The organism is Pseudomonas sp. TE6288, from assembly GCF_054062095.1.
In genome coordinates, this window is sequence record NZ_JBSSEW010000005.1 from 112307 (window position 1) to 168793 (window position 56487).

At 65.4% G+C, this 56487-nt stretch carries 44 protein-coding genes and 3 tRNA genes (1 of these 47 running past the window's edge); 19 read left to right on the plus strand and 28 right to left on the minus strand.

Features of this window, described 5'->3' with window-relative positions; all coding sequences use genetic code 11:
• The 3 genes from ACVWY1_RS06760 to bglX all read right to left on the minus strand — a co-directional run.
• Window positions 1-528, minus strand: the start of a protein-coding gene (locus tag ACVWY1_RS06760; RefSeq protein WP_102682756.1) for a sigma-54-dependent transcriptional regulator. 807 nt of this gene lie to the left of the window's left edge; the window shows 528 of its 1335 coding nt (coding positions 1-528); it begins with the start codon at window positions 526-528; the stop codon falls past the left edge of the window.
• Window positions 522-2279 carry an ATP-binding protein gene (locus ACVWY1_RS06765; protein WP_457378004.1) on the minus strand — a complete coding sequence of 586 codons (1758 nt, stop codon included), beginning with the start codon at window positions 2277-2279 and terminating at the stop codon, window positions 522-524. Before ACVWY1_RS06765 ends, ACVWY1_RS06760 begins: the two co-directional genes overlap by 7 nt.
• 111 nt (window positions 2280-2390) lie before the next feature.
• Window positions 2391-4682 (minus strand): beta-glucosidase BglX, encoded by a 2292-nt coding sequence (bglX, locus tag ACVWY1_RS06770; RefSeq protein WP_457378005.1) that lies wholly within the window; start codon window positions 4680-4682, stop codon window positions 2391-2393.
• 202 nt (window positions 4683-4884) lie between these two features.
• Here bglX and ACVWY1_RS06775 point away from each other — a divergent pair, with 202 nt between their 5' ends.
• The 3 genes from ACVWY1_RS06775 (at window position 4885) to ACVWY1_RS06785 (ending at window position 7835) form a co-directional block, all read left to right on the plus strand.
• Window positions 4885-5493, plus strand: a complete 609-nt coding sequence (locus tag ACVWY1_RS06775; protein ID WP_102682753.1) for a TPM domain-containing protein — start codon at window positions 4885-4887, stop codon at window positions 5491-5493.
• Window positions 5494-5591: 98 nt separating this feature from the next.
• Window positions 5592-6812 (plus strand): class I SAM-dependent methyltransferase, encoded by a 1221-nt coding sequence (locus tag ACVWY1_RS06780; RefSeq protein ID WP_102682752.1) that lies wholly within the window; start codon window positions 5592-5594, stop codon window positions 6810-6812.
• Window positions 6813-7340: 528 nt separating this feature from the next.
• Complete coding sequence (locus ACVWY1_RS06785; protein ID WP_277503039.1) at window positions 7341-7835, plus strand: helix-turn-helix transcriptional regulator; 495 nt, start codon at window positions 7341-7343, stop codon at window positions 7833-7835.
• 33 nt (window positions 7836-7868) lie between these two features.
• On the opposite strand, the gene ACVWY1_RS06790 is transcribed toward ACVWY1_RS06785, so the two are convergent.
• The 4 genes from ACVWY1_RS06790 to ACVWY1_RS06805 all read right to left on the minus strand — a co-directional run bounded on the left by ACVWY1_RS06790 (window position 7869) and on the right by ACVWY1_RS06805 (window position 13102).
• A complete protein-coding gene (locus ACVWY1_RS06790) occupies window positions 7869-10421 on the minus strand; it encodes a TonB-dependent receptor (RefSeq protein WP_102682749.1) in 2553 nt (850 codons plus the stop codon).
• Between the two features lie 121 nt (window positions 10422-10542).
• Window positions 10543-11490 (minus strand): FecR family protein, encoded by a 948-nt coding sequence (locus tag ACVWY1_RS06795; protein WP_277503040.1) that lies wholly within the window; start codon window positions 11488-11490, stop codon window positions 10543-10545.
• Window positions 11487-12008 (minus strand): RNA polymerase sigma factor, encoded by a 522-nt coding sequence (locus tag ACVWY1_RS06800; protein WP_102682747.1) that lies wholly within the window; start codon window positions 12006-12008, stop codon window positions 11487-11489. Before ACVWY1_RS06800 ends, ACVWY1_RS06795 begins: the two co-directional genes overlap by 4 nt.
• Window positions 12009-12085: 77 nt before the next feature.
• A complete protein-coding gene (locus tag ACVWY1_RS06805) occupies window positions 12086-13102 on the minus strand; it encodes a DUF4917 family protein (RefSeq protein ID WP_277503041.1) in 1017 nt (338 codons plus the stop codon).
• A 142-nt stretch (window positions 13103-13244) separates the two neighbouring features.
• Here ACVWY1_RS06805 and ACVWY1_RS06810 point away from each other — a divergent pair, with 142 nt between their 5' ends.
• The 5 genes from ACVWY1_RS06810 (at window position 13245) to ACVWY1_RS06830 (ending at window position 19920) form a co-directional block, all read left to right on the plus strand.
• Window positions 13245-14303 (plus strand): glycerophosphodiester phosphodiesterase family protein, encoded by a 1059-nt coding sequence (locus ACVWY1_RS06810; RefSeq protein WP_457378006.1) that lies wholly within the window; start codon window positions 13245-13247, stop codon window positions 14301-14303.
• 83 nt (window positions 14304-14386) lie between these two features.
• Entirely contained in the window at window positions 14387-14920 is a 534-nt protein-coding gene (locus tag ACVWY1_RS06815; protein ID WP_102682744.1) for an RNA polymerase sigma factor, read from the plus strand.
• Window positions 14913-15875, plus strand: a complete 963-nt coding sequence (locus ACVWY1_RS06820) for a FecR family protein (RefSeq protein ID WP_277503043.1) — start codon at window positions 14913-14915, stop codon at window positions 15873-15875. Before ACVWY1_RS06815 ends, ACVWY1_RS06820 begins: the two co-directional genes overlap by 8 nt.
• Window positions 15876-15953: 78 nt before the next feature.
• Window positions 15954-18317, plus strand: coding sequence for a TonB-dependent siderophore receptor (locus tag ACVWY1_RS06825; protein WP_457378007.1), 2364 nt, complete (start codon window positions 15954-15956; stop codon window positions 18315-18317).
• Window positions 18318-18324: 7 nt separating this feature from the next.
• On the plus strand, window positions 18325-19920 hold the full coding sequence (locus ACVWY1_RS06830) for an alpha/beta hydrolase-fold protein (protein ID WP_457378008.1): 1596 nt from the start codon (window positions 18325-18327) through the stop codon (window positions 19918-19920).
• Between the two features lie 355 nt (window positions 19921-20275).
• Here ACVWY1_RS06830 and ACVWY1_RS06835 read toward each other — a convergent pair whose 3' ends face one another.
• Window positions 20276-21976 (minus strand): SulP family inorganic anion transporter, encoded by a 1701-nt coding sequence (locus ACVWY1_RS06835; RefSeq protein WP_457378009.1) that lies wholly within the window; start codon window positions 21974-21976, stop codon window positions 20276-20278.
• Between the two features lie 403 nt (window positions 21977-22379).
• Between ACVWY1_RS06835 and ACVWY1_RS06840 the strand changes: the two genes are divergently transcribed.
• A complete protein-coding gene (locus ACVWY1_RS06840; protein WP_277503047.1) occupies window positions 22380-23912 on the plus strand; it encodes a Fic family protein in 1533 nt (510 codons plus the stop codon).
• Window positions 23913-24030: 118 nt separating this feature from the next.
• Here the strand turns inward: ACVWY1_RS06840 and ACVWY1_RS06845 are convergent.
• The 5 genes from ACVWY1_RS06845 to ACVWY1_RS06865 form a co-directional block, all read right to left on the minus strand.
• Window positions 24031-24104: transfer RNA gene (locus ACVWY1_RS06845), tRNA-Gly, on the minus strand.
• Between the two features lie 116 nt (window positions 24105-24220).
• Complete coding sequence (locus ACVWY1_RS06850) at window positions 24221-25105, minus strand: alpha/beta fold hydrolase (RefSeq protein ID WP_102681572.1); 885 nt, start codon at window positions 25103-25105, stop codon at window positions 24221-24223.
• 379 nt (window positions 25106-25484) lie between these two features.
• On the minus strand, window positions 25485-26177 hold the full coding sequence (locus ACVWY1_RS06855) for a pseudouridine synthase (RefSeq protein WP_277503049.1): 693 nt from the start codon (window positions 26175-26177) through the stop codon (window positions 25485-25487).
• A gap of 32 nt (window positions 26178-26209) precedes the next feature.
• Window positions 26210-26431, minus strand: a complete 222-nt coding sequence (locus ACVWY1_RS06860; protein ID WP_277503050.1) for a cysteine-rich CWC family protein — start codon at window positions 26429-26431, stop codon at window positions 26210-26212.
• Window positions 26424-27914 carry a sensor domain-containing diguanylate cyclase gene (locus ACVWY1_RS06865; protein ID WP_277503051.1) on the minus strand — a complete coding sequence of 497 codons (1491 nt, stop codon included), beginning with the start codon at window positions 27912-27914 and terminating at the stop codon, window positions 26424-26426. Before ACVWY1_RS06865 ends, ACVWY1_RS06860 begins: the two co-directional genes overlap by 8 nt.
• A gap of 212 nt (window positions 27915-28126) precedes the next feature.
• Between ACVWY1_RS06865 and ACVWY1_RS06870 the strand changes: the two genes are divergently transcribed.
• Complete coding sequence (locus tag ACVWY1_RS06870) at window positions 28127-28564, plus strand: hypothetical protein (RefSeq protein WP_277503052.1); 438 nt, start codon at window positions 28127-28129, stop codon at window positions 28562-28564.
• 27 nt (window positions 28565-28591) lie between these two features.
• On the opposite strand, the gene ACVWY1_RS06875 is transcribed toward ACVWY1_RS06870, so the two are convergent.
• Complete coding sequence (locus ACVWY1_RS06875; protein ID WP_457378010.1) at window positions 28592-29698, minus strand: enoyl-CoA hydratase/isomerase family protein; 1107 nt, start codon at window positions 29696-29698, stop codon at window positions 28592-28594.
• Window positions 29699-29826: 128 nt separating this feature from the next.
• Between ACVWY1_RS06875 and ung the strand changes: the two genes are divergently transcribed.
• Window positions 29827-30519, plus strand: a complete 693-nt coding sequence (ung, locus tag ACVWY1_RS06880; protein ID WP_102681578.1) for a uracil-DNA glycosylase — start codon at window positions 29827-29829, stop codon at window positions 30517-30519.
• 35 nt (window positions 30520-30554) lie between these two features.
• On the opposite strand, the gene ACVWY1_RS06885 is transcribed toward ung, so the two are convergent.
• The 5 genes from ACVWY1_RS06885 to ACVWY1_RS06905 all read right to left on the minus strand — a co-directional run bounded on the left by ACVWY1_RS06885 (window position 30555) and on the right by ACVWY1_RS06905 (window position 35968).
• Window positions 30555-31580, minus strand: a complete 1026-nt coding sequence (locus ACVWY1_RS06885; protein WP_277503054.1) for an AbrB family transcriptional regulator — start codon at window positions 31578-31580, stop codon at window positions 30555-30557.
• Entirely contained in the window at window positions 31573-33087 is a 1515-nt protein-coding gene (locus ACVWY1_RS06890) for a tripartite tricarboxylate transporter permease (RefSeq protein WP_110697710.1), read from the minus strand. Before ACVWY1_RS06890 ends, ACVWY1_RS06885 begins: the two co-directional genes overlap by 8 nt.
• 3 nt (window positions 33088-33090) lie before the next feature.
• Complete coding sequence (locus tag ACVWY1_RS06895) at window positions 33091-33549, minus strand: tripartite tricarboxylate transporter TctB family protein (RefSeq protein ID WP_457378011.1); 459 nt, start codon at window positions 33547-33549, stop codon at window positions 33091-33093.
• Window positions 33550-33666: 117 nt separating this feature from the next.
• Window positions 33667-34647, minus strand: coding sequence for a Bug family tripartite tricarboxylate transporter substrate binding protein (locus tag ACVWY1_RS06900; RefSeq protein ID WP_038705538.1), 981 nt, complete (start codon window positions 34645-34647; stop codon window positions 33667-33669).
• Window positions 34648-34678: 31 nt separating this feature from the next.
• On the minus strand, window positions 34679-35968 hold the full coding sequence (locus ACVWY1_RS06905; protein ID WP_457378012.1) for an OprD family porin: 1290 nt from the start codon (window positions 35966-35968) through the stop codon (window positions 34679-34681).
• Window positions 35969-36168: 200 nt separating this feature from the next.
• On the opposite strand from ACVWY1_RS06905, the gene ACVWY1_RS06910 reads away from it, so the two are divergent.
• Window positions 36169-36840, plus strand: a complete 672-nt coding sequence (locus ACVWY1_RS06910; RefSeq protein WP_038705540.1) for a response regulator — start codon at window positions 36169-36171, stop codon at window positions 36838-36840.
• Window positions 36833-38212, plus strand: coding sequence for a sensor histidine kinase (locus tag ACVWY1_RS06915; RefSeq protein ID WP_198755783.1), 1380 nt, complete (start codon window positions 36833-36835; stop codon window positions 38210-38212). Before ACVWY1_RS06910 ends, ACVWY1_RS06915 begins: the two co-directional genes overlap by 8 nt.
• A 43-nt stretch (window positions 38213-38255) precedes the next feature.
• Here the strand turns inward: ACVWY1_RS06915 and ACVWY1_RS06920 are convergent, their stop codons facing one another.
• A complete protein-coding gene (locus ACVWY1_RS06920; RefSeq protein WP_102681585.1) occupies window positions 38256-39062 on the minus strand; it encodes an HDOD domain-containing protein in 807 nt (268 codons plus the stop codon).
• A 55-nt stretch (window positions 39063-39117) separates the two neighbouring features.
• Window positions 39118-40059 carry a CAF17-like 4Fe-4S cluster assembly/insertion protein YgfZ gene (gene ygfZ / locus ACVWY1_RS06925; RefSeq protein ID WP_110697716.1) on the minus strand — a complete coding sequence of 314 codons (942 nt, stop codon included), beginning with the start codon at window positions 40057-40059 and terminating at the stop codon, window positions 39118-39120.
• Window positions 40060-40192: 133 nt separating this feature from the next.
• On the opposite strand from ygfZ, the gene ACVWY1_RS06930 reads away from it, so the two are divergent.
• The gene (locus tag ACVWY1_RS06930; protein WP_028690159.1) at window positions 40193-40447 is read left to right on the plus strand and encodes an FAD assembly factor SdhE; all 255 of its coding nucleotides are present in this window, start codon (window positions 40193-40195) and stop codon (window positions 40445-40447) included.
• Entirely contained in the window at window positions 40431-40883 is a 453-nt protein-coding gene (locus tag ACVWY1_RS06935) for a protein YgfX (RefSeq protein WP_277503058.1), read from the plus strand. Before ACVWY1_RS06930 ends, ACVWY1_RS06935 begins: the two co-directional genes overlap by 17 nt.
• Window positions 40884-40887: 4 nt before the next feature.
• On the opposite strand, the gene rdgC is transcribed toward ACVWY1_RS06935, so the two are convergent.
• Window positions 40888-41808: a recombination-associated protein RdgC gene (gene rdgC / locus ACVWY1_RS06940; RefSeq protein WP_023631647.1), complete on the minus strand. Its 921-nt coding sequence runs from the start codon at window positions 41806-41808 to the stop codon at window positions 40888-40890.
• Between the two features lie 216 nt (window positions 41809-42024).
• On the opposite strand from rdgC, the gene ACVWY1_RS06945 reads away from it, so the two are divergent.
• From ACVWY1_RS06945 to ACVWY1_RS06955, 3 genes are all read left to right on the plus strand, one after another.
• A tRNA-Val gene (locus tag ACVWY1_RS06945) sits at window positions 42025-42100 on the plus strand.
• A gap of 13 nt (window positions 42101-42113) precedes the next feature.
• Window positions 42114-42190, plus strand: a tRNA-Asp gene (locus ACVWY1_RS06950).
• Between the two features lie 156 nt (window positions 42191-42346).
• Window positions 42347-44053 carry a molecular chaperone HscC gene (locus ACVWY1_RS06955; RefSeq protein WP_457378013.1) on the plus strand — a complete coding sequence of 569 codons (1707 nt, stop codon included), beginning with the start codon at window positions 42347-42349 and terminating at the stop codon, window positions 44051-44053.
• Here the strand turns inward: ACVWY1_RS06955 and ACVWY1_RS06960 are convergent.
• From ACVWY1_RS06960 to pcaQ, 3 genes are all read right to left on the minus strand, one after another.
• Window positions 44047-46692 (minus strand): molecular chaperone DnaJ, encoded by a 2646-nt coding sequence (locus tag ACVWY1_RS06960; protein WP_457378014.1) that lies wholly within the window; start codon window positions 46690-46692, stop codon window positions 44047-44049. The genes ACVWY1_RS06955 and ACVWY1_RS06960 overlap by 7 nt on opposite strands.
• The gene (locus tag ACVWY1_RS06965) at window positions 46689-47381 is read right to left on the minus strand and encodes a DUF1266 domain-containing protein (protein WP_102681590.1); all 693 of its coding nucleotides are present in this window, start codon (window positions 47379-47381) and stop codon (window positions 46689-46691) included. The genes ACVWY1_RS06960 and ACVWY1_RS06965 overlap by 4 nt, the downstream gene beginning before the upstream one ends.
• 62 nt (window positions 47382-47443) lie before the next feature.
• A complete protein-coding gene (pcaQ, locus tag ACVWY1_RS06970) occupies window positions 47444-48376 on the minus strand; it encodes a pca operon transcription factor PcaQ (RefSeq protein ID WP_102681591.1) in 933 nt (310 codons plus the stop codon).
• A 131-nt stretch (window positions 48377-48507) separates the two neighbouring features.
• Between pcaQ and ACVWY1_RS06975 the strand changes: the two genes are divergently transcribed.
• Window positions 48508-48933 (plus strand): DcrB-related protein, encoded by a 426-nt coding sequence (locus tag ACVWY1_RS06975; protein ID WP_102681592.1) that lies wholly within the window; start codon window positions 48508-48510, stop codon window positions 48931-48933.
• A 67-nt stretch (window positions 48934-49000) separates the two neighbouring features.
• On the opposite strand, the gene nirD is transcribed toward ACVWY1_RS06975, so the two are convergent.
• The 3 genes from nirD to ACVWY1_RS06990 form a co-directional block, all read right to left on the minus strand.
• The gene (gene nirD / locus ACVWY1_RS06980) at window positions 49001-49369 is read right to left on the minus strand and encodes a nitrite reductase small subunit NirD (protein ID WP_102681593.1); all 369 of its coding nucleotides are present in this window, start codon (window positions 49367-49369) and stop codon (window positions 49001-49003) included.
• Entirely contained in the window at window positions 49369-51921 is a 2553-nt protein-coding gene (gene nirB, locus ACVWY1_RS06985) for a nitrite reductase large subunit NirB (protein ID WP_277503062.1), read from the minus strand. The genes nirD and nirB overlap by 1 nt, the downstream gene beginning before the upstream one ends.
• Before the next feature lie 307 nt (window positions 51922-52228).
• Window positions 52229-56206 (minus strand): molybdopterin-dependent oxidoreductase, encoded by a 3978-nt coding sequence (locus ACVWY1_RS06990; RefSeq protein ID WP_457378015.1) that lies wholly within the window; start codon window positions 56204-56206, stop codon window positions 52229-52231.
• Between the last annotated feature and the right edge of the window lie 281 nt (window positions 56207-56487).

The window sequence follows — 56487 nt, forward strand, 5'->3', positions numbered from 1 at the left end:
GCTGCCAGTTTCGCCACGGATCAGCACGTTGACCGGCAGGCTGGCCAGCTCCAGCACCTGTCGGCGCAGTTGCTGCAACCCCTGGGACATGCCCAGCAAGGTGTTCTCCAGCTGGGCCTTGAGGTCGGCCTGCTCATGCAGGCGGCGGTTTTCCAGGACCAGCTGGCGTTTTTCCAGGGCCCGGCGCAGGCTGCCCATCAGGTGCTGTGGGGTAAAGGGCTTTTCCAGAAAGTCGTAGGCACCGTTGCGCATCGCCTCCACCGCCATGGGCACATCGCCGTGGCCGGTGAGCAGAATCACCGGCAGGTCGGGGTCGGCCTGCTGGAGCCGGTCGAGCAACTGCAGACCGGACATGCCGGGCATGCGCACGTCGCTGAGGATCACGCCGGGAAAGTGCGCCGGGAGTTGCGCCAGGCACTCCTCGGCACGCTCGAAAAGCTGCACGTTGAAGCCCGACAGGCTCAGCCATTGTTCCACCGCAGCGCGGATGCTGGCTTCGTCATCGACAACGATCACTGAATTCAACATACCGTCTCCAGGTCGCGGGGCAGGGTGAGGCTGAAGCGGGCGCCCCCCGGCAGGTTCTCGACCTGCAGGTGGCCGCCGGCATCGATGACGATGCCGTAGGAGATGGCCAGGCCCAGGCCCAGGCCCTCGCCGACCGGCTTGGTGGTGAAGAACGGGTCGAAGACCCGGCAAAGGTCGGTGTCGAGGATGCCGCCACCGGAGTCGAGCACGCTCAGGCGCCACTGCGCATCGTCCGCCTCGATACGGATCTCCAGGCGTTTGTAGCGCTTGTCGGCCATGGCGTCGAGGGCGTTGCGCAGCAGGTTGATCAGCACTTGCTCCAGGCGGATCGCATCGCCACGGACCCAGGCCGGGCGCGCCAGGTACAGCGCCACCTCGACGTTTTCGGCGCGCATGCGGGTGTCCAGCAGGTGCAATGCCTGGTCGACCACGGTGGCCAGGTCCAGGCGTTCGCGCAGGCCTCCGGGGCTGTTGCGGGCGAAGGTCTTCAGGTGGCCGGTGAGCGCGGCCATGCGGCTGAGCATCTGCTCGAGCGGTTCCAGGGCCTGGCGGGCTTCGTCATGACGGCCATGATCAAGCAGCAGGCGCAAGGTTTCCAGTTGCATGCGCTGGGTGGTAAGAGGCTGGTTGATCTCGTGGGCCAGCGCGGCCGACATCTGCCCCAGCGCCGCCAGCTTGGCCGACTGCACCAGGCCTTCCTGGGCCGTGCGCAGCTCGCGGGTACGCTCCTCGACCTGGCGCTTGAGCTCCTCGCGGCTGCGTTGACGCAGACGGGCCAGGCGCAGGCGCTGGCTGACGAACAGCGCGGCGAACACCAGGCTCAGCCAGATCGCCGCGGCGGCGAGGGCGGCGTTGCGCCCATCCTCGGCGACCTGCGGCTTGCGCAACAGGTGCAGGGTCCAGCCTTCGGCCTCCAGGGGCAGGCGCTCCCACAGGTACTCGGCGGTGCCATCCGGGCCTTGCACGCGGGTCAGGTGGCTGGTGTCGGTGAAGCGAGTCAGGGCCTGGTGCTGCAGGGGCACCAGCGGCTGCTTGTCGTACTGGCGGGTCTCCGCCAGCTCGGCGCGGTCGGCACCGGACAGCGGTTGCAGTTCGCGGTAACGCCAGCCGTCCTGGTTGGCAATGAAGGTGATGCCGCGGGCATCGCTGACCAGCAGGATGTCGTTGCCCTGGCGCCACTCGCGCTCGAGCTCCGGGAACTCCAGCTTGACCACCATGGCGCCGAGGAAGCGGCCATGTTCATCGTTCACCGCGCTCGCCAGGAAATAACCTGGCACGCCGCTGGTCACGCCGACGGCGTAGAAGCGGCCACTGCCCTGGCTGCGGGTCTGTTTGAAATAGGGGCGAAAGCCGTAGTTGGAACCGACATAGGTGGTCGGCAGGCGCCAGTTGCTGGCCGCGATGGCCAGGCCCGTGCGGTCCAACAGCTCCAGGGTGGAAGAGTTGGCGGCGCCGTTGATGCGTTCGAGCTTGCGGTTCAGGGCGTCCTGCACCTGTTCGGTAACCGGGCCGCGCAGGGCGGCGATCAGTTCAGGGTCCAGCGCCAGTACCGCAGGCAATGCACGGTAGCGCTCGATCAGGGTATGCAGGGCGTTGGCATACAGACCCAGTTGCTGGCCGGCCCGGCGGGCGTCGGTTGCCATCGCCTCGCGCTTGGCCTGGTGCATGGCCCAGCCGGCGCTGAGTGTGGTGCCGACCAGGATCAGCAGGATGATCAAACCCAGGCGCAGGGTGCGGAAGGTTGAGGGCATGGGGCGGATCCGGGGTTGCTGTTGTCTGTGCCGGCCTCTTCGCGGGGCAAGCCTGCTTCCACAGCGTGATGTGTGGAAACGGGCTTGCCCCGCGATGGGGCCGGGTCTGGCTTACAGCAGCTCGAAGCTCTGCTGTTGCACCGCTTCGGAATCGAGGCCGACCTGCACGTTGAACTGGCCAGCCTCGGCAACGTGCTGCAGTTGGCCATTGTAGAACTTCAGATCCTGCTCACTGATGTCGAAAGTCAAGGTTCGCGACTCGCCGGCCTTGAGCATCAGCTTCTGGAAGTTCTTCAGCTCCTTCACCGGGCGGCTCATCGACGCGCTCTGGTCCTGGATATACAGCTGCACCACGGTCTCGCCGTCACGCTTGCCGGTGTTCTTCACGACGACCTTGGCCTTGAGGGTCGCGCCGCGCTTTAGCTCGGTCTGCGACAAGGTCAGGTCGGACAGTTCGAAACTGGTGTAGCTCAGGCCGTAGCCGAACGGATACAGCGGGCCGTTTGGCTCCTCGAAGTACTGCGAGGTGTAGTTGCCCGGCTTGCCTGGGGTGAACGGGCGGCCGATGCGCATGTGGTTGTAGTACATCGGGATCTGCCCGACCGAACGCGGGAAGGTGATGGCCAGCCGCCCGGACGGGTTGTAGTCGCCAAACAGTACGTCGGCGATGGCGTTGCCGCCTTCGGTGCCGCTGAACCAGGTTTCGAGGATGGCGTCGGCCTGCTCGCGTTCCCAGGCGATCGACAGCGGACGGCCGTTCATCAGCACCAGCACCAGGGGTTTTCCGGTGGCCTTGAGCGCCTTGATCAGGTCGCGTTGTACCGCGGGGATCTCCAGGGTGGTGCGGCTTGAGGACTCGTGGGACATGCCCCGGGACTCGCCGACCACGGCCACGACCACGTCCGATTGCCTGGCGGCCTTGACCGCCTGGTCGATCAGCACCGCGGCCGGACGCGGGTCGTCGACGATTTCCGGGGCGTCGAAGTTGAGGAAGTTCAGGTAATCGAACATTGCCTTGTCGCCAGTGACGTTCGAGCCCTTGGCGTACACCAGCTTGGCCTTGCCTTCGACGGCGCGGCGCAAACCTTCACGCACGGTCACCGAGTGCTGCGGTTTACCGTCGGCGGCCCAACTGCCCATCATGTCGATCGGCGCATCGGCCAGTGGGCCGACCACGGCGATGGTGCCGGCTTTTTTCAGGGGCAGGGTCTGCTCGCGGTTTTCCAGCAGCACCAGGCCGCGGCGTGCCACGTCACGCGCGGCTTCGCGGTGCAGGCGGTCCTCGGCGTAGTAGTCCTTCAGGTCGGTCTCAGGCTTTGGAATGCGCACGTAGGGGTCTTTGAACAGACCCATGTCGTACTTGGCGCCCAGCACTTCACGCACTGCCTGGTCCAGTTCTGCCTGGCTGACCTCACCGGACTTCAACAACCCAGGCAGTTCTTCGCCGTAGAGGGTGTCGTTCATGCTCATGTCGATGCCGGCCTTGATCGCCAGCTTGGCGGCTTCGCGGCCGTCACGGGCCACGCCATGGCGGATCAGTTCCTGGATGGCGCCGTGGTCGCTGATGGTCACGCCCTTGAAGCCCCACTGCTTGCGCAGCAAGTCGTTCATCAGCCAGGTGTTGGACGTGGCCGGCACGCCGTTGATCGAGTTCAGCGCCACCATTACCCCGCCAGCACCGGCGTCGAGCGCGGCGCGGTAGGGCGGCAGGTAGTCGTTGTACATCTTCGGCAGGCTCATATCGACCGTGTTGTAGTCGCGGCCCCCTTCCACGGCGCCGTACAGGGCGAAGTGCTTGACGATGGCCATGATGCTGTCGGCATTGGCCGGGCTCGACCCCTGGAACGACTTGACCATCACCTGGCCGATCTTCGAAGTCAGGTAGGTGTCCTCGCCAAAGCCTTCGCTGGTGCGCCCCCAACGCGGGTCGCGGGCAATGTCGACCATCGGTGCGAAGGTCATGTCCAGCGAGTCGGCGGCCGCCTCGACGGCCGAGGTGCGGCCGACCTTGGCGATGGCGTCCATATCCCAGGACGAGGCCAGGCCCAGGCCGATCGGGAAGATGGTGCGTTCGCCATGGATGGTGTCGTAGGCGAAGAACATCGGGATCTTGAGGCGGCTGCGCATGGCCGCGTCCTGCATCGGACGGTTCTCCGGGGCGGTGCGCGAGTTGAAGGTGCCGCCGATGCGTCCGGCGGCGATTTCCTCGCGGATCTTCGCGTGGGGCATCTCGGGGCCGATGCTGATCAGGCGTAGCTGGCCGATCTTCTCGGCCTCGGTCATCTGGCTGATCAGATGGTCGACGAACGCCTGCTTGTCCTGCAGGGGCGGGGCGATAGGGGCGGCAAGGGCCGCCTGACTGGCAAGGCCCATGGCCAGGCCCAGCAAAGACAGTTTCATCATCAATTCCGTTGTCGAGTGATAGCGGTGGGCCGAGACGTTTCGTATGCCTGTTGTTGTCGTGTCCGCTGGCCGTGTTGTGGATCATTCATCCATGATCCGACGCAGTCGCGGATTATGCCTTATATGAGGCATTTGTTGAGATACACTCTCGCCCACCCGATTGCCGGGATAACAACGATAAGAACGCTCGAGAGACGATGGCATGACCGAATACGAACAGCGCCAGATCGCCGAGGCGATTGCACGCGCCGAACGGCGCACCGATGCGGAGCTTGTGACCGTGCTGGCCCGCCGCGCCGATGATTTCCCCTACTTGCCGTTGATCTGGGCCGCCTTGCTGGCCTTGTTGATACCCGGCGCGTTGCATGTGTGGCTGGGTGGTATCGGCGTCAATGGCCTGTTGTTGGCGCAGATGCTGACCTTCATCAGCTTGTGCCTGGTGTTGCGCCATCCGCGCCTGGCTGCCTGGGTGGTGCCGTCGATGTTGCGCCGCCGGCGCGCTTCGGGCCTGGCCCGCCAGCAGTTTCTCGAGCTCAACCTGCAGCGTACCGCCGGGGCCACGGGCGTGCTGATCTTCGTCAGCGAAGCCGAGCGCCATGTCGAGATCCTGGTCGACGAGGGCATCGCCCGGCACCTGCCCGAGCAGGCGCGCGAGGCGATCGTCGCCCGTTTCACCGACCAGGTGCGCCAGGGCCATACCTTGCAGGGTTTCGTCGAATGTATCGAGGCCTGCGGCGAGCTGCTCAGCGAACATGTACCCCCGACCCATGCGCGCAACGAACTGCCCAACCGCCTGGTGATTCTCGACTGACCGTTGGCGAGCAAGGGCATGTTTCGCCAGGGGCATCATCGACGTAGAATGCCCGGCATTGCGCATCGCGCTCCCCGCATTTCGAGGCACCCGTTTCCATGTCTTCCCCTTCCTCCGCCCCTGGCGCGCCGGACGCGCGCGCCCAGTTCCTGAGCCTGCTCGCCGATGCGCTGGGCGACGGCAGCCTGAGCAAGCTGGTGCTGGCCCGCCATGTCGGTACCGACCAGACCCTGCAGCGGATCATCGCCAAGGCGGTGCAGATCAAGGGCCAGGCCTGCCTGTCGTTGGTCTACCGTCACCAGACCCGCGACATTACTCGCAACCTGGGGTTGGACGAGGCGCAGGCGCTGGTGGCCGAACTGCTCCCCGAGAGCTTTCGCAACGCGCACCTGTTCACCCCGGCCGGTGAGGTGCAACTGGAGTTCAGCAAGAAGGGCAAGCCGATGCTGCGCCGGCACCTGGCCCAGCAGGCGCCCCGCGAGACGGGCGCGGGTGGGCATGACCGGCAGAAGAAGCGTTACCTGGAGCTGTCGCGGCCGTTCCTGCGCGACCTGGGGGTGACTGACGCGCAGGGCGCGCTGATCCCGTCCATGTCGCGCAAATGGAAGCAGATCAACAAGTTCATCGAGGTCTTCGACCATGCCTTGAGCGACGCGCCCGTGAACCCCCAGCAGAGCCTGAAGGTCGCCGACTTCGGTTCGGGCAAGGGCTATCTGACCTTTGCCATGCACGACTACCTGCGCAACACCCTCGCCCGTGAGGCGCAGGTCACGGGTGTCGAGCTGCGCCCGGACATGGTCGAGTTGTGCAACGCCGCCGCCGCGCGCCTGGAGCACCCGGGCCTGGTGTTCGAATGCGGCGATGTGCGCAGCGTGGTGCCTGAGGCCATCGATGTGATGATCGCCTTGCATGCCTGCGACATCGCCACCGACTATGCCATCCACACCGGTATTCGCTGCAACGCCGCGATCATCATGTGCTCGCCGTGCTGCCACAAGCAGATCCGCCCGCAGTTGCACAGCCCAGGGCTGTTGCAACCGATGCTGCAGTACGGGCTGCACCTGGGCCAGCAGGCCGAGATGCTCACCGACAGCTTGCGCGCCCTTTATCTGGAGGCTTGCGGCTACGAGACCAAGGTGTTCGAGTTCATCTCGCTCGAGCATACCAACAAGAACAAGATGATCCTTGCGGTCAAGCGTCGGCAGCCCCAGGACAATGCGGGTCTGCTGGAGAAAATCGCCGAGCTCAAGGCGTTCTATGGGGTGCGCGAGCATTGTCTGGAGACGTTGTTGAAGGCGGATGGGCTGATCGCTGGTTAAGGTCCATTCATGCTTTGCGTGGGCTACCGGTCGGTTGACTGGAAAGATGCAGCGCCTGGGATACCGAGCGCCGCCCGCGCGGCGCATCGCGGATGAATCCGCTCCTACATTTGCTGCAACGTACCGAACCTGTCAGGCCATGGTTGCCAGCCTTGGCGCAGGGCTTGAGACAGGTGGGGCGGCAGCAATGCCCGCCGAAAAATCGTGTCGAGCGCACAAGGCTAACAACCATGGCCTATCAGGCATGGTCACGTTGCAACAAATGTAGGAGCGGATTCATCCGCGATGCGCCGCGCGGGCGGCGCTCGATCTGATAGGCGCTGAAAGGCTGTCGCCAAGCACCTGGCAGCCCTCATACGATGGCTCTCATGGCTCCGGGATGTAATGGAGTCGGTCTGTTCCGAGGGCCGCCGGTCGTTATTCTTTGGTTGTCATTTGACAACCATGTCCTCTCGCCCATACTAGCGCGCAGTCGATCCCCGAAGCCAATACACGCGCGATAGCCAATCAGTCAGTGGAGCGAAAGTGATGGAGTACGAGTTCACCCTCAAATACCAATTGACCGAGGACATGGACGTCGATGCGCTGATCGAGCGCCTGGGGGAGGCCGGTTGCGATGATGCAGTGGTCGGTAGCGGCCAACCGGGCCGTCTGGCCCTGGCCTTCGCCCGCGAGGGCGGCACGGCGCGGGAGGCGCTGCACAGCGCCCTGGCGGATGTGCGGCAAGTGTTGCCGGATGCCCGGCTGATCGAGGCCAGTCCCGACCTGGTCGGCCTGACCGATGTGGCGGAGCTGGTGGGGGTCTCCCGGCAGAACATGCGCAAGCTCATGCTCACCCATCACCGCAGCTTTCCGGCCCCGGTGCATGACGGCACGCTCTCGCTCTGGCACCTCGCCGACATCCTGTCGTGGATGCAGGCGCGCGGCACGCATGCCGTCGCCCAGGCAGTCCATGAGCTGGCCATCGTGGCGATGCAGGTGAATGTCGCCAGGGCCCAGGAGCGAGTGTCGAACGGCAGGTGATGCACTCCGTTGCATCATTGCCTGCCAGCGGGCTCAGAAGAACCGGGTCACGCTGATCTTGGCATTGCGCCCCTGGGTATAGGCGTTCTCACCCGACAGCTCCGGCCGGATGGCCTTGTTGAACAGGTTATCCACGGTCAGGTTGACCTCGGTGCCCTTGAGGTAGGGTTGTTGCGGCTTCCAGTTGGCGAACAGGCCATGGATCTGGTACTTCTCGTTGCCGAAGTTGTCGTAGTAGCGGTCACCGAGCGCGCTGGCCGGGCCCTCGAAGTACTTGTCGCTGGGCAGGTGGTGGGTGGCGCCGACGAACTGCGCGGTCCAGCCGACCCGGGCGTCCCAGGCCGGGATCTTCACGCCAAGGGTGGTGATCCATTTCGGTGCCGGTACATCCTTGGCCCATACATCCGGCCCCCAGGGGTTAGTGTACGCGCCCTCGTGGCGACCCTCCATCCAAGAGTACGACAGCGCACCGAACCAATAGGTGGCGTCGTAGAAGGTCTCGACTTCGAAACCCTTGTAGGTCACATCGCCGATATTGCGGTAGTTGCCCATCAGCCCGTCGCCGCAGGTGTTGGCAATGGTGCCGCCGCTGACCAGTTGCTCCTGGCAGCCGATGCCGGTGGCCTTGAAGATCTCGTCAGTGACCTTGTTGTGGAATGCCATGGTGCGAATCTGCGCGCTGTCGCCTTGGCTGAACACATTGGTGAAGGTACTGATGCTGCCGACCCGCACACCGGTGATGCGCTCGGGGTCGAGGTTGCGACTGGTGGCGGTGCGGCTGCCGACACCCTGCACTTCATACTGTTCATCCAGCACCGGGGCGCGCCAGGTCTTGCTGTAGTCGGCGAACAGCGCGGTCTGTTCGTTCATCTTCCAGAACAGCGACAGACGTGGCGACCAGCCGCTGTAGGTCTTGTCGCTGTAGTCGTGGCCAGCCTCCGGGTTGTTGTAGTACGGCGCCTGGTTGGGCTTGCCCTCGTTGGTCACGTGGTCGTAGCGCAACGATGGCGTGATGGTCAGGTCGCCCAGGGTGATGGCGTCCTGCAGGTAGTAGCCCTGGCTGTCGACCTGGCCGCTGGGCATGAAGTACGGTTGGTAGTGACCATAGTTGTACTTGGGTACTTCGTAGGTCTTGCCGGGCATCCACATCTGCGTGTCGCGGTCATGGCGACGCACCTGCACGCCTGCGGTGAGCGCATGTTCCAGGGGACCGGTGAGGAAGGTGCTGGTGTTCTTCACATCAAGCATGCGGTCCTTGTACTCGGTGTCCATCTTGCGCCCACCGGTGGCGGGCTGGAAGAACGCCGTGGCGTCGCGCTCATCGGTCTGCTTGGTGTCCGATTCGGAGTACTTCACCTGCAGGTCCACCCACGGGTTCTCGATCGGTTGGTACTTGTAGGTGGCCGACCAGGTGGTGTCGATGGTGCGGCGGTTGGCGAGGAAACGCTTGAGGGCAGCTTCGTAGCCGTACTTCTTGATATCCGCCGCAGTGGGGGGCGTGCTGAAGGCGGTCGATGAGAAGGTGGTCCAGCGCTGGCTTTCCGATTGTGCCCAGGACAGCCCCAGGCTGTGCTCGTCGGTGAAATGTATGTTGGTTTTTAGCAGAGCGCCGTCCAGGTCCAGGGCGCTGTAGGGGATGCGCTGGGGGTTGATCGGCCATTTGCCGGTGGGGTCGGGCAGGCTGTCGGCCATCTTCAGGTTGCCGCCGTCGCGCTTGGTGTAATACACCAGGCCGTCGATGCGACCGTCGTCGGTACGGCCGAACAATGCCGAGCTGTAGATCTGCTGGTGGTCGTTGCTGCCATAGCCGTACTTGAGCATCGCACCGCTGTTGCGGCCCTCTTGCAGCAAGTCGCCGGCGTCCTTGGTTTCCATATTGACGCTGCCGCCAAAGCCGCCGTTGCCGGTCTTGACCGAGTGCGGGCCTTTTTCGACCTCGATGTGCTTGATCAGCTCGGGCTCGATGAAGATGGTGCCTTGCTGATAGCGCTCAAAGCCGCTCTTGGGCGCACCGTCGAGGGTCATCGGCACGTCCTCGGCGTCGCCAAAGCCCCAGATGTTGATGGTCTGGCCGCCGGGCTTGGACGAGCCGCCCATGTTCACCCCCGGCAGGGTCGCCAGCACGCTGGGAATGTTGCTGGGCTGGTAGCGGTCGATCTGCTCCTGGTCGAGCGTCGAGCGCCCGACGTTGCCAGCGTCGACCTGCTGCCCGTCGCCCACGATGCTCACAGCACCGAGTTGCAGGCTGTTGTCGGCAGTCGGGTCGTCTTCGCGCAGGCGTACCACGTAGGTGTTGCCCATGCGCACCACGTTGAAGCGGCTGCCGACCAGCAGGCGGCTGATAGCCACTTCGGCTTCGAAGTCGCCCTTGAGCGCCGGTGCCTGGGCACCGCCGAGCAGGGCCTCGTCGAACAGCAGCTGGACCTTGGCCTGCTGGGCCAGTTGGCTCAGCGAGCGCGCCAGCGGTTGCGCCGGCAGGTCGAACGGTACCGGTGCGGCTTCGGCGGCCAGGCTCATGGCCAGGCACAGGGCCAGCAATGTGGGTCGGACAGGCAGGCAGTGCAATGGACGCAACGCGGACAACATGGTTTCCCCCAAACGGCAAAAGGCCGGAAAAAGCCCGCCATCACGCGGCAGGCGGGGAGGAAGACGCGATGTTGCGACAAAACCTCACCTGCGAATGATAAAAATTCTCAAATTATTTTTTTCAGCGCCGCTCGATGCGCAGCCGCCCGTCCGCCAGCAAGGTGGTCTTGACCGGCAACAGGGCGGGCAGGGCATTGAGCAGGGCGTCCGGGTCGTGGACGTCGAGATTGCCGGACACCTTGTAGCGGCCAAGCGTCGGGTCGGCCAGCACCACCGGCTGCTGGCGATACAGGCCGAGCTCGTCAATCAGGCTGGCCAGTTCGCGGTTGCGAAAGCTCACATGGCCCTCGCGCCAGTCGGCCACCTGTTGTTCGCCCAGTTCACGGCGGGTCAGGGTGCCGCGTGCCAGGTCGTAGGTGGCGCCCTGGCGGGCACCGAGCAACAACGGCGGTTGTCGCTCGCCGGGGGTGTCGAACGCCACCTGGCCGTGGGCGACCGTCACCACCAGTTCGCGGTCGCCCCGGCGCACATCGAAGCCGGTGCCGACCACGCGCACGTGGCCGCTGCCCGCATCGACGAACAGCGGCCGTTCCTTGTCGGGCGCCACCTCGATATACAGCTGGCCGTGTTCGAGCTGGATCAGCCGCTGTTCGGCGCTGAAGTCCAGGCGCAGGCGGGTCTGGGCGTTGACGTGCAGTTGGCTGCCATCGGGCAGTTGCAGCACCTGCAGGGCCTGGCTGGCGCTGATGCGCTTGCTGAAGGCCTCGCTGCCCGCGCCCAGGTTGCCGGCCAGTATGGCGCAGAGCAGGGCCGCCGCCGTGGCCAGGGCCGGGCGCCAGCGTGGCGCCCGGCGTACCGGCAAGGGTACGGGGCGATTGGCTTGCTTGAGTGCGGCCAGGTCATCCCACAGCTGTTCGAACTGGCGATAGGCGCGGGTGTGCTCGGGCGTCTGCATCCACCGGGCGAATGCCTTGCGGTCTTGCCGTGACGGCTGGTTGCGGTTGCGGCTGAACCAACTCGCCGCCTGGGCGTCGATCGGGCGCGGGTCGAGCTCGTCGGTGGGGGTCATGGGAACTGCTCCGTGCCGTTGTCACTGTCCAGGCGTTGCTTGCATTGCAGCAGGGCGGCGGCGATGTGCTTTTCGACCATGCTGACGGAAATGTTCATGCGTTCGGCGATCTGGGCCTGGGTCAGGCCTTCGAAGCGGTGCAGCATAAGGGCTTCGCGGCGTCGCGGCGAGAGTTCTGCGAGCACCTGACGCAATTGATCCAGCCGTTGTTGCTGTTGGGCATGGTCCAGGGGGTCATTGGCCGGCGCGCTCTGCTGCTCGGGCAGGGTGTCGTCGGCCAGCGCCGCATGGCGCACCTTCTGCCTGCGCCAATGGTCGCTCAGCAGGTTGCGCGCCACCTGGAACAGGAACGCGCGCGGCTGCTCCACCTTGGCCCGATCCCGGTAACCCAGCCATTGGGCGAACACATCCTGGGTCATGTCCGCGGCGTCACTGGCATTGTCCATGCGCTTGCGCAGGAAATGCAGGATGTCGGCATAGAAACCGTGGGCGACGGGGTCGGGTTTGGGGCGCTGCATGCACGCTTTCCGGGGCTGGCGGGAAGGAAAGGGTGCGGATCTTATCGAGAATTATTTACATTTGCAAAGTGTGCGGCTCAGCGCCGTCGATCCTGTGTGGCCGGAACGGGGATGGCCAGTTCAGCCAAGCCTAGGGGGTGGCTGGAGGCATCGAAAAAGTGCAGCGGAACCTGCGAAAGATCGCCAAAGCGATCAATGAAGTGCTGCTTCTGGTTGATGACCGAGGCCTCGCTTAGCGGCCGGATCGCGATGGCCAGGTGCTTGGGCCGAGCCAGGCGGATGGCGTCGAGCAGGTGCTGGTCGCTGGTGTCCAGGTGCTGGCCGAACAAGCATAGTCCGTCGTGTTCGCGGGCCAGCTGTCCCAGGCTCCAGGACAGGTAGTCGGAGTTGCGGATGGCGCGCAGCTTGTCTTCGCTGCGGCTTTCGTTGACGAACAGCGGTACTTCGCCGGGAATGTTCACGGCGAAGCCTTCGAGCAGTTCGGCCTGTTCGGCGCTGCGTCGGCGGGTACTGCCGTCAGGCAGCTTGAGCAGGTGCATGCCACCGTGCAGGTGCAGGATGCGGATACCGTCGGCTTGGCTGCGGCGCACGTCGAAGAAACCCTGTTCGTCGAACAGGTTGGCGAAACCTTGCGTATCCTCGGCCACGGCCCAGGGCAGGATCAGGTCGTAGTTGCTGGTGTAGACGCTGCGGTATTGGCGCAGCGCGTGGTTGATGGCCGTACGCGTCGCGCTTGGGAAGCGCGGCCAGGGCAGGTGCACGGCGCGCACCGCGTGGATCAGCGCTTCCTTGATCGAGTAGTAGCGGTTCAGCGGCGCGGTGGAGTTGATCGCCAGCGCGGCGTTGGCCCGCACGGTGGTGTTCAGGGTGCTGAGCAGCGGCTCGAACAGCTCACTGCCCAGGGCCTTGAACAGTGCCTGGTCGCTCACCCCCAAAGCCTTGTGCCGCACCCGCTGGGCTTCCTCGAACAGCGAGAAGTAGCCGAACGGTTTCCACAGCGCGCGGCTGGCACCATTGCCCAGCAGCAGGGCGGTGCTGGGGTGGCGCTGGTTGAGGTCGGCCCAGGTGGGCAAGTGGGCGTCGAGTGCGGGCATGGGCGGTCCATTGGGTGGGGCGGAAAACGCCGGGGACTTTAGCATGTCATGCAGAGTGTGCGAGGCTTGCGCCCTCAAGGACTGCACCGTTGACCTTGCCGGCGTCTTCCAGGGGCCGGCCCCGATCTGCAAAGGACTACCCATGTACAAGACCCTTCTCCTGGCCACCTTGCTGGCGAGTACCGCGGCCCAGGCCTCCGACGGCAAGGCCCTCGCCAAGGCCCAGGACATCCCGCATCCGGCCGTGATCGCTCACCGTGGCGCCTCGTTCGATGCTCCCGAGTCCACGACTCCCGCCTACCTGCTGGCCCGCGAACTGGGCGCCGACTACCTGGAAATGGACTTGCAGCGCACCCGCGATGGCGTGCTGGTGGTGGTCCACGACGATGTGCTGGCACGCACCAGCGACGTCGCCGAACGTTACCCCGAGCGCAAGGCGAGCCCGGTCAGCGCCTTCACCCTGGCCGAACTCAAGGCGCTGGACGCCGGCAGCTGGTTCAACAAGGCCTATCCCGAGCGTGCCCGCGAAGCGTTCAAGGGCCAGCGCATCCTTACCCTGGACGAAGTGATCGATATCGCCGAAGGCAACCCCGAGCGTCACCCGGGCCTGTACATCGAGACCAAGGAGCCGGCGCAGTTTCCCGGTATCGAGCAGGACCTGAAAAAGCGCCTCGAGGCCCGTGGCTGGCTCGACAAGCCGGGCAAGGTGGTCTTGCAGACCTTCGATCGCAACAGCCTCAAGCTGCTGCACGAGGCCATGCCGCAGGTGCCGAAGATCCTCTTGCTGTGGGTGGCCAAGGGCAGCATCGAACCCGCCTCGGGGCAAGACTTCGACGAATCCGGCGAGCAGGACAAGTCGGCCTTCTACGCCCGTCAGCAACCCAAGGACCGTGCCGAGTTCCAGCGCTGGCTCGACTATGCCAAGGCCGGCGGCGCCATTGGTACCGGCCCTTCGGCAATTCGTACCCACCTTGGCGAGCAGAGCTACTCCGACCTGATCCAGCCGTGGATGAACCAGGCCAGCCACGACAAGGGGCTGCTGGTGCACGTGTACACCCTCGACGAGGCAGTGGATTTCGACAAGGCGATGAAAGCCGGCGTCGACGGCATCTTCACCAACCGTGCCGGTGAGCTGATGCGTTTCTATAAACGACCGATGCCACAGAACGAAGGACAGTTGCTGCGCAAGCTGGGTTACTGATCGGCAACATGATGCTGGCGATGGCCGATTGACATGTGTGAGAATGATAGGAATTCCTATTAACGGCCCTCGCCACATCCGCAATGACCTCCCTTTCCAGTTGGCAGGCCCGGCCAGCCCTCCAGGCAGCCGTCGACGACCTGCTTGCCCATTACAGTGATCTGCGCCGCTACCTCTGCGGGCGGCTGCGCAACCCTGATGACGCCGCTGATATTGCCCAGTCCAGCTTCGTCCAGGCGTACGCCCATGCGCTCAACGCACCGGTAATCAATGCCCGGGCCTTGCTGTTCCAGGCGGCGCGCAACTTGTGCATCGACCAGCACCGTCGGCGTAGCACCGAACTGGCGGCGCTGGAAGACTGGCTGGCACGGGCCGACTGGCTCAGCCCCAGCGTGGAAGAGATCATGATCGCGCGCGAACAGCTGCAGCACCTGATTGCCCGCATCGAACGCATGCCCAAACTTCGCCGCGAAGTGTTCGTTCGCGTGCGCCTGCACGGCCACAGCCACCGTGAAGTGTGCGAGGCCCTGGGGCTGTCGGCCAAGTCGGTCGAGCTGCATATCGCCCGGGCGGTCTTTGACCTGTCCGAACTGCGCCTGGCGAGCCGTCATGACTGAGCCGGCCGCGCCGCGCAAAGTGCAGCAGGCGCTGGTCTACCTGGCGGCGCTGCAAGGGGATGATCCCGAACGCGTGCGCAAGACCCATGGCCTGGTGCAGCGCTGGCGCGGACGCAGCGCCGAGCATGAGCGCGCCTGGCTGGAGGCCGAGCAGCGCTGGCAACTGGTTCACCGCCTCGCTCCGCAACTGCGTGGCGCCTTGCAACCGCAGGCCTGTGATGTGGGGCGTCGGCGGGTGCTGCGCCAGGGCGGCGCGCTGGCCTTGCTGCTGGCCGCAGGTGGTTGGCTGGGCTGGATGTACAAGCGCACCGCAGCGTTCGGCCAGGACCTGCAGACAGCCCACGCGCAAGCGCCGCAGGCCTTGGCATTGCCCGATGGCAGCCAGTTGCTGGTGGCGGCCGAAAGCAACCTGCGCGTGCGCTTCGATCACGGCCAGCGCCAGGTCCTGCTGCTGCACGGCAATGTCTTCTTCGATGTGGCCCATGAGCTGTGGCGGCCATTCCTGATCAGTACCCGCCTCGGCGTGGTAGAGGTGCTGGGCACCGCGTTCACGGTCAGCGACCGTGGTGGCCAGGTCCAGGTGGCTGTAGCCAGGGGGCGGGTACAGGTACGCGATCTGCAGGGCGGCGAACAGGTGCTGCAGGCTGGCGAGCGCATCTGCCTGGAGGGCGAAGGGCGGTTGGGCAGCCTGCGCGCCGGTGGCCAGTATGGGCCCGACCATGCGCATTGGCAGCGCGGTTGGTGGTCGTTCACCGACCAACCGCTGGTCGAGGTGATCGGTGAGCTGAACGCATATGCCGCGCAGGCCGTCAAGGTCGATCCCGGGCTGGTCAACCTGCGATTGACCGGGAGTTTCCCCAGTGACCGGCCTGAGGTATTGCTCGATGCCTTGCCGGGCATCCTGCCGGTCAGCGTGCAGGCCTTGGGTGGGCAACGTCTGATCGTGCCGCGCTGATCCTCTGAAAATCGTTTGAGGGGTAAACCGCCACTGCCGCGTCATCAGCTGTGAACCCACCTCCTGCAAGGACTGATCATGTCGCTTTTCACCTCCCGCTTCCCCGGTCCCCTGCGGCGCCTGGCCCTGGCCTGCGCCCTGGGTGGCAGCGGCCTGGCCCTGGCTGATAGCCAGCCGCTGAACCTCGACTTGCCGGGCCAGTCGCTGGAGGCCACGGTGCATGCCCTGGCCCGTGCCTCGGGAGTGGCGATTGCCGCCGACAGCCGTGTATTGGCCGGGCGCAGCACGCCTGCCTTGCAGGGGCGCTACACAGTGTTGCAGGCGCTGAGCCAACTGCTGGCTGGCAGCAACCTGGTGGCGTTGGAGGAAAACGGCGTGATCATCTTGCGCGGCCCGACCGACCAGGGCGCCCTGACATTGGGGACGACCACGGTCAATGCCTCTGGCTTAAACAGCGACCTGCCGGAAAGCTACAGTGGCGGCCAGGTCGCCCGCGGCGCGCGCATCGGCATGCTGGGCAACCGCGACTTGATGGACACCCCCTTCAGCGTCACCGCCTACACCGCCAAGACCATTGAGAACCAGCAAAGCGGCACGGTCGGCGCAGTACTGCGCAACGACCCGTCGATCCGCTTCAGCACCGGCGAAGGGCATGCCTACGAGAACTTCATGATCCGTGGCTATGCGCTGGACTCCACCGAGCTGGCGCTGGGTGGTCTCTACGGTCTGGCGCCCGATGGCCATGTGCCGACCGAATTCCTCGAGCGCGTCGAAGTGCTCAAAGGGCCGGGGGCGCTGCTCAATGGCATGGCGCCCAACGGTGGCGTAGGTGGGGTGGTCAACCTGGTGCCCAAGCGTGCCGGCGACACACCGCTTACGCGGCTGACCAGCAGCTACGTGTCCGATGGCTATGTCGCCGAGCATATCGATGTCGGGCGGCGCTTTGCCGAGGGGCGCTTCGGCATTCGGTTCAATGGTGTCTACGGCAGTGGCGACACCGGCGTCGACGAGCAGTCCAAGGACCGCACCTTGGCAGCGTTGGCACTGGATTACCGAGGGGACGACTTCAAGCTCGAGCTGGATGCCTACGAAAGCCACGAGAAACTGGAGAACGGCAGCCCGATGATGGCCGGCTTCAGCGGCCTCAATCAGGTAACCCGCGCACCCAAGCCAGACACCAACATCCTCGAAGGCATCCACGCCCGGCAGATCAGCAAGGCCGTGGTGGTGCGTGGCGAGTACCAGCTCGATGACAGCTGGACCGCCTACGCCAGCGTCGGTGGCGCCCGCACCCGCTACGATGGCTTCCTCAACGGCACCCGGGTGGTGGTGAACAAGGCCGACGGCACGGCGACGGGCGAAACCTACAACCAGGCCGGTTATACCCATAGCCTGTCGACCGAGGCCGGCCTGCGCGGTAACTTCATGACCGGTCCGGTCAGCCACCAACTGGTGCTCAGCACCACCTTGCTGCACCAGGACATCGGCCGTGCGCCGACGGTCACCGGTGCCAAGTACCCCACCAACATCTACCACCCGGGCAAGGCGATCATCGCGGGTGACCACGGCAGCAGCAGCAAGACCGGCGACAACACCCTGTCGAGCTTTGCCGTGGCCGATACCCTGGGCTTCATGGACGAGCGTGTGCTGCTCACCCTCGGGGTGCGTTCCCAGCGGGTGCGGCAGAAGATGAGCAACCCTTCGTACGACGAGCGCAAGCTGACCCCCGCCGTGGGTATCGTGCTCAAGCCCTGGGAGGCGCCGGTATCGCTGTATGCCAACTACATCGAAGGCCTGACCCAGGGTGGCATGGTCACCGACCAGAAGGCCGCCAACTATGGCGAGCAGTTCGCGCCCTATGTCGCCAAGCAGATGGAGGCCGGGGTGAAGTGGGACCTGGGCGACTTCACCCACACGCTGGCGGTGTTCCAGATCGACAAGCCCAGCATGATCTACGACAAGCCCAGCAATCGCTACACCGATGACGGCGAGCAGCGCAACCGTGGCGTGGAGTGGACGATGTTCGGCGAAGTCATCCCCAGCGTGCGCCTGCTCGGTGGCGTGACCTATACCCGCGCGGTGCTGAGCAAGACCGCCAATGGCGCCATGGACGGCAACACCGCCCGCGGCGTGCCGGCCTGGTCGGCCAACCTCGGCGCCGAGTGGGACCTGCCTGGGGTCGAGGGCCTGACCCTGACCGCCCTGGGTATTCACAGCAGTTCCCAGTACCTCGATTCCGCCAACCAGTTGAAGATCCCGCAATGGACCCGCTATGACCTGGGCGCACGCTATGCGACCAAGGTGCTGAGCAAGGACGTGACCCTGCGCGCCAGCCTGGAAAACGTCGAGAACCGCGCCTACTGGGCCGGTGTGTTCAACGATGGCTATGCGACTGTCAGCGAACCGCGCACGCTCAAACTCTCCGCCAGCGTCGACTTCTGAGGTGAGCATGCAGCGATTGAAGCGCTTGGGCGGAGCATGCCTGCTGGCCACGCTCTATTCGAATCTGGCCTTGGCGGGTGCGTACGCCGATCTCGAGGTGGGAAAACCAGTTGCCGGCCAGGTCGGCGCAGCGTATCCGCCAGCCTGGCAATTGGCGCTCAAGGCCGGGGACCTGGTGCGTGGTCGGCTCGACGGCGACGTCAGCCTGCGCCTGCTGGATGCCGACGGGCGTCCGTTGCGCCTGCTGATCGACGGTCTGGACCAGCCCCGCGAGTTCCTGTTCGTCGCGGCGCAGGATGGTCGTTACGCGGTGCGCGCCGAACCCCTGGCGATCCGCCCGGCGGCGCGTTTCAGCCTGAGCCTGGAGCAGGTCCTGCCTGTCGGCGAGCAACACCGTACGCCGGCGGCGCTGCTCAGCCCGACCCTGCACGCCCTGCAGCAGCACCTGGCAACGGGTGGCACCAGCGAGGCCTTCTGGCAGGCCCGTGCCGTTGAGGGAACGCCATTGGTCGAGGCCATTGCTGGGCAACCCGGCAAGCGCCTGGTCACCTTCCTCTGGCGCGGGGCACGGGACAACGTGAGGATGTTCGGTGCCCCCACAGGCAATCACGAACCGCTGTCCCGGCTGGGCGCGAGCGATGTCTGGTTCCACAGTTTCGAGGTACCTGCGACGACCCGCCTGAGTTATCAGATGGCACCGGATGTACCGGTGTCCGACGACCGCCGGGTGATCCTGGCCAGTACCCGGCGCGATCCGTTGAATCCGAATACCTTCGCCGACGGCAGTGGCGACGCCTGGTTGTCGCGCTCACGGCTGGAACTTGCGGATGCGCCGCCCCAGCCGTGGGTGGCCGAGCGTGCCGGGGTGGCCCGTGGTAGCCTGGAGCGCAGGCGCCTGGCCAGCGAGGTGCTGGGCAACGAGCGCGACATCTACCTCTACCGCCCGGCAGGTTGGCGCCCGGGCAAGGCCGACCAGGCCTTGCTGGTGCTGTTCGATGCCCATGCCTACACCCGTCAAGTGCCGACGCCGACGATACTCGACAACCTGATTGCCGACGGCCTGATCCCGCCCACTGCCGCGCTGATCATCGCCAACCACAGCAGCGAAAGCCGTGAGCGGGAGTTGCCGCCCAACCCACTGTTCGCAAGGTTCATGGCCGAGGAACTGATGCCTTGGGCCAGCCACCAGGGGCTCGCGGCACCAGCCTCGCGCACCGTGGTGGCAGGGTCGAGCTATGGCGGTCTGGCGTCGGCCTACCTGGGCCTCAGGCACCCGGAGTTGTTCGGCAATGTGCTGAGCATGTCCGGTTCCTACTGGTGGCCGATGGCCGGTGACGAACCTGGCTGGCTGACCCGTGAGTACGTCAAGGCACCGCGCCAGCCGTTGCGGTTCTACTTGCAGTCGGGTCTGTTCGAAGGGCCGAAAATTCTCGACACCAACCGCCACTTGCGTGATGTGTTGCTGGCCAAAGGGTATCGGGTGGAACAGGTGGAGTTTCCGGCTGGGCATGACTATCTGCAGTGGCGGGGGAGCCTGCCCTGTGGGTTGATCAGCTTGCTTGGGCAGGGGACACAGGCTGTTGCGCGGGCTTGTGTGCCGTAACGCAAGTTTTCAACGATGGATCGTCTGCGTCTATGAGATCGAGCGCCGCCCGCGCGGCGCATCGCGGATGAATCCGCTCCTACATCTGTTGCAACGTGACCATGCCTGATAGGCCATGGTTGTAAATCTTGTGCGCGCGACGCAATTTCTCGGTGGGCATTGTTACCGCTCCACCTGTCTCAAGCCCTGCGCCAAGGCGGGCAGCCATGGCCTGACAGGTTCGGCACGTTGCAACAAAATGTAGGAGCGGATTCATCCGCGATGCGCCGCGCGGGCGGCGCTCGATCTTGAGAGCGCTGCAAGACCATCGCCTGGCACCCGCCCGCCCAAGTGGGATCGCAAGCCACCCCCTCCCTCAATCCGCAGCACCCTCCCGCCGAGCCCTGTTGCGCCATACCCGATACGCCCGAATCCCCGCCCGGACCGAGCCGAACAGCAGTTTCTCCTCCATCTCCCGCGCCAACCCGGAACGCACCAGCATGCGCAGGAAAGTGCCACGGGCGCGGGCGATGGCGAAATGGATGCCCTGGGCGGCGAGGGTGTCGCGTACCTCGCGCAGGGCGGCGATGCCGCTGACGTCGATGCTGGTCACCGCTTCGGCATCGAACAGCACCACCTGGGTTTTTTCCACGTTCTGCACGGCTTCGAGCAGGCGCATCTTGAAGTAGTCGGCGTTGAAGAACAGGATCGCATCGTCGAAGCGGTACACCACCAGGCCTGGCACGGTACGGGCATCCTTGTGCTGGCGCACGTCCACTTGGCCTTCGATGCCCGGCACCCAGCCAAGCACGGCGTCGGTGGGCTGATAGATGCTGTAGAGCAGGCGCAGGATGGCCAGGGTCACGGCGAACACGATGCCCGGCAACACGCCCAGGCCGAGTACGCCGACCGTGGTCAGCAGGCACAGCCAGAACTCGAAGCGGCTGAGCTTGCGGATGGTCTTGAGTGACTTCACGTCGATCAACCCCCAACCGGCCATCAGCAGCACGGCGCCCAGCGCCGCCTGGGGAATCCAGGCCATGGGCGCGGTGAAGAACAGCAGGATCAAGGCGATCACCAGGGCTGCGATGATGCCCACCAGCTGGCTCTTGCCGCCGACCATGTCGTTGACCGCGGTGCGCGAGTCGGCGCCGCTGATGGCGAAGCCCTGGGAGATACCGGCGGCCAGGTTGCTCACGCCCAGGGCGAGGAACTCATGGTTGGCGTTGATCGCGTAGCCGTGGCGGGCGGCGAAGCTGCGGGCGGTGAGCATGGCGCTGCAGAAACTGATGGTGGCGATACCCAGGGCGTCGCGCAGCAGACTCTTGGTTTCCGCCAGGGAGCTCTGTGGCCAGGCCAGCTCGGGAATGCCCGCCGGCACCGGGCCGAGGATCGCCACGCCGAAACGGTCCAGGCCGAACAGTCCGGCAAGGGCGGTAAATACCACCACGGTCACCAGCGCCGCCGGCAGCCGCGGATAGCGCCGTGGCAGCCAGATCAGCAGGCCCAGGCCGGCCAGGCCAATGGCTAGCGTCAGCCAGTGGATCTCGCCCAGGCGCTGGAAGAAGTTGATCAGGCTGAGGATGAAACCGTCGCCTTCGATCTTGAAACCCACCACCTTCGACAACTGCCCGGCGAGCAGGCTCAGGCCGATGCCGTTGAGGTAGCCGATGAGGATCGGCCGCGAGAAGAAGCTGGCGATAAAGCCGGCCCGCGCCACCCCGGCAGCGATCAGCATCACGCCCACCAGCACGGTGACGATCACCGACAGTTCGGCGATGCGTTGCGGGTCGCCCATGGCCAGCGGTGCCACGGCGCCGCCGATCATGGCGCAGGTGGCGGCGTCCGGGCCGACCATCAATTGCCGTGAACTGCCGACCAGGGCATAGACCATCATCGGCAGCACGCAGGCGTACAAGCCGTACTGTGGCGGCAGGCCGACGATCTGCGCATAGGCGATGGCGATGGGGATCTGGATCGCGGCCACCGACAGGCCGGCCTGCAGGTCAGCGTGGAACCACTCGCGGCGGTAGTGCAGCAGGTTGGCCAGACCCGGTAGCCAGCGGGAGAGAAACATGCGCAGTCCTTTGGAGGTGCTTCACAAAGCGTAGCGGTCAGTCGCCACGAACGACTGGGCATTCAAGCCAATTGGCGTGGTTATGGCCATGGGCCAGATCAACAAAGGTACGCTGGAAACGAAAAAAGCCGTTGATGATCCTTTTGACAGAGACGACGTGGACGGAATACGAGTTGGAGCGCGAGAGTGAATCGAACGGTTATAGGACAAACTTCGGGCAACGGAGATGAGTGGCTAAGGAATTCGCGAGGAGCGCTTTCATTATCGTTTTTGAGTAAACCATCTGGATCGGTAGCGAATTTGTGTGTTCCGTAGTATTTTTGCGTCTGACGGCTGGCGGTATCGTTTTGCGGTGATAGTCAAAAAATATTAGCGTTTTTGGGCTTCCGGTAGGGGTTTTTCCATGCAGGTCGGTTTCAAGGCGTTAGCCACTCGGTACGGAGTTAATCCGGTACAACCTCTGCGCGTCGATTCGGCCATCGGCACAGTGCGAGCAAGCCGCGATACCGGTAGTCAAGTAGAAAACAGGTTTCCGCCCAACTACCGGCCCGACGATGGTTTTGCAGGCCACTTCGAATTCGGGCTCAAATACGAGGAGATTCACCTTGAGTTCTTCGCCCGCCTGTTTGCCGTCGTAGGACCCGAGCCAGTCGAAGATTGGTGCCGGCGTTCCCCTTTTGGCCAGTACGCTCGCCGCACCGGTTTTCTATTCGAGTGGCTGACGGGGCAACATCTGGATGTGCCTGATGTGACCAATGGCGCCTATATCGATGCCGTGTCGCCCGCCCACTACCTGACCCGCACGGCGCCGCTTCGATCTCGCCGCTGGCGGGTCAACGACAATCTGCCAGGCACGCCTGAGTTTTGCCCGCTTATCCGGCGAACCGACACCGTGCAGCAAACCTTGCAGTTTGACCTGAGAGCCGCTTTGGGAGAGCTCGATCAGACCTTCGGCCCCGACATCCTGATGCGGACGGCGAGTTGGTTGACGTTGAAAGAGTCGCGCGCGAGCTTTCTGATTGAAAAAGAGGAAGGCCAAGCCAGCCGCATCCAGCGCTTTGCACATGTCATCGCGCAACACTGTGGCCATATCGAAGAACCATTGAGTGACCGAAGTCTGCATCTCTTGCAGGTAGGTATCCTGGGGCACGATGCATTTGGCCTGGGGTTGCGGCGCTCCCCCGTTTTTGTAGGGCAATCCACGATGCGCGAGAACATCGTGCACTACGTCGCCCCTCATTTTGACGACCTTGCCCCGATGCTTGCTGGCCTCAACGAATTCGAGATGGCCACCCGGGGCGCCGAGTCGCTTGCGCGCGCCGCGGCATTGGCGTTCGGCTTCGTCTACATCCATCCGATGAGAGACGGAAATGGGCGAATCCACCGTTTCCTGATCAACGACACTCTGGTTCGGGATCAGGCGGTTCCGAATGGCGTGATATTGCCTGTTTCAGCGACCATTACCAGCTCGACCGAGTTCCGGGCCGGCTATGATGCGACACTGGAGCAGTTCTCCCGACCCTTCATGCGGCGGTATGCGGCATCCTGTCGCTTTGGCACGCTTGTGGCCTACGAAGACGGTACGCCAAGCAACTTCGAGTTCGACGATTACGATGATGCGCGCTTCGCCTGGCGCTATCCGGATCTGACCGCACATGTTCTCTATACCGCGCGCGTCGTCGAATACACGATTCGAACGCAGATGGCGGAAGAAGCCAGGATCCTTGTCATTTTCCAGCTCGCCCAAGAGCGTTTAAAAGATGTTGTGGAGATGCCCGACCAGGATGCAAGCCGCATCATTCGCTCGGTTAAGGAGAATGGCTGGAATGTTTCAGGCAAGCTCAAGAAGCAATATCCGCAGCTCGACGACGAGCGCCTCGCAGCGCGAATCGTGGAGGCCGTTCGGTCGGCGTTTGAAGACCGAGAAGGGCAATGAGGATTGACCTTGGCATTCTCAGCGGTGCTTTGAATTTCAAGCGCAGAAACGAAAAAAGGAGCCGAGGCTCCTTTTGACAGCGACGACGTTAATGGAACGTCGTGCGGGGAATGCGAGATGGAGCGGGTAGAGGGAATCGAACCCTCCTCAATAGCTTGGGAAGCTATAGTTTTACCAATAAACTATACCCGCTTCGAAGCTAGACTTTTTACCAGAACCCTCCTCGAATGAGAAGCCCCAAGCTTGTAAAAAAGCCTTTCGGCGGCCCGTAGCCTGCGGGTGACGAGGGCTACAGGACGCCGATGCGCTCAGATCGCCAGTGCATGCTGGCTCGGTTCCTGTGCGTAGCGTTGGCGCGATTCTCGCTGGGCCGGCTTGAGGAAGCCGAGCATGGCATTGCGGGTGTCCTCGCAGGCGGTCTTGTGCTCCATGTCCAGGAAGTGGCCGGCGCCCTGGATCACGCTGAATTGGCTGCGTCCGACATGGCGGCTGAACTGGCGGGCATCCTCGACGGTGGTGTATTCGTCGCGGTCGCCATTGATGAACAACACCGGGATATCGATGTTGCGCGCGGCCTTCAGTGCCCGCTCCAGGTCGTGATCGAGCACCTGGTTGATGTGGAAGAGCATCTGCGCGTACTCATGGCTGTCCAGGCTGCTGACGTGCCGGTAGTTGAAGCGCTTGAACAACGACGGCAGGTACTTGCCGATGGTGTCGTTGACCAGGTTGCCCACCTGGTAGCGGTCGCAGGCGGCCAGGTACTGGCAACCACGGTCCAGGTAGTCGCGCATCGGTTCGTTGATCACCGGCGAGAACGAGCTGACGATGGCCTTTTTCACCAATCGCGGCTGGTGCGCCAGGGCCAGCAGGGTGCAGGCGCCGCCCCAGGAGAACGACAGCACATGATCGGCACGGAAGTGCTCGATCAACTCGAGCAGGATATGCGCCTCGGCCTCCTTGGTCAGCAACCGTTCATGACGGTTGTGGGGTTTGGACTTGCCGGCGTACGGCTGGTCGTACAGCACCACGTTGAACTGCGGATGCAGGCTGCGCACTGTCTGTGCAAAGGACGCCGTGGTGGCCAAAGAGCCATTGATCAGGATGATCGTCTTCTCGGCGCCCTGCGCGCGATGGAACTCCGTGTAAACCCGGTACTGCCCTTGGATATCAAGTACAGCGATTTCTGGCCTCATGTCATCGACTCCTGGCGCAAAAAGGGTATCCGCGTCACCTGGTGGCCTGCGTGGTTGTTTGGCGGACTGGCGCCGAACCGACCGGACTGGCCATCAGGGTGCACGTGCTTTATGACAGGTAGGCATTCGCCTGGAACTGAAAACCGGTGGGCCCTTGTGTCGATCCTTGACGTTGGTGTCGACGGTATTGTTTTGGCGGGCGATTACCGTGCCCCAGGGCATCGAGACCCCGGGTGGCCGGTAAAGGGCGTCTTGGACTACGGTTGTGACTGGTTGGTCACATGCAGACCGACGAGTTAGCAGTCAAGCAGCGCGGGTAGGATCGCGCAAGTGCCGTTGGAGGAAATCTTTCGTGGGAAACCGCCGAATGCTGATCCGCTCAGACCGAGGCGATTTCCTCGTCGGTCAGCGCCCTGAACTCTCCAGGATGCAATATCGGGTCCAGTGTGATCGACCCCATGCTTTCCCGATGCAGCCCCACCACCTTGTTCTGGAAGTGTCCGAACATCCGCTTCACCTGGTGATAGCGGCCCTCGACGATGGTCAGGCGCGCGCTGCGCGGGCCGAGGATATCCAGCTGCGCGGGCAGGGTGGTGAGGTCTTCGAAGGCGAAGTAGAACCCTTCACGGAACCTGTCGACGTAGTGCGCACCAATCTCGTCCTCGGTGTGCACCAGATAGGTCTTGGGCTGCTTGGTCCGTGGCTGGGTCAGCCGCCGCGACCAGTGGCCATCGTTGGTCAGGATCATCAGCCCGGTGGTGTTGTAGTCCAGGCGCCCGGCGATGTGCAGCTCGTCGCGCAGCACCACCGGTAGCAGGTCGAGCACGGTGCGGTGCTGTGGGTCCTGGGTGGCGCTGACGCAACCGCTGGGCTTGTGCAGCATCAGGTAGCGTGCCGGGCGCCCGGCCTGGTGTACCTGCTCGTCCACTTCGACGCGGCTGAATTCACGCACCTCCAACAGCGGGTCGGCGGTCGCCACGCCGTCCACGCGCACACGCCGTTGCGCCAGCAGCAGACGCACTTGCTGGCGGTTGTAGCAGGGCAGGTTGCCGAGGAATCGGTCGAGGCGCATGGTGGGCCGCTTGCAGGAAACCGGCGCGCAGTCTAACGGATCGTGCGCGCTTGCGCTGCCTTGAGCTGTGCGTCCACCTGTGCGCAGCGCGGGCACAAGCAGGCCTTGTTGCGCAGTTCGGCGGGCAGGGCTTCGATGACTGCCGAGTCGATGTCCACCTCGAAGCACCAGCAGCCTTGCGTGGCGTTGCGCGGGTCGGTCAGGCCGCATTGGTTGAGGGCGCCGCAGGCGGGGCAGCGTTGGGGGTCAGGCATGGTCGGTTCCGGGCATCTCGCTGCAGACGCGGTTGCGTCCGCCTTGTTTGGCACGATAGAGGGCGTGGTCGGCGCGGGTCAGCAGACTGTGCAGGCTGTCGGCGCGCTGCAGGGCGGACAGGCCGATGCTCGCGGTCAGGCGCAGTGGCTGGTCGGCATAGCTGAAGGTCAGCTGCTCGGTGCGCCGACGGATCTTCTCCGCCACTTCGATAGCATGGCGGCCTTCGGCTTCACGCAGCAGCACGATGAACTCCTCGCCGCCCCAGCGGCAGAGTATATCGGACTGACGCAGGCTGCCCTGCAGCACATTGGCGAACTGGCGCAGCACTTCGTCGCCGGCCAGGTGGCCGTGGGTGTCGTTGAGGGCCTTGAAATGATCGAGGTCGATCAGCAGGGCGACCAGCGGCGCGCTGTCGCGCTGGGCCTCGATCAGCGCCTGGCCGGCCAGCAGGTCGAAGCTGCGGCGGTTGGGCAGGCCGGTGAGGCTGTCGAGGGTGGCCAGCGCCTCGGCGTTGTCCTGGTGGCGCTTGACCATGGCGTTGAGCAGTGACAGCACGACCAGGGTGATCATCGCGCAGATCGCCAGGTTCAGGTACAGCGACTGGCGGATGCGCTCCAGGGCGCCGGTCTCGCGTTTGTCCACCAGCAGGTACCAGCCCAGCTCCGGCAGCAGGCGCACGTTGAGGAAGTGACTGTGGCCGTCGTTGTCGGTGTACTCATGACTGCCGGTGGCGGGTGTCGGCATGCGCGCCAGCAACGCCTGCCACTGGTTGCTGTCGGCCAATTGCTGGCCGGCGCGCAAGCCGTGGGGGCCACCGTCGGATCCGGTCAGCAGGACCTTGCCCTGGGCATCGGTGAACAGCACCGAACGCTGGTACCTGCGTTGATAGTCGTCGATCAGGCGTACCACCGACTCCACGCTCAAGCCCACCCCGGCGGCCCCGATGAAGCGTTGCTGGTAGTCGTGCACGCGGTGGTTGATGAACACGGTGAGCTTGTCCTGGTTGGCCATGTCCAGGTCGACATTGATCTCGTAGGGTTTGTTCGACTGGCGCAGGCGGAAGTACCAGGCGTCGCGCCAGGCATCGGGGCGTACCTGCTTGAGTACGCCCTTGGCCTGGTAGTAGGTGAGGCTGCGGTCGGAAACGAAGAAGCTGGTGCAGGTGACCTGGCTGCCCATCACTTCGCCGAGGTAACGGGTGACGCGCGTGGTGTCCTGTTCGCCGCCCAGTACCCAGTCCCGCAGGAAGGTGTCCTGGGCCATCATCGATGAGATCAGCACCGGGCGAATCAGGTCTTTCTGGATTTCGGAGTAGACCGTGTCGGAGGTCAGCGGCAGTTCGGTGTTGACGATCCCGTCGCGGATCGCCCCGCGCGAGGCGTAGTAGCTCAGCAGCGAGGTGGCCAGGAAGCCGCAGGCCAGCAACAGCAGCAGGGCGAGGATCAGCGAGCGTTGCGAGAACAGGGCGGAGGGCGAAGGCATGATCTTCCCGTGAAGTGTGCCGGTGGCCACATTCTAGTGAGATGACCGAAAAATGACTGCATGTTTTTCAGGGTTATACGACCTGTTTCAATTTGTTGCAGAAATGGCACCGAACCCTGGCGCGACTGTCTTATCCAGTGTCGATGAACGCATTGCCGTCGACGCCCGCCAGCGCCGCTGTGCCGGGCACCCCTGCGGTCCAGGAGGCCGCCATGTACCCACGAATCCTGCTCATCGTCCTGCTTGGACTGCTGACATCCGCCTGCGCCCCTTACTATGCGGGCAACGGCTACTACCGCCGTGACTACTACACCAGCGATCGCTATGTTTACCCTGGCTACTACCGTCAGGATCGCTACTATGTGGCGCCGCAGCCACGCTATTACTACCAGCCCGCGCCGCGTTACTACCGGCCCGCACCAGTGCCACAGTACCGCCCGTATCCGGCACCCGGCGTGCAGCCGCGCTGGCAAGGCAACCCGCGCTACGACTATGGCAACCGCCAGCGCTACGACTATGGGCGCGATCGCGACCGCCACGACTATCGCAATGATGATCGCCGAGGTGATCGCTGGCATTCGAACGGGCAGGGCAATCGCGACCGTCGACCAGACGGCGGGCGAGGTGGCGAGCGGGGCTGGTCGCGTTGACCGAGTGCGGACACGCCCCGCGATGCGTCATCCCAGTTCCGCCAGCGGATGCCGCCCCTCCCAGACCTTGCTGAAATGCGCCTCCACCACCGCCGCTGGCACCTGCGCCACATCCGGCCAGTGCCAGTGCGGGGTGTTGTCCTTGTCCAGCAGGCGCGCGCGCACCCCTTCGCTGAACTCCGGGTGACGGCAACAGTTCAGGCTCATCGTGTACTCCATCTGGAACACCTGGGTCAGTGAAAGGTACCGAGCCCGACGGATCTGTTCCCACACCAGGTGCGCCGTCAACGGGCAGCCCTCATGCAAGCGTTGACCCGCCGCCGCCAGCAACGGATCGGCATGCCGGGCCAGGCCGGCCAGAGCGCGCCAGGCCGCGACGGGGTCGGCCACGTCGAGCACTTCGTCGATCACGGCCCGACGTGCCAGCCATTGCCCTTCGGGAAGCTCCACGCAGGCACGGTGCTGTTCGGCCTTGAGCAGGCTGTTGAGCTGCAGGGCGGTCTGCTCCTGCCAGTTCAACTGCAACAGCTCTTCGATCAGCGCCTCCTGCTGATGCTCGCCCAGGAAGCGGTCGGCGAGGCCCAGGTCCAGCGCGTCGCGGGCATTGAGGGGCGCGCCGGTGAGCCCCAGGAACAGGCCAAGCTTGCCGGGCAGGCGGGCCAGGAACCAGCTGGCGCCAACGTCGGGATACAGGCCGATACTGATTTCGGGCATGGCCAGGCGGCTGCTGGGAGTGACGATGCGCACCGCGGCGCCTTGCAGCAGGCCCATGCCGCCGCCCAGCACATGACCATGGCCCCAGCAAAACAGAGGCTTGGGATAGGTGTGCAGGTGATAGTCGAGACGGTATTCACGGGCGAAGAAGGTCGCTGCCAGCGGTGGCACGCTACCGGGGTGTTCGCGGCAGGCCTGGGCCAGGGCCCGCACGTCGCCGCCGGCACAGAAGGCCTTTGGCCCGTTGCCGCGCAGCAGCACGCAGACGATCCCGGGGTCGCTGGCCCAGCCGCGCAGCCGTTCGTCGAGCATTTCGATCATGGGCAACGTCAGGGCATTGAGCGCCTTGGGCGCGTCCAGGGTGGCGATGCCGATACGGGCGCCGTCGGCGCCGGTCAGTACCTCGCATTGAATGGACATGGGCTACCTCGCGCAAATCATCCCCTCAGTATGGCCTGCCGCGCCGAAGCTGCCGGTCGTCGGTCGGATCGATTGACAAGCCGGCCAGGCTTTCCTAGTGTCGCGGCACTTTGCTTTTGGATGCCCCCATGACCGACGATGATCGCATCAAACTCGAGCCCAGCTGGAAAGCCGCGCTGCGTGCCGAGTTCGACCAGCCCTACATGCATCAGCTACGCGAGTTCCTGCGCGGCGAATACGCCGCCGGCAAGGAGATCTACCCGCCCGGGCCATTGATCTTCAACGCCCTCAACTCCACGCCGCTGGAGCAGGTCAAGGTGGTCATCCTCGGCCAGGACCCGTACCACGGCCCGGGCCAGGCCCATGGCCTGTGCTTCTCGGTGCAGCCGGGCATCGCCGCGCCGCCGTCGCTGGTCAATATCTACAAGGAGCTGCAGCGCGACCTCAACCTGCCGATCCCCAGCCACGGCTACCTGCAAAGCTGGGCGGAGCAGGGCGTGTTGCTGCTCAATACCACCATGACCGTGGAGCGGGCCAATGCGGCTTCGCATGCGAAGAAGGGCTGGGAGTTCTTCACCGACCGGATCATTCAGGTGGTCAGCGAGCAGTGCCCGAATGTGGTGTTCCTGCTGTGGGGCGCGCATGCGCAGAGCAAGCAGAAGCTGATCGATGCCAGCAAGCACCTGGTGCTCAAGTCGGTGCACCCGTCGCCGTTGTCGGCCTACCGTGGGTTCTTTGGTTGCGGGCATTTCAGCCGCACCAACAGCTTCCTCGAGCAGCGCGGGATGGCGCCGATAAATTGGGCGTTGCCGCCGTTGTGAGCTGAAAAAGAGGGCCGCGAAGCGGCCCTTCCTGCTCAGAGCCTGGCCCACTGCCGGAACAACGGCTCGGCCAGGAACAGCACGAACAGCAAGCGCATCACCTGCAGCGCCGTTACCAGCGGCACCGACAGTTGCAAGGTCTCGGCCGTCAGGCTCATCTCGGCGATGCCCCCGGGCATCATGCCCAGCGTCAGCGAGCGCAGGTCCAGGTGCGTCAGCAGGCTCAGCGCCCAGGCCGCGCCGGCGGCGATCAACATGCACAACGCCGTGGCCAGCAGGGTGCGCCCCAGGAACGACGGCGCCCGGCGGAAGAACGCGCGGTTGAAGTGGCAGGCCAGGCCACTGCCGATCAACCACTGGCCGATCTGGCTGGCGCCGTTGGGCAGGCCGATCTGCAGGTTACCCGCCAGGCTTGCGCCGGCAGCCACCAGCAACGGCCCGAACAGCCAGGGGTTGGGTTGGCGCAGGCGTTGCCACAGCAGTGCCATGAGCACCCCTAACGGCGCGATCAACGCCAGCCAGCCCCAGCTCACGCTGCCGGCATGGTTCAGCGGCACGCCATCGCCCAGCAGCAGCTTGAACAGCGCCGGCACGCACAGCACCACCGCCAGCACCCGCAGGCTCTGCGCCGCGGCCACCTGGCTGAGCACCGCGCCATTGCGCGCGCCGAGGTTGACCATCTCGCCCGAGCCGCCCGGCATGCTGGCGAAGAACGCCGTCGCCCGGTCTTCACCGGTGCGCCGCAGCAGCCACACGCTGATCACGCTGGAGAGGGTGGTGAACAGCGCGCCGAAGAAGATCAGCGCGAAATGGCTGGCCACCTGTTCGATCACCGCCGGGGTGAAGTGCAGGCCGATGCCGATGCCGATGATCCACTGCCCGCATTTGCGGCCATTGGGGATTTCACTGAGCTGCCAGGGGGTCAGGCAGCGCACCAGGATGATCGCCAGCAACGAGCCGACCATCCACGGCAAGGGCCAGCCGACCTGGCTGGCGGCAAAACCGCCAGCAAGGCCGACCAGCCCGGTGGCCCAGAACAGTGGCAACGACCGATCAGGCATCGGCCATGGCCCGGCGCTGCAGGGCCCGTTTGCGCCAGCTGCGCAGCAGCGGCAGGCTCAGCATGCACACCACCAGCACCCACACGCCCATGCTGATCGGGCTCGACCAGAGGATGCCCAGTTCGCCGTTGGAGATCGACAGCGCGCGGCGCAGGTTCTGTTCCATCAAGCCGCCGAGGATGAAGCCCAGCAGGATCGGCGACAGCGGGAAGTCCAGCTTGCGCAGGATGTAGCCCATGATGCCGATGCCGACCATCAGGAACAGGTCGAAGGTGGTGGCATGCACCGCATACACGCCGATCGCGGTGATGATCGCGATCACCGGCACCAGTGCCCAGTTCGGCACGGCGAGGATGCGGGTGAAGATGCGGATCATCGGGATGTTCAGGACCACCAGCATGATGTTGGCGATGAACAGCGAGGCGATCAGGCCCCAGACGATGTCCGGTTGCTGTTCGAACAACAGCGGGCCGGGGGTGATGTTGTACAGCGTCAGGGCGCCGATCATCACCGCGGTGGTGCCCGAGCCTGGCACGCCCAGGGTCAGCATCGGTACCAGGGCGCCGCAGCAGGAGGCGCCGATGGCGGTTTCCGGGGCTGCCAGGCCACGTGCGTCGCCCTTGCCGAACTTGCCTTTGTCGCCGGCGATGCGTTTCTCGGTCATGTACGCCACGGCACTGGCCAGCGTCGCGCCAGCGCCCGGCAACACGCCCATGAAGAAGCCGAGCAGGCCGCAACGAACGTTGACGAAGAATACCGAGGCCGCTTCCTTGAAGTTGAACAGCATGCGCCCGGTGGCCTTGACCGCCACATGGCCATGGTGGGTCTTCTCCAGCAGCAGGAGGATCTCGCTGATCGAGAACAGCCCCAGCACCAGCACCACGAACTGGATGCCGTCGGCCAGGTGCACGCTGTCACCGGTGAAGCGGTACACGCCGCTGTTGGCGTCGATGCCCACCGCCGAGAGGAACAGGCCGATCAGCGCGGCGATGAACGTCTTCAGCGGTTTGTCGCCGGCCATGCCGCCGAGGGCGACGATGGCGAACACCATCAGCACGAAGTACTCCGCCGGACCGAAGGCGATCGCCCATTTCGCCAGCAGCGGGGCGAACAGCACCATGCCGCAGGTGGCGATGAGGGCACCGATGAACGAGCTCCAGGCCGACAGCGACAGGGCCACGCCGGCCAGGCCCTGGCGGGCCATGGGGTAGCCGTCGAGGGTGGTCATCACGGTGGAGGCTTCGCCCGGTATGTTCAGCAGGATCGAGCTGATCCGTCCGCCGTACTCGCAGCCCAGGTACACCGCGGCCAGCAGGATCAGCGCCGACTCCGGCGGCAGGCCGAGGGCGAAGGCGATGGGGATCAGCAGGGCCACGCCGTTGATCGGGCCCAGGCCCGGCAGCAGGCCGACCACGGTGCCGATCAGGGTGCCGGTCAGGGCGGTGACCAGGTTGTACGGGCTCAGGGCGACGCCGAAGCCCTGGCCCAGGTAGCTCAAGGTATCCATGTGTCAGTTCTCCAGTACGTCGAGCAGGCCGAGGGGCAGGGGGACGTCCATCACCCGGTCGAACAACCAATAGAGGAAGATGCTCATGCCCACCACCACGATGGCGCTGTGCAGCCAGCGGCCACCGTACAGGCGGGCCATGGGCAGGCCGACCAGGATGGCGCTGAGGATGAAGCCCAGCGCCTCGAAGGTGGCGGCGAAGACGATCAGCAGGCCGACGCAGGCGGCGATCTTGATCAGGGTCTCGCGGTCCAGTTCCGGTTCGTCGTCCTTGCGCACGATCGGCGTAGGGCGAATGGCCAGGTACAGCAGGCCCAGGCTCATCAGGCTGAGCATCAGCAGCGGGTAGGCGCGTGGGCCCACCGGTTCGTAGGAGAAGGCGGCCTGGTAGGGCCAGGCCATCACGGCCAGCACGGCGCACAGCGCCAGCAGGACGAGGGCGAAGAGGCGTTGCAGGATCATGGAATAAATCCTCATGGTCGAAGAGCGGGGCGTGGGGGGGGGGGGGGGGGGGGGCCGGGGGGGGGGGGGGGGGGGCCCCCCCCCCCCCCCCCCCCCCCGCTCCCACGGGGTCGATGCTTACTGGATCAACCCGAACTCACGGGCCAATGCCTTGTAGTCCGCCACCTGCTTCTTCACATAGCCGTCCAGCTCTTCGCCGGTCATGGCGAACGGGAACAGTTCGCGCTGGTCACGCAGCTTGGCGAAGTCCTCGGAGGCCAGCAGCTTGTCGAACGAGGCCTTCCACCAGGCGTAGTCCTCGTCGCTGACCTTCGGCCCCAGGTAGAAGCCGCGCACCACCGGCCAGACGATGTCGTAGCCCTGCTCCTTGGCGGTGGGGATGTCTTTCATCTCCGGCTCGTCCAGGCGGTTCTCGGAGAACACCGCGAGGATGCGCATGTTGCCGCTCTGGATGTGCGGCATGGAGTCGGAAATATCGGTGGAACCCACCTGGATGTGCCCGCCGAGCAGCGCGGTGGCGATCTCGCCGCCGCCTTCCAGGGCCACGTAGCGCAGGTCGCGCGGGTTGATGCCGGCGGCCTTGGCGATCAGCGCGGTCTGCATCCAGTCCTGGCTGCCGACGGTGCCGCCGGAGCCGATCACCACTTTGCTCGGGTCCTTCTTCAGGGCCGCGACCAGGTCATCGAGGGTCTTGTAGGGCGAGTCGCTCTTCACCGCGATGGCGCCATAGCTGGTGCCGACCGCCGCCAGCCATTTCACTGCGTTCTCGTCGAAGCGGCCGAACTTGCCCTGGGCCAGGTTCAGCAGCGAACCGCTGGACCAGGCCACCAGGGTGCCGGCATCGCCTGGCCGCTGGGCGACCACGGCGTTGTAGGCTACCGCGCCGACGCCGCCGGGCATGTAGGTCACGCGCATGGGCTTGCTGAGGATCTTCTCGTTGACCAGGGCGCTCTGCACCAGCTTGCAGGTCAGGTCGAAACCGCCGCCGGGCGAGGCCGGCGCGATGCATTCGGGGCGTTTGGGTTCGGCGGCCAGGGCGTTGCCGGCCAGCAGCAGGCAGCCGGTGGCCAGGACGAGGCGGCGCAGTGAAAATGTCATCGTCTATCTCCGTGAGCGTTGTTGTTATGGGTTACCACAGAGCCACGCTGTAGCTCACCAGCAGCCGTACCTCGTCCGCGTCGCGGGCGAAGTTGGAGCGGAAGGTGGCGTTGCGCAGGCGCACGGCGACGTTTTTCAACGGGCCGCTTTGTACCACGTACTTCAGTTCGGTGTTGCGTTCCCACTCCTTGCCCTCGCCGCCGGCGGCGCGGCTGACGTTGTCGCCGCTGATGTAGCGGGTCATGAAGGTCAGGCCGGGGATGCCGAGGGCGGCGAAGTTGTAGTCGTAGCGTGCCTGCCAGGAGCGCTCGTCGGCACCTGCGAAGTCATTGATCTGGACGAAGTTGACCAGGTAGGGGTCGGCGCCGTCGACGTAGGGGAAGGCGCTGTCGCCTGTGAGCTGCTGCCAGGCGCCGCTGACCTTGTGCCCGCCCAGGGTGTAGCTGAGCATGCCGTTGAAGGTGGTGTTGTCGATCTTGCCGGCCTTGGCCGCGCCGGCATCGTCGCTGATCGCCAGGCGCAGGTCGGCGCCCAGGGTGCCCGGGCCCCACGGCTGGGTGGCGAGCATGCCGATGAAGTGCTGGCGGTAGATGTCGTCGAGCTGGGCGAAGTGGTAGCTGCCGGTGATGCGGTCGGTAAACTGGTAGTCCAGGCCGCCGGTGTCGAAATGGTCGGCGCTGAAAGTGCCGCCGAAGCGACTGTTCTTGTTGTTGAGGGCCAGGTCTTCCCAGTTGGTGTCGTTGCGGTCCTTGGCTTTTTCCAGGCGGGCGCCGGTGAAGGTCAGGCCTTTGATCTCCTTCGAGGTGACCAGGCCGCCTTCGAAGGTCTGCGGCAGGATGCGCCCGTCGTTGGGCTGCAGCGTGGGCAGCTCGGGGATCAGCGTGCCGACCTTCAGTTCGGTCTGCGAGACCTTGACCTTGCCGGTCAGGCCGAGCTTGGAGTATTCGTCGGCAGCCTTGCCGTTGTCGTGGGTCGGCAGCAGGCCGGTGTCGGTGCGGTCCTTGCTGGAGTCGAGCTTGACCCCGAGCATGCCCAGCGCGTCCAGGCCGAAGCCCACGGTGCCTTCGGTATAGCCGGACTCGAAGTTGAGCATGAAACCCTGGGCCCATTCGTCGCGTTTGGATTGCTGCGCGCTGGTGCCGTCGCGGAAGTCGCGGTTGAAGTACATGTTGCGGGTTTCGAAGGTGGCCGTGCTGTCTTCGAAGAAGGCGGCCTGGCTCATGGGCGCGACACCGGCAAGGGCGAAGGCGCTGGCGAGGGCGGAAGGTCGGGCGGCGAGCGAACGGGTAGGCGAGAACGCCTGCGGCTGCATGGACAGCATCGTCGGTGACTCCATTTATTGTTCTTATGTGTTTGCACCTTGCTGGTGCTTTTTGCGGCGCGCGGGGCAGCCGTGGTGCGATGCTAGGTAACCAACCTTTCGCTAACCTTTCAGCGTGAAAGGTTTGTTGCGAGGGCTTCACAGCACTCGCCACGGCGGTACACTCCGCGCAAAAAGCCCACCCGAACAGGGAGAATCCGATGCGTGTGCTGCTGGTCGAAGACCACCTGCAACTGGCCGAAAGCGTGGCCCAGGCCCTCAAGAGCCAGGGCCTGACCGTGGACGTGCTGCATGACGGCGTGGCCGCCGACCTGGCCCTGGCCAGCGAGGACTATGCCGTGGCGGTGCTGGATGTCGGCCTGCCGCGCATGGACGGCTTCGAGGTGCTGGCGCGTTTGCGCGGGCGCGGCAAGACCTTGCCGGTGCTGATGCTCACCGCCCGCAGCGATGTGAAGGACCGGGTGCATGGATTGAACCTCGGTGCTGACGACTACCTGGCCAAACCCTTCGAGCTGACCGAGCTGGAAGCAAGGGTCAAGGCCTTGCTGCGGCGCAGCGTGCTCGGCGGCGAGCGCCAGCAGCGTTGCGGCCCGCTGGTCTATGACCTGGATACCCGGCGCTTCGGCCTGGATGGCGAGCCGCTGACCCTGACCCAGCGCGAACAGAGCGTGCTCGAGGCGCTGATTGCCCGCCCTGGCCGGGTGATGAGCAAGGAGCAGCTGGCGGCCCAGGTGTTCGGCCTCGACGAGGAGGCCAGCCCCGACGCCATCGAGATCTACATTCACCGCCTGCGCAAGAAGCTCGACGGTCACCCGGTGGCCATCGTCACCTTCCGTGGCCTGGGCTACCTGCTCGAGCACCGCGATGCGTGACAACGGCAGCCTGCGCGGGCGCCTGCTGGGCAACCTGGCGTTGCTGCTGGTGGTGCTGATGCTGGCCAGCGGCCTGAGCGCTTACTGGAATGGCCGCGAAGCCGCCGACACCGCCTATGACCGGACCCTGCTGGCGTCGGCGCGGACCATCGCTGCCGGCCTGTCGCAGCGCGACGGCACCCTCAGCGCCGATGTGCCCTACGTGGCCCTGGACACCTTCGCCTATGACAGCGCCGGGCGCATCTACTATCAGGTGCTGGACATCCACCAGAAGCTCATCTCCGGCTACGAGCACCTGCCCCCGCCACCGCCGGGCACGCCGCGCACCGACGACTATCCGGCACTGGCGCGTTTCTACAACGCCACCTACCTGGGTCAGGACGTGCGTGTGGTCAGCCTGCTCAAGGCGGTGAGCGAACCGAACATGAACGGCATGGCCGAGATTCGCGTGGCCGAGACCGAGGAGGCGCGGGTGCGCATGGCCCGCGGGCTGATGGCCGACACCCTGCTGCGCCTGGGGATGCTGGCCTTCGGCGCGCTGATGATGGTGTGGTTCGCGGTGAGCGCCGCCCTGCGTCCCCTGGAGCGCTTGCGCACGGCGGTGGAAGAGCGCCAGCCGGACGACCTGCGCGCCTTGCCGGTGGTACAGGTGCAGCGCGAACTGGGGCCGCTGGTGCGTGCCCTCAACCATTTCACCGAGCGGCTGCGTGGCCAGTTCGAGCGCCAGGCGCAGTTCATCGCCGATGCCGCCCATGAGCTGCGCACGCCGCTGGCGGCGCTCAAGGCGCGGGTCGAGCTGGGCCTGCGTTCACGGGAGGCGCAGGAGTGGCGAAAGACCCTGGAGGCGGCAGCCCTGGGCACGGACCGGCTCACCCACCTGGCCAACCAGTTGCTGTCATTGGCGCGGGTGGAGAATGGCGCCCGGGCCATCGCCGAGGGCGGTGCGCAACGCCTGGACCTGAGCCAGCTGGCCCGCGAGCTGGGCATGGCCATGGCGCCGCTGGCTCATGCCCGCGGCGTTGCCCTGGCGCTGGAGGCCGAGGCGCCGGTATGGCTCAAGGGCGAGCCGACCTTGCTCAACGAGCTGCTCAGCAACCTGGTGGACAATGCCCTGGCCCACACCCCGCCAGGCGGTGACGTCGTGCTGCGGGTGCTGGCGCCGGCGGTACTTGAAGTCGAGGACGATGGGCCAGGGATTCCGCAGGATGAGCGTGAGCGGGTGTTCGAGCGCTTCTACCGGCGCAGCGCCCAGGGCAGCGGGCTGGGGCTGGCCATCGTCGGCGAGATCTGCCGGGCGCACCTGGCGCAGATCAGCCTGCATGACGGCGAGCGCGGCGGGTTGAAGGTGCGGGTGAGTTTTATCGCGGATTGATGTCGGCTATCGCGGGGGTTGTCCCGCGATCAGCCCTGTCGATTCAGCGCAACATGCTCCGCGCATCCAGCAGTTCGGCGATATCCAGCTCGGTGCCATAGGGCAGCCCCAGATGCCGGTAGGCGGGCAGGGCGGCCAGTGGCCGGATGCGCTCGCGCTGGCAGATGCAGCGGGCGATCTGGACGATATCGATGTAGTCGATCTGGTCGGTGCGCCGGTCCAGGTCCTGCACCTGGCTGGGCAGGCTGACCAGTTGCTCGGGAAACTCCCAGGCGCTAAGAATCTTGTCGCCCAGCACCGGCTGGATCTGTTCGATCACGAAATGCAGGCAGATCGGGTCGGAGAGCAACTCGTTGTGCTCCTCGGCATAGATCAGCACCGGCAACGCGCCGATTTGGTGCACCAGGCCGCCGAGGGTGGCCTGGTCGGGCTTGAGCTGGGTGTAGCGTCGGCACAGTTCATAGCTGATGCCTGCCACATCCAGGCTGTTGGCCCAGATATCACGCAGCTTGTGTTCAACAGCCGGGGCGCGGGCATGGAAGATCTGCTCGATCACCAGGCCGATGGCCAGGTTGCAGCTGTAGTTGATGCCCAGGCGCGTGATCGCGGTGTGCAGGTCGGTGACTTCGACGGCGGCGCGCAGCAACGGGCTGTTGACCACCTTGATCAGGCGTGCCGACAGGGCGGCGTCGCGGCCGATCACCTTGCTCAAGGCGGACACGCTGATCTCGCTGTCTTCGGCGGCTTCGCGAATGCTCAGGGCGACTTCCGGAAGCGTCGGCAGGACCAGGTCGTCCCGGTCGATGGCGGCGAGCAATTGCGCTTGGACCTTCTCGGCCAGCTTGTTCATGGACTTCTCTACGGCAAAGGTGGTGCAGCCCCGGCGTAACGCCGGGGCGGGCTGGTCAGCGCTGGATTTCCCGGTCGCGGTCCAGTTCGTAAGGCAGGTCGAGCAGCGTCAGGCGCGGGCCTTCCAGGCTGCCCAAGTGCAGGTTGTCGTCCGCCACGGCATCGGCGCTGAGCACGGCCAACAGTTCGACGGCGCTGCCGGTGCTGGCAGCGATCACCACCTCTCCGACCGACGAGCCGTGTGTCGGCGAGAAGATCTCGGCGCCCGGCTCGGGTACCGCTGTCTCGGCCAGCGCCAGGCGATACTGGCGGCGTTTGAGCTTGCCCAGGTACTGCATGCGGGCGACGATCTCCTGGCCGGTGTAGCAACCCTTCTTGAAGCTCACGCCATCGACGGCCTGCAGGTTGATCATCTGCGGGATGAACAGCTCGCGGGTCGGGCCCATGACCTGGCCGATGCCGGCGCGCACCTGGCCAAGCAGCCAGTCGTTGAGCGTGCCCTCTGGCAGCGCGGCGGCGAGCGTCCCGCGCACGGCGCTGGCCCGGTCGGCAGGCGCCCACAATTCGACCCGCCCGGCCGAGGCGCGGATGGCGATCAGGCCATCATGACGTGCGGTCGCGCCGGCCTCGTCCGCCACGCTCAGGCTCAGCGCCTGCAGGGCCGCGTCGCCGTGCTGCAGGCCGAAGCGCACCCAGGCGGCGCTGTCGTCGCTCAGCGTGGCCTTGGAGAACACCGCGTACTTCTTCAGGTCGGCCAGTTGCGCCTCGAGCAGCTCGCTGGCCATGGCCAGCAGGTAGCCATTGCCCTCGGGCAGGATACGGAAACTAGACTGCATGCGGCCCTTGACCATGCAGCGGGCACCGAGGCTCGCATGGGCTTCGCTGAGGTAGCTGATATTGCAGGTCAGTTGACCCTGCAGGAACTTGCCGGCGTCGGAGCCGCGGACGGCGAGGATGCCCTCATGGGAGAGGGAACAGAAGAAAGCGGAATCGGCCATGGGTCATCGCGGTAGCTAAAGACTGGCGGCCATCATAGAACGCCGGTAACAAAATAGGTAGGTGAGTAGACCAACGCCTTGTGCCGCTTCATTCGCTGCGCGGTATACTGCGCGACCATTCGAGGAGGGCCCCATGGTCGAACAAACTGAACTCAATCGGCTTTTCTGGCACAGCCGTCGCGGCATGCTGGAACTGGACGTGCTGCTGGTACCGTTCACCCAGGAGGTCTACCCGAGCCTGAGCGAAGCGGACCGCGAGCTGTACCGTCGCCTGCTGACCTGCGAGGACCAGGACATGTTCGGCTGGTTCATGGAGCGCAGCGAGTCCGAAGATCCGGAGTTGCAGCGCATGGTCCGCATCATCCTGGACCGTGTCCAGCCCAAGTGAAGCATTCGAGTGCCGTTGGCAGGGCTCGCGCCTGCTGCTGACGGCCTATCTCGCCTGCCAGGCGCTGGCGCTCATCGCCAGCGTTGTGGTCGCGTTGCCCGGTTGGCCAAAGGGCCTGCTGGTCATTGCCTGTCTCGCCCACGCCTGTTGGGCCATCCCCCGCCGGATCCTGCTGTCCCACCCTGGCGCCGTCACCGGCCTGCGTCGTGAGCCGCGTGGCTGGCATATATACAGTCGTGCCCGGGGTTGGCAACCGGTGCGCCTGTGCCGTGACAGCGTTGCCTTGCCCGCGGTGGTAGTGCTGCGCTTCGTGCGCAAGGGGCAATGGTTCAGCCAGAGCCAGTGCATCCCCAAGGACGCCCTGGCGCAGGAACAGCATCGAAGGCTGCGGGTGCGGCTGAAGTTCAGCCGGCGCCGCTGGGCCGCGCCGGCCTGAAGGGTCAGACCCCCTGCGGGATCTCTTCGCCGCCGAGTGCTTCGAACAGCACCGGCAGGAACTCGGTGAAGGTCATCATCATCAGCAGGAAGCTGGCGTCGAACTGTTGCTGGGCCTCGTCACCACCGTCCTGCTCGGCCTGCTCTTGCAGCAGTTCCTCGAACTTCAGGCGCTTGATCACCATCTTGTCGTCGAGCACGAACGACAGTTTGTCCTGCCAGGCCAGGGCCAGTTGGGTGACCACCTTGCCGGTGCTCAGGTGCAGCTGGATTTCCTCGCCGGTCAGGTCCTGACGCTTGCAGCGCACGATGCCACCGTCTTCGGCGGTGTCGCGCAGTTCGCATTCGTCGAGGACGTAGAAACCTTCGGCGGCCTGTTGCGACTTGACCCAGTCGGTCATGGTCGCGCTTGGCGCGATCTTCACGGTGGCCGGGCGCACCGGCAGCGAACCGATCACTTCACGCAGGGTCGACAGCAGGTCCTCGGCGCGCTTGGCGCTGGCCGAGTTGACCAGGATCATGCCCAGGCGCGGGGCGATGGCGGCGAAGATCATCGAACGACGAATGAAAGCGCGCGGCAGGAAGGCCTGGATGATCTCGTCCTTGATCTGGTCGCGTTCCTTCTTGTAGACCTTGCGCATCTGCTCGGCCTCGATCTCCTCGACCTTCTCCTTGACCGCGTCGTTGACCACGCTGCTGGGCAGGATGCGCTCTTCTTTACGTGCGGCGATCAGCATGAATTCGCCACTGACGTGAACCAGGGGGGCATCCTCGCCCTTGCCGAACGGTGCGACGAAACCGTAGGTGGTCAGTTCCTGGCTGGCGCAGGGGCGGGCCGGCTTGCTGGCCAGGGCGGCCTCCAGGGCCTCGGCCTCGAACGGTACTTCCTGGGTCAGGCGATAGGACAGCAGGTTCTTGAACCACATGAGGGGGAATCTCTCCTTAATACATAAGGCGGGCATTATTCTCCGAGCGACGGTTCCAGGCCAACCCTGTCAGAGGGCCAGCAGTCCTATATAGAGGAAGAAAATCGCGGCGCGGCTAGGTCTTTGAAAGGCCTGGAAATTTTTTTCAAATATTTTGAAAAAAGTGCTTGCCAGGGTAGGAGGTCCTCCGTAGAATGCGCGCCACACCGAGACGAAGGGTGATTAGCTCAGCCGGGAGAGCATCTGCCTTACAAGCAGAGGGTCGGCGGTTCGATCCCGTCATCACCCACCACTCGATGTATAGCGCGGCGGTAGTTCAGTCGGTTAGAATACCGGCCTGTCACGCCGGGGGTCGCGGGTTCGAGTCCCGTCCGCCGCGCCATATTAAGCTTCCAGGGCCCACTGAACACCCGGAAGCAACAGAGAAAGCGACCTTAGGGTCGCTTTTTTTGTTTCTGGCGTTGCGTCAGAATCCCCTGTCCGCCGCAACTGGCCAGCAGGCCTTGCGCCGGTTCCTACCGCAAGCAAGAGACCGACCATGCAGGATGCCAGCCTCTCTCCCGCTCCGACACACACCACTCCCTTGCTGGGAATCGACCTGGGTACCACCAACAGCCTGATCGCCGTCTGGCAGGATGGCGAAGCGCGGCTGATCGCCAATGCCCTGGGCGAGGTGCTGACGCCGTCGGTGGTCAGCGTCGATGACGATGGCAGCATCCTCGTCGGCCAGGCCGCCCGGGCGCGCCTGACCACGCACCCTCAACGTACCGCCGCGGCGTTCAAGCGCTTCATGGGCAGCGACAAGCGTTACGCCCTGGGCGAACACCGTTTCACCCCTGAAGAGCTGTCGGCGCTGGTGCTGGGTTCGCTCAAGCAGGACGCCGAGGCCTATCTGGGCTGCCCGGTGAGCGAGGCGGTGATCTCGGTGCCGGCCTATTTCAGCGACGAGCAGCGCAAACGCACGGTGTTCGCGGCCGAACTGGCCGGGCTCAAGGTCCAGCGGCTGATCAACGAACCCACCGCCGCCGCGATGGCCTACGGCCTGCATGAGCAGAAGTTCGAGCGCACCCTGGTGTTCGACCTGGGCGGTGGCACCTTCGACGTCACGGTACTGGAGTACGCCCTGCCGTTGATCGAGGTGCATGCCTCTACCGGAGACAACTACCTGGGCGGCGAGGATTTCACCGAGGCGCTGCTGCAGGCCTGCCTGCGTGACTGGAGTCTCAAGGCCGAAGACCTGGAGCCCCAGGCCCTGGCCAGCCTGCACGACGCCATCGAGCAGCTCAAGTGCGAAGTGGGCGAGGGCAGTCGCACCTTTGCCTGGAGCATGGATGGCCAGCCCCGCGAGTGGCAGCTGGACGACCAGAAGCTGCAGGCGATCTGGGCGCCCTTGCTGGCACGGGTACGCACTCCCATCGAACAGGCCCTGCGTGATGCCCGCTTGAGCCCGCGCGAGCTGGACAGCCTGGTGCTGGTCGGCGGCGCCACGCGCATGCCGCAGGTGCAGCAACTGGTGGCCAAGCTGTTTGGGCGCCTGCCGTACCGGCACCTGGACCCGGATACCATCGTTGCCCTCGGCGCCGCCAGTCAGGCGGCGTGCAAGGCCCGCGACGCGGCCATCGACGAACTGATCCTGACCGATGTCTGCCCCTACACCCTTGGCGTGGCCTCGTCCCGGGGCGAGGATGTCACTGGTGCCTTCTCGCCGATCATCGAGCGCAATACGATCATCCCCACGTCCAAGGTGCAGCGTTTCTACAGCAGCCACCCGGAACAGAAGTTCGTGCGCATCGCCGTGTACCAGGGCGAGCGGCCATGGGTGCGGGACAACATCCTGGTGGACAGTTTCGAGATTCCGTTGCAGCCGACCGGCGAGATCCAGTCGCTGGACGTGCGCTTCAGCTACGACATCAACGGCCTGCTGGAAGTGGACGTGACCTTCCTCGAGAGCGGCCAGAAGCACAGCCACAGTATCGACCGCAGCCCCACCGGGCTGGATGCGCAGGCACGCCAGGCCAGTGAGGAACGCCTGGCAAAATTGAAGATCCACCCACGTGACACGCTGCCCAACCGCACTTTGCTGGCCCGCCTGGAGCGAGCCTGGATGCAGAGCCTGGGCGACGAGCGCGAGCTGATCGGCAGCTGGCTGGACGCCTTCAATGCCGTGCTGGCCGGGCAGCAGGCCGGCGAGATCAGCCGTGAGCGCCAGGCATTGTGCCAGGCGCTCGACGAGCTGCGTTACTGAGCGTTGAGCCGGCGCAGGGTGGCCTGCAGGCCGCCTTCCAGCGGCTGCCCTTTGCCGGGTACCGGGCCGTAACGGTTTGGCAGCTTGTCGCCGGGCAGGCCCAGCAGCACCAGTGACGAGAACGGCAGCACGCGGGTCAGCACCATCACCAGCAGCAGTGCCGGCACGCCGTGGCCGAGGTCGCGCAGGCGACGCAGGAAGCCGCTGATCGACAAGACGCTGATCACCACCAACATCGCCGGGATATGGAGCATCAGGCTGGCGCCCAAGGCGATGATTGCCACGTGCACGGCCAGGCCCGTACGGTTCAGTCGACTCTTGAGCTTCCAGAACGCCCACATCGGCGCCGGCGGTTCCTTGATCATGTCCAACAGCAGGCGTTCGCTCCATGACAGCACGGCCATGATCGCGCAGCGCAGGCCGGGGTCCTGTTCCGGGTCGTCCTTGACCTTTTGCAGGGCGCGCAGCAGCCGGGTCTTGGGTGGGGTGCAAGTGTTCAGCAGGCGGTGCAGCGCATCCAGTACGTCGTCGACCGTGCGGCTGTCGAGGCCTTGCGCGCGTACCGCGGCAGCCGGCGGATGCTTGGCCTGGCCGTTCAGCAGCCCCCGGCGCAGCGCTTCGAACCAGTCGTCTTGCAGGTCCAGCGCCTGCATGCGGTCGCGCAACGCGCAGCGCTGTGGTTCGTCCAGCGACGGATCATGGTGCAGCACTGCGCAGAACAGCAGGTAGCCCAGCGGATAATCGGTACGCAGTCCGCCGTCGTCGTTGTCCAGGCAAGCGAGCAGTTGCACGGCGTTGGGCAGGCGCGTGCTGTTGAGCGCCTGCTGCAAGGTCAGCAGGCGTGCCGAGATCAGGGCTTGTACCGGATCGCGGATATCCAGGCTGCCGAGCAGTCCACTGGCGCCTTCGGGGCTGGTCAGCAGTTGACAGAGCAGGGCGTGTGTCGGAGCGAACGGATGCTCGGCCGGGTAGTGCAACTGCCCGGGCAAGGCCGGATCGATCAGTGCCAGCCAACGTGAAGGTTGCTCCAGCAGGGCCAGCATGAACAGCTGCTGGCGGTGCCACTGCCACAGTGCCTCGCCCTCGGGCATCGAAGGTAACAGAACTCCGGCTTCGGCCAGGCGGTCTTGCAGTTGCAGGCCGAACGGGGTGGTGAACAGGCGGCGCATGTCGAACTGACGGTTGAGCGTGTGCAGGGCATGGGCCGGATAGACCCGCATGCGCCGCAGCCATTCACGGCAGACCGGGCGAATGGCATCCTCGGTCAGGGCCTCGGGCAAGGTAGCCGCCGGATCATCGCTGGCGCTGAGTTGCGTCAGCGCCTGGACCACGGGAGCCTGATCGAGCCAATGCAACTGCTGGCTCGCCTGGCGCTGGAAGCCCTCGAGGATCAGCGCGTCGAGGGCGTCCTCGGCCGGTGGCTGGGCGAGGACCAGGCGCAGCAAACCGGCCTCGCCGCGCTGCAGGGCCCAGGCATGCCAATACAAGCGGTGCAGATTGTGCTCCGGCTGCTCCTGCAGCAGCCAGGCCAGCAGCGGCAATTCGTCGTCACCGTCCAGATGCCAGTCGACGAAGGTGCTGGCGATGCCGTCCAGCTTCAGGCGCGAGGCTTCGGACCACCGCGCCAGGGTCTGCGGTGACTGCCCCGGGCTGCCCCAGGCCTGGGCCGGGTCGCCGAGGTTCTCGGGCCAGCCGGCTGGCGTATGCAAGCAGTCGAAGGCCTGGATCAGCAAGGGCAGACGCTGGGGTTGATGGCGGGCGCAGAGGTCGATCAGCCAGCGCTCGGCCTGTGGATGCTGGTGTTGGCGGTACAGCCGCAACCAGCAGTCCAGCGCTTGTTGCTCGGCCCCCAGGGCATCGGCCTGGCGGGCCAGCAGGTAGAGCAGGTCGGCATCGTCCGGGGTTTGCGCCTGTTGTGCCTGGAGCAGTCCGTGGAAGGTCCGGCTGGCGATGCCGGCCTGGCTGAACTGCACCAGCAGGCGCTGTACCAGCACCGAGTCATCCGGGATCGCCAGGCAGGTATGCACGCTGGCGAACTGCTCATACTCGAACAATGGGCGGTGCTGGTAACAGTACTCGAGGCTGCGGAAATACCACAGGCTCTCCATCTGCGCCGGGGCTGGCCAGTCGCGCATGCATGCGGTATCGAAGGGGTCCGGCTGCGCGAGACGGTCGAGGAAGGCTTCCACTTCGTGGGGGTTGTCCAGGCGCAGCAACTGGTCGGCCCAGCCCAGGCGCCGGGCTAGCAGGCCCGCGCAGTGATGGGACAGCGGCCCGCAGTCGCGCAGGGTGTGCAACAGCTGCCAGCCGAGGTCGTCCAGTTCGTCCAGTGGCAGTTCGTCCAGCTCGGCGATGAAGCCCTGCCAGGCTTGCGGGTCGAAGCGCAGCGACGGCTCCTCGAGCAGGCGATGGAAGTGCTGCAGTGTCGGATGTGGCGTGTCCTCGGCGACCGTTGGCTCGGCCTCGTGGGTTTCCTGCTCGCGGGCCAGGCGCAGCGCTTCCTCGTAGGCCGCGCGCAGGGCCTGGAAACCTTCCGGGTCGGTTTCCGGGTGGTGCGTGGGCAGGCGGCCGCGATAGGCCAGGCGGATGGCGTCCAGGTCCTGGGTCGGTTCGATCCCCAGGCGAATCCAGCAACTCATGACCAGCAGTCCTCTTCCAGGGTGGCGGGGCGCGGCGGCTCGGGCAGGTCCATGTCCCAGGGCAACCCGGCCAGCAACTCATGGGCGCCGAGGCGCAGGTTAAGCAGGATGCAGCGGTTCCAGTGCTCGCTGCCCTGGCGCTCGAGATCGGCGGCCAAGGTCTCGTCGCTGCTGTCGCTGACATTCCATAGCGCCTTGCCAAACAGGTAGCCGGCCAGGTAACAGTCCCAGCGGTTGTAGTAGTGGCGTGCGCGCAGCGCCAGGCGGTAGTGCAGGTAGAGGCTTTCGTCGCGGTCGATCAGGCCTTTCTTGACCCCGGCGCGCAGCAGGAAGCTCATGCGCCCCAGGTCCCAGGCTCGGGTGCCGCCCGGGCCACAGTCGGGGAAGGTGCGGGCGGCGTATTCGTGGCGGATGCGTTCGCGTGGGGGCAAGGTGTCGAGCAGGGCCTGCCACTGGCTGGGCAGGCAGCGCTGGTACTGCCAGTAGGCTTCGCTCATTTCGGTGGCGTGGCCGTTGTCGGCCATGTTCAGCATGTCCAGCAACTGGGCGCGGTCGCTGATCCCCCACCAGCGCTCCAGATCGGTCTGGTCTTCCCCTTCGAAGTAGTCGGGGGCGGTGTAGCTGGCGCCGTTGAGGGCGGCCATGGGGGCGGAGAGGGCATGCAGCCAGTGCTGCGCGGTTTCGTCCATGAAAGGGTCCTGGAGGCGCTGGGAACTGGTGGGGATTGTATAGGAATACGCGCGTCGGGTTGTCAGGGGTATGTCCCAAGCCGGTAAGCTTCGGCCACCTCCCGGAGCACCTCGCACAACCACTGCGCCGGCAGGCTCTGCGCCAGGGCCGCATTGCGGCAGATGCCCACCGAGCCGCCCGGCTCACGCACGCCCAGGTCGAGCTCGACCAGTTCTCCCCGCCCGAGGTCGATCAGCACGGCATCGCGCGGCGCCACCCAGACCGCCTCGCTGCCCAGCACGTAGCGCCTGCTCAAGGCCAGCGACAGAGTCTCCAGGCGCTGTGCCGGCAGCTGGATCGCGCATTGCACGAACAGGCTGTCGGCATGCCGGCGAATGGTCGTGCCTGGCGGTGGCAGCACCAGTGGATAGGCACCGACCTGCGTGCGATCAATAGGCTGAGCCGCCAGCAGCGGATGTCCGGGTCGCACCACCAGGGTCATCGACTCGCTGTACAGGTGCTCGAACGACAGCCCTTGGATCTGCGGGCTGTCGGTCATACGGCCTATCACCAGTTCCAGCTCGCCAAGGTGCAACTGCCCGAGCAGCTGGGCGCTGGCCCCGGTCACCACGCTGATTACCAATGCCTCGTGCTGCTGGTGCAAGCGGCACAGCACCTCGGGCATCAGTAACCCTTCGACAGTCGACAGCACGCCAATACGCACCTGCGACGGCGCCCGCGCTTCCCCTCGCACGCTGCCGACCCCGTCACGCAGCGCTTGCACGCTGGGGCCGGCATAGCGCATGAAGCGGGTACCGGCCGGGGTCAGGGCGACGCCCTGGTGGCTGCGCTCGAACAGGCGAGCTTCCAGCAGATCCTCCAGCTCCTTGAGGGTCTTGGAGATCGCAGGCTGGCTGATCGCCAGCACGTCGGCGGCCCTGGCCAGGCTGCCCTGTCGGGCAATCTCCAGGAAGCACAGCAGATGGCGGAACTTGATGCGGGTATCGAGGTTCATGCCGGGCAGTGTATCCGTGCGGGCCAGACCTGCAACGTCCGGGTGATCTTCGTCGGCGGACGGCGGTTCCTCCCTTGCAGGCAAAGCCCCGAACCTTTAGCGTGTGCCGCTTCGATGCATGGAGCTGCGCAATGGCCGCCTACCTGACCCAGGACCTGGTCCTTGAACTGGGCGATGAAACGCCCGAAGACACCACCATGAACATGCTGACCTTCCGTCAGCGTGGCACCACCCTGGTGATCGCCCGCAGTCCGCTGGCTGCCGGGCAGACGCTGGAGGCGCTTTACCAGCAGCAACTGGCGCAGTTGCGTGAGCGCCTTGGGGCGGTCATCAGCGACCCACTGCCGGTCAGCGCCGGCGTCGATCGTGCCATTCACGGCTTGGAAGTCAGCCTGCAGTTCAAGCGCGGCGAAGTGGTCTCGTATCAACGTCAGTTGGCCTACACGCCAAGCGGGCAGGCCCGTTTCGTGGCGGTCAGCTATAGCAAGGAAACACCGCTGGAAGCGGTCGATCTTGCCCATTGGGAAGCCATCAAGGCAGGCTTGCGGCTGAACTGACCCGGGCGGATTCGAGGCTGTACCTTGATCTCACTGACGTCGGGTGATCGAGCTGTACCTGGCCGTGTCATATGAGCCTCAGCCCCAATTCGACCGTCACCCCACGGATACGCACCGGCCACACTGGCAAGTGCTGTGTCGGATCCTCCAGGCACGCGCCGTCCTGCAGGCAGAAATGCTGCTTGTAGAGCGGTGCCACCACCACCACCGTTGCTCCCAGGCTGGCCAGCAGTCCACGGCCGATGGTGTTCGCGCCTGAGCGTGGGTCGCGGTTGCCGACGGCATACAGCTCCCGCCCTTGTCCCGGCACGTAGAACAACGCCACCTGCTCGCCCTCGTGCCACACCACCACCCCGGAGTCGGCGACCAGGTCGCTGGCCTGGCACACCGCCTGCCAGCGGGTTTCACTTGCTACAGCCGTGTTGGACAGGTTCATCACATTGCCTCCTCATGGGTGGGAATCAACTGCGGGGGCGCCGCCGGCCGGCGTTGGCCACGCTCGCGCACGAAGTGCACATCGGGATCGCCGCGTTGGTCATTGACGAAGGTGCGGAAGCGCTTGAGCTTTTCCGGATCGCCCAAGGCGTTGGCCCATTCGCATTCGTAACGGTCGACCACCTGCTGCATCTGCGTCTCGAGTTCGCGGGCCAGGCCCAGGCTGTCGTCGATTACCACCTGTTTGAGGTAGTCGAGCCCGCCCTCGAGGCCCTCGCGCCACACCGAGGTGCGCTGCAGTTTGTCGGCGGTGCGGATGTAGAACATCAGCACGCGGTCGATCAGGCGCACCAAGGTCTCGTCGTCCAAGTCGGTGGCGAACAGTTCGGCGTGGCGTGGGCGCATGCCGCCATTGCCGCACACGTAGAGATTCCAGCCCTTGTCGGTGGCGATCACGCCAATGTCCTTGCTTTGCGCCTCGGCGCATTCGCGGGTGCAGCCAGACACCGCGAACTTGAGCTTGTGCGGCGCGCGCAGGCCCTTGTAGCGGTCCTCCAGGCGCAGCGCCATGGCCACGCTGTCCTGCACGCCATAGCGGCACCAGGTGCTGCCGACGCAAGATTTCACCGTGCGCGTCGACTTGCCGTAGGCGTGCCCGGTCTCGAAGCCGGCGGCGATCAGCTCGCCCCAGATCAGCGGCAGTTCGTGCAACTGGGCACCGAACAGGTCGATGCGCTGGCCGCCGGTGATCTTGGTATAGAGGTCGTACTTCTTTGCCACCTGGCCGATCACGATCAGTTTTTCCGGGGTGATCTCGCCGCCGGGGATGCGCGGCACCACCGAGTAGGTGCCGTTCTTCTGCATGTTGGCCATGAAGGTGTCGTTGGTGTCCTGCAGCGGTACCAGCGCCGGGTCCATGATCGGCTGGTTCCAGCACGAGGCGAGGATGTTGCCCACCGCCGGCTTGCAGATGGCGCAACCCACCTGGCCTTTGCCATGGCGTTCGAGCAGCTCGTTGAAGGTGCGGATGCCTTCAACCCGCACCAGCCCGTAGAGCTCCTGGCGGGTGTAGGCGAAGTGTTCGCACAGGCTCTTGTCGACGGTCACGCCGCGGGCGCTCAGTTCGTGCTCGAACACGTGCTTGAGCAGCGCCGCGCAACCGCCGCAACCGCTGGCGGCCTTGGTGCATGCCTTGACGGCGGCGAGGTCGCCGCAGCCACTGTCGATGGCGGCGCACACCGCGCTCTTGCTAACGTTGTGACACGAGCAGATGGTCGCGCTGTCGGGCAAGGCATCGGCGCCCAGCGCCGGCGCGCCGCAGCCTTGGGGCAGAATCAGCGCGGCCGGGTCGGCCGGTAGCTTGATGCCGTTCTGGGCGTATTGCAGCAGGGTGTCGTAGTAGCTGTTGTCGCCGACCAGCACCGCGCCAAGCACACGCTTGCCGCTGGCATCGACCACCAGGCGCCGGTAGGAGGCCGTGGCTTCGTCGATGAAGCGATAGCTGCGCGCCCCCGGCGTGACGCCCTGGGCATCGCCGATGGAGCCAACATCCACACCCAGCAGCTTGAGCTTGGTCGACATGTCGGCGCCGCTGAACTCGCTTGCCGACTCGCCCATCAACAGGGCTGCCAGGTTACGTGCCATGGCGTATCCCGGGGCGACCAGGCCGAACGCGCTGCCGTTCCACGAAGCGCATTCGCCGATGGCGAAGATGCGCGGGTCGCTGGAGCGGCACTGACCGTCGATCACCACGCCGCCGCGGGGGGCGATTGTAAGGCCGCAGGTTCGGCCCAGGGCATCCTGCGGGCGGATGCCGGCGGAGAACACGATCAGGTCGGTTTCCAGGTGTTCGCCGCCGTCGAAATTCATGCGGTAGCGGTAGTGTTCGCCTGTGCTGATCGACTGGGTGGCGCGGGCCAGGTGCACGCCTACGCCCAGCGCCTCGATGCGCGCCTTGAGCGCTGCGCCGCCCTCGCTATCCAACTGGACTGGCATCAGCCGCGGCGCGAACTCCACCACATGCGCTTGCAGGCCTAGCGACTTGAGGGCGTTGGCGGCCTCGAGGCCGAGCAGGCCGCCGCCGACCACCACGCCGCGGCGGGCGCTGCCGGCGGCGGCGCGGATCGCATCGAGGTCTTCGAGGGTGCGATAGACCAGGCGCGCATTGCCGCTGGACCCTTCGATGGGCGGCACGAACGGATAGGAGCCGGTGGCCAGGATCAACTGTTCGTAGCCGAGGCGGCCTTCGGCGGTGATCACTTCCTGGCGTTCGCGATCAATATCCACTACCGCCTCGCCCAGGTGCAGGTGCACGCCGTTGCTCGCATAGTAGTCGCGGTCGCACAGGGCCAGGGTTTCGGCGCAACTGCCGGTGAAGTATTCCGAGAGGTGCACCCGGTCGTAGGCGCGCTGGCGCTCCTCGGCGAACACGTGCAGCTCGAAGCGCGCGCTGGCACCGCGTTCGATCAGCTGCTCGACGCAGTGATGGCCGACCATGCCGTTGCCGACGATGACCAGTCGCGCTCGTTGTGCTTCGTTCGCTGTTGCCTGCATAGCCGATACTCGATCACGGAAAAACGAAAAAGGCGCCTGGAGCCGAAGCTCCAGGCGCCTTTGCCTGTACTCATCAGTGTCAGTCCCCTGGACGATCGCCGTTGATCGAGGGGCTGTTGTACTTCGTTGAAAAGCAGGGAGTGTGCCAAGCGGCCACTTATCGGTAGCCTTCACGGGACTCACCGCCGGAAAGCCGGCTCCCACAGGGCTGCGGGCCCGTTTGCGGCGTACCCTTGTGGTAGCCGGCTTGCCGGCGATGAGGCCGTTCGGGGCACAACAAAGGTGCAAGCCTCACCACCGTGGTGCATCAATACACATCCCGCAGGTAGCGCTTGTCCCGCTCCAACCCCTCGACATACGCCGCAGCAGTGGTCTCGTCCAGGCCGCCATGCTCCGCCACGAGCTGGCGCAAGGCCGTGTCCACATCCCGGGCCATATGCCGGGCATCGCCACACACATACACATGGGCACCCGCTTGCAGCCATTGCCACAGCTCGGCGCCGTGTTCCAACAGGCGATGCTGCACATAGACTTTTTCCACCTGGTCACGGGAGAACGCCGTGCTCAGGCGCACATGCCCGCAAGCCTCCCAGGCCTGCAATTGTTCGCGGTAGTAGAAATCGCAGGCGGCATGCTGTTCGCCGAAGAACAGCCAGTTGCGCCCTGGGGCCCCACGTAGTTCGCGTTCTTCGAGGAAGGCGCGGAAGGGGGCGATACCGGTACCGGGGCCGATCATGACGATAGGCACCCCGTCGTCCTCGGGCAGGTGGAAATGTTTCGATGGCTGCGCAAATACCCCCACCTCCAGCGCCGCTGCCCGGTCCGCGAGGAAGCTCGAACAGACGCCCTTGCGCTGGCCATGGCGCACGATGGAGACGGTCAGGTGTACCTGGCCGGGATGAGCCCGGGGGCTGGAGCTGATCGAGTACAGGCGCGGCTGCAAGGGTTTCAGCAGCGACAACCAATTGCCCAGCGGCATGGCCTGGGGGTACTCGCGCAGCACGTCGGCCAACTGGCGGCCCCACAGCCATTCCTTGAGTTCGTCCTTGCATGCCGGCAGCAGCAGGCGTTGCAGGCCGCTGGCGTGCTGGCTGAAGACTTCGAGTTGCTGGCGGCTGACCTGGGTGATGTCCAGGTGCCGCTCAAGCGCGGTTCGCAGGGGCATTGGGGCATGGCCCTCGAGTTCGATCTCGGCCTGGCCGTCCAGCTGCATCAGCATCAGCAGCTCGTCGACCAGGCCCGGGCAATTGCGCGGCCATACGCCCAGGGCATCGCCGGGTTGATAGCGCAGGTCGCTGCCGGACAGGTCGAAGACCAGTTGGCGAGTCTCCTTGGTTGAATCCGGGCCGCTGAGGAGGCGGTTCTCCCGCAAGGTGGCAGGCCAGGGCTGGTGTTTGCCGCGGGCGGTGGCCGACGCGGTGGTGGTAGCCGTCGGGGTACTGCCAAGCTTGGGCAGCAGGGCATCGAGCCAGGCGCCGAAGGCCGCTTCGCAATCCGGCTCGCAGTCGACCCGGGCCAGCAGACGCCGGGCCCCCAGCTCGGCCAGGCGTTGGTCGAGCTTGCGACCGAAGCCGCAGAACTGGTCGTAGCTCGAATCCCCCAGGGCCAGCACGGCGTAGGGCAGCGTGGCACAGCTGGCGCCTTCTTCGTCCTGCAGGGCTCGCCAGAACGGGGCGCCGCTGTCCGGCGCATCGCCGTCGCCGAAGGTGCTGGCGATCAGCAGCAGGCTGGCGGCGCCTCGCAGTTGGGATGGGCGCACCTCCTCCATGCAACTGAGTGCGACCACCAGCCCCGCGTCGCGCAGGTGCTGGGCGCAGCGTTCGGCGAGGTGCTCGCCATTGCCGGTCTGCGAGGCCCACAGCACGTGGTGACGAGGGCTTTCGAGCGCTGCTTGCGACGCCGGCGCGGGCCGGGCGAACAGGCCGGCCAGCAGGCCGTTGACGAACAGGCGTCGCTCCGGCGCCAGGGGCGCATCGGGCGGCAGGCAAGGCATGTTTTCGGTGCGGGCCTGGCTCAGGCCGAGCAGGAAACCTTGCAGGTAATGGCGTTCTTGCTCGGCCAGGATCGGAGCCGGCAACGTCTCTAGGCCGAGCAGGCGGGACAGGGTGGCGGTGGGCATGGCGATGGGGTCCGGGGGAAGCGTCAGTTCAAGGGTGGCGATGCGCTCGCCGGCAACCCGTTCCAGGGCCACGGCACAGTGCTTGAGGGCCGGCTGCAGCGAAGTCGGGTCCACCGCGTCGCAGGTCACCGCGTTGATTGCCAGTTGCTCGCCGTACAGATCGTTCCAGTGAAACGGGGCGAAACAGTTGCCCGACAGCACCCGCTCGCTGAGTCGCGCCGGCAGCACGGCCTGGCCGCGGCGCGAGCGGATCGCCACCTGGTCCTTGTCCGCGATACCCAGGCGCCGGGCGTCGTCGGGGTGGATCTCGACAAAGGGGCCGGGCTCCAGCTTGTTGAGGCTGGGTACCTGGCCAGTCTTGGTCAGCGTGTGCCACTGGTGCTGCACGCGGCCGGTGTTGAGCACGAAGGGGAAGGCATCGTCGGGCAGCTCCGCCGGCGGCAGCCAGGGGCGGGCGAAGAACCGGGCCTTGCCGGTGGGCGTCGGAAACACCGGCGTCTGTGGGTCGTCTGGCGCGACATAGCGCAGGGGGCTGCGAGCGTCCTTGCGCCCCGGCGCGCTTGGCCACTGCCGCGGGCCCTGGCGCAGGCCGGCATAGTCGATGCCGCGCAGGTCGTAGCCGGTGTCCGGGTTGTGGAAGCGGCGGATCTCATCGAACACCGCTTCGGCGTCGGGGTAGTCGAAGGCGTGCGCATAACCCAGGGCACAGGCGATGCGCGCGATCAGGCGCCAGTCCTCGAGGCTTTCGCCGGGCGCCTCGACGGCGCGGGGCATCAAGGTCAGGTTGCGCTCGCTGTTGATCATCACCCCTTCGCCCTCGGCCCACAGTGATGCCGGCAGCAGGATGTCGGCGTAGCGGTTGGTCTCGGTGTCGAGGAAGGCGTCCTGGCTGATCACCAGCTGTGCCTGGCGCAGGCCGTCGATCACCTGCTGGCGGTTGGCGACGCTGGCCACCGGGTTGCTGCAGATGATCCAGCAGGCTTTCACCTCGCCATGCTTGAGCTGCTCGAACAGTGCCACGGTGCCTTCGCCCCCTTCACTGCGCAGGGTGCCGGGGAGCAGTTGCCATTGCGCTTCGACGAAGGCGCGGTCGGCTGCCACCTGCGCCGAACGCTGGCCCGGCAGGCCCGGCCCCATGTAACCCATCTCGCGGCCGCCCATGGCATTGGGTTGGCCGGTCAGCGAGAACGGCCCGCTGCCGGGGCGGCAGATGGCGCCGGTGGCCAGGTGCAGGTTGCACAGGGCATTGCTATGCCAGGTGCCGTGGATGCTCTGGTTCAGGCCCATGGTCCAGCAGCTCATCCATTCGCCCGCCTCGCCGATCAGGCGGGCGGCTTCGCGGATGTCGGCCTCGGCCAGTCCGGTGATGGCCGCGACGCGTTCGGGGGGGTAGTCCGCGAGAAACGCCGGCAGTGCCTCCCAGCCTTCGGTGTGGCGGGCGATGAAGTCCGCGTCGGTGTGGCCATTGGCATGCAGCAGGTGCAGCAGGCCATTGAGCAGGGCCAGATCGGTACCCGGGCGCAGTTGCAGGAACAGGTCGGCCTTGTCGGCGGTGGCGCTGCGCCGGGGGTCGACGACGATCAGCCTGGCACCGGCCTTGAGCCGGTCGAGCAGGCGCAGGAACAGGATCGGGTGGCAGTCGGCCATGTTCGCGCCGATCACCAGGAACACTTCGGCGTGCTCGAAATCCTGATAGCTGCCGGGCGGGCCGTCGGCGCCCAGCGATTGCTTGTAGCCGCTGCCGGCACTGGCCATGCACAGGCGTGAGTTGGACTCGATATGGCGGGTGCGGATGAAGCCCTTGGCCAGTTTGTTGGCCAGGTACTGGGCCTCCAGCGACATTTGCCCGGAGACATAGAAAGCCACGGCGTCGGCGCCGTGGGTATCGATGATCGTGCGCAGGCGCCCGGCCGTCTCGGCGATGGCGGTCTGCAGCGGGCGACGGGCTGGCTGCTGGTTGCGCTGGTCACGGACGAACGCGTGAGCCATGCGCCCGGCCTCCAGCGGCACATGGGCAGTCAGCCCCTTGGTGCACAGGCGCCCGAAGTTGCTGGGGTGCTGCTTGTCGCCGCTGACTTTGACGATCTTGCCTTCGCTCACGTGCATGACGATGCCGCACCCGACTCCGCAATACGGGCAAACACTGCGCACTTCACTGCCGCTCATCACGATCTCCTGCTGACGAAACGACAAAGGCGCCGGCTGCCCGGCCTGCAAGTGGCAAGCGGGGCAACACGGCGCCTTCGTCGTGGAGGGAGGACCATCGGCGTTGATGGCCTCGATGCCTTGCCGGCAGCAAATCCCGGGCCATATCACGGCGGGGCGCGTCTCTGCGGTGTGAGTGGGCTCGCCCGGGAGGGGCGCGCGCACCGATATGGGGAACGGTGCACCAGCGAATGGCGCCAGCTGGCTTATGGATATATGATTCGCATACGTTTCATATATAG

Coding starts and splice junctions, on each gene's coding strand:
- ACVWY1_RS06765 (WP_457378004.1), bottom strand. CDS start 2,279: ATGCCCTCAACCTTCCGCACCCTGCGCCTGGGTTTGATCATCCTGCTG.
- bglX (WP_457378005.1), bottom strand. CDS start 4,682: ATGATGAAACTGTCTTTGCTGGGCCTGGCCATGGGCCTTGCCAGTCAG.
- ACVWY1_RS06775 (WP_102682753.1), top strand. CDS start 4,885: ATGACCGAATACGAACAGCGCCAGATCGCCGAGGCGATTGCACGCGCC.
- ACVWY1_RS06780 (WP_102682752.1), top strand. CDS start 5,592: ATGTCTTCCCCTTCCTCCGCCCCTGGCGCGCCGGACGCGCGCGCCCAG.
- ACVWY1_RS06785 (WP_277503039.1), top strand. CDS start 7,341: ATGGAGTACGAGTTCACCCTCAAATACCAATTGACCGAGGACATGGAC.
- ACVWY1_RS06790 (WP_102682749.1), bottom strand. CDS start 10,421: ATGTTGTCCGCGTTGCGTCCATTGCACTGCCTGCCTGTCCGACCCACA.
- ACVWY1_RS06795 (WP_277503040.1), bottom strand. CDS start 11,490: ATGACCCCCACCGACGAGCTCGACCCGCGCCCGATCGACGCCCAGGCG.
- ACVWY1_RS06800 (WP_102682747.1), bottom strand. CDS start 12,008: ATGCAGCGCCCCAAACCCGACCCCGTCGCCCACGGTTTCTATGCCGAC.
- ACVWY1_RS06805 (WP_277503041.1), bottom strand. CDS start 13,102: ATGCCCGCACTCGACGCCCACTTGCCCACCTGGGCCGACCTCAACCAG.
- ACVWY1_RS06810 (WP_457378006.1), top strand. CDS start 13,245: ATGTACAAGACCCTTCTCCTGGCCACCTTGCTGGCGAGTACCGCGGCC.
- ACVWY1_RS06815 (WP_102682744.1), top strand. CDS start 14,387: ATGACCTCCCTTTCCAGTTGGCAGGCCCGGCCAGCCCTCCAGGCAGCC.
- ACVWY1_RS06820 (WP_277503043.1), top strand. CDS start 14,913: ATGACTGAGCCGGCCGCGCCGCGCAAAGTGCAGCAGGCGCTGGTCTAC.
- ACVWY1_RS06825 (WP_457378007.1), top strand. CDS start 15,954: ATGTCGCTTTTCACCTCCCGCTTCCCCGGTCCCCTGCGGCGCCTGGCC.
- ACVWY1_RS06830 (WP_457378008.1), top strand. CDS start 18,325: ATGCAGCGATTGAAGCGCTTGGGCGGAGCATGCCTGCTGGCCACGCTC.
- ACVWY1_RS06835 (WP_457378009.1), bottom strand. CDS start 21,976: ATGTTTCTCTCCCGCTGGCTACCGGGTCTGGCCAACCTGCTGCACTAC.
- ACVWY1_RS06840 (WP_277503047.1), top strand. CDS start 22,380: ATGCAGGTCGGTTTCAAGGCGTTAGCCACTCGGTACGGAGTTAATCCG.
- ACVWY1_RS06850 (WP_102681572.1), bottom strand. CDS start 25,105: ATGAGGCCAGAAATCGCTGTACTTGATATCCAAGGGCAGTACCGGGTT.
- ACVWY1_RS06855 (WP_277503049.1), bottom strand. CDS start 26,177: ATGCGCCTCGACCGATTCCTCGGCAACCTGCCCTGCTACAACCGCCAG.
- ACVWY1_RS06860 (WP_277503050.1), bottom strand. CDS start 26,431: ATGCCTGACCCCCAACGCTGCCCCGCCTGCGGCGCCCTCAACCAATGC.
- ACVWY1_RS06865 (WP_277503051.1), bottom strand. CDS start 27,914: ATGCCTTCGCCCTCCGCCCTGTTCTCGCAACGCTCGCTGATCCTCGCC.
- ACVWY1_RS06870 (WP_277503052.1), top strand. CDS start 28,127: ATGTACCCACGAATCCTGCTCATCGTCCTGCTTGGACTGCTGACATCC.
- ACVWY1_RS06875 (WP_457378010.1), bottom strand. CDS start 29,698: ATGTCCATTCAATGCGAGGTACTGACCGGCGCCGACGGCGCCCGTATC.
- ung (WP_102681578.1), top strand. CDS start 29,827: ATGACCGACGATGATCGCATCAAACTCGAGCCCAGCTGGAAAGCCGCG.
- ACVWY1_RS06885 (WP_277503054.1), bottom strand. CDS start 31,580: ATGCCTGATCGGTCGTTGCCACTGTTCTGGGCCACCGGGCTGGTCGGC.
- ACVWY1_RS06890 (WP_110697710.1), bottom strand. CDS start 33,087: ATGGATACCTTGAGCTACCTGGGCCAGGGCTTCGGCGTCGCCCTGAGC.
- ACVWY1_RS06895 (WP_457378011.1), bottom strand. CDS start 33,549: ATGATCCTGCAACGCCTCTTCGCCCTCGTCCTGCTGGCGCTGTGCGCC.
- ACVWY1_RS06900 (WP_038705538.1), bottom strand. CDS start 34,647: ATGACATTTTCACTGCGCCGCCTCGTCCTGGCCACCGGCTGCCTGCTG.
- ACVWY1_RS06905 (WP_457378012.1), bottom strand. CDS start 35,968: ATGCTGTCCATGCAGCCGCAGGCGTTCTCGCCTACCCGTTCGCTCGCC.
- ACVWY1_RS06910 (WP_038705540.1), top strand. CDS start 36,169: ATGCGTGTGCTGCTGGTCGAAGACCACCTGCAACTGGCCGAAAGCGTG.
- ACVWY1_RS06915 (WP_198755783.1), top strand. CDS start 36,833: ATGCGTGACAACGGCAGCCTGCGCGGGCGCCTGCTGGGCAACCTGGCG.
- ACVWY1_RS06920 (WP_102681585.1), bottom strand. CDS start 39,062: ATGAACAAGCTGGCCGAGAAGGTCCAAGCGCAATTGCTCGCCGCCATC.
- ygfZ (WP_110697716.1), bottom strand. CDS start 40,059: ATGGCCGATTCCGCTTTCTTCTGTTCCCTCTCCCATGAGGGCATCCTC.
- ACVWY1_RS06930 (WP_028690159.1), top strand. CDS start 40,193: ATGGTCGAACAAACTGAACTCAATCGGCTTTTCTGGCACAGCCGTCGC.
- rdgC (WP_023631647.1), bottom strand. CDS start 41,808: ATGTGGTTCAAGAACCTGCTGTCCTATCGCCTGACCCAGGAAGTACCG.
- ACVWY1_RS06955 (WP_457378013.1), top strand. CDS start 42,347: ATGCAGGATGCCAGCCTCTCTCCCGCTCCGACACACACCACTCCCTTG.
- ACVWY1_RS06960 (WP_457378014.1), bottom strand. CDS start 46,692: ATGAGTTGCTGGATTCGCCTGGGGATCGAACCGACCCAGGACCTGGAC.
- ACVWY1_RS06965 (WP_102681590.1), bottom strand. CDS start 47,381: ATGGACGAAACCGCGCAGCACTGGCTGCATGCCCTCTCCGCCCCCATG.
- pcaQ (WP_102681591.1), bottom strand. CDS start 48,376: ATGAACCTCGATACCCGCATCAAGTTCCGCCATCTGCTGTGCTTCCTG.
- ACVWY1_RS06975 (WP_102681592.1), top strand. CDS start 48,508: ATGGCCGCCTACCTGACCCAGGACCTGGTCCTTGAACTGGGCGATGAA.
- nirD (WP_102681593.1), bottom strand. CDS start 49,369: ATGAACCTGTCCAACACGGCTGTAGCAAGTGAAACCCGCTGGCAGGCG.
- nirB (WP_277503062.1), bottom strand. CDS start 51,921: ATGCAGGCAACAGCGAACGAAGCACAACGAGCGCGACTGGTCATCGTC.
- ACVWY1_RS06990 (WP_457378015.1), bottom strand. CDS start 56,206: ATGAGCGGCAGTGAAGTGCGCAGTGTTTGCCCGTATTGCGGAGTCGGG.